This window comes from Sphingomonas sp. UBA978 (assembly GCF_002292295.1).
Classification (GTDB): domain Bacteria; phylum Pseudomonadota; class Alphaproteobacteria; order Sphingomonadales; family Sphingomonadaceae; genus Sphingomonas.
Window position 1 is genome coordinate 172,275 of sequence record NZ_DBBS01000018.1, and the last position, 55,729, is coordinate 228,003.

The following is a 55,729-nucleotide window of genomic DNA, read 5'->3' on the forward strand; positions in this document are numbered from 1 at the left end:
TCCCGCGCCGTGCAGGATGTTCACGAAGCGCGCCCGTGTCGGCAACAACGCGGGAATCCACAGGCTGGTCTGTTCCGCCGATACCACCACCCGCGTGGCCAGCAGCCGCGGCGCGAGCCGGGCGAGCAGCGGCAACTTCGCGGGCAGCGGCGGGTTGCGCCCCGCCTCCCACGCGCCGAGATCGCGATACCCCGGCGCGCGGCGGATGCGCACCCGCGGCTCCTCGCCGAGCCAGCTGCGGATCAGCGCCTCATGCATCGATGTCGCCACCCAGGCATCGACCCGCAGCGCCGGCTCCGCCGCGACCAGCGCCTCCATCACCGGGAACAGGTGCGGGATCAGCAGCGTCTCGCCCAGGAACAGAAACGCGACGTCGGTCGTCATCCGCCGTGCCGGCCCGCCCAGGCGGCGATATCCTCGGGCTGGTCGATCTCCTGCCACGCCCCCTCGCCCGCGACGATCGCGCGCACCGGCGCATAAGTGGCGAGGTCGGCGATGATCGCATGGTGGAAGGCGTCGAGCCCACCCGGGTGCGCGATCACGCTTTCCAGCGCGCGGGCATAGGCATCGCCGCCGTGCGACACGATCACCCCCAGCGACCGGTGCGTCGCCACGTCGAGCGGCAGGTCCTTGGCGACGGCACACACCTGCCGGTTCGCAACGGTCACCAGCATATCGTCGGGCGCCGCGGCGCGCAGCGGTTCGACCAGCAGCCCCACCCCCTCCCCCGGTGCGCGCACCGCGGCGGAAATCAGGTCGGAGGCGAAGACGGTGTCGCCATTCATCAGGCAGAAGGGCGCATCCAGCAGGTCGCGCGCCATCCACACGCTGCCGATGCTGCTCGCCACCGACCAGAAGGGGTTGAATAGCAGCCGCACCGGCAACGGCGGCCGGGCGCGCGCCAGATGAGCGCCGATCTGGCGGTAGCGATAGCCGCCGACGATCACCGCCTGCTCGATCCCCGCCGCGTGCAGCGCGTCGAGCTGATGATCGAGGATGCTGCGCCCGCCGACCTCGACGAGGCATTTCGGGATTTCGCGGGTCAGTGGCAGCAACCGCGAACCGATGCCCGCGCTCAGGATGACAGCTTGCATGCCCGCGCCCTAGAGCAAAGCGCGCGGCGGCGAAACCGGGCCGGTCAGCGGCGCATATTGGCCACTGCCAGCCCGCCGGCGACGAGCGCCGCATCCTCGACGAAGCCGGTGGCTGTCTGCCCAAAGCGCTGCATCGCCCGCTTGCGCAGCGCCAGCCCGGCATAGGAGCTGGCGATCGCCGCCGCCACCGCCAGTGCCGCGCCCATCCGCCGCTGCCCGGGCTTCGCCAGCGCCGCCCCGGCGAAGGCGGAGGTCAGCGACCGTGCGGTGAGGCCGGCGATCACCGTGCGATCGGGTGCGGTCTTCATCTTGTCGCCCGCCATCTCCGCTGCGGCGAGCGTCACCGCGCCCGCCCGCACGATCGGGTGCGATAGCAGCGCAGCACCGGGCATGTCGGCGCCGATGCGCCCCTTCGCAGATTCTCCCGCGACGATCGAGAGCGGGGTCATGGCGCGCTGGCCGGCGATCAGGCCGATGAGGATCGAACGAATCATTAGGAAGGTCCTGACGGTGAAAGGAATCTCCTCCACAACCCGGCCACCCCCGCGAAGTTGCATCGCGGTCAGCGCACCAGCCCCGGCGGGACCTCGCCCGCGAAATGCGCGTCGAGATTGGCGACCAGCAGCGCCGCCATCGCCGCGCGCGCCGCGACGGTCGCCGATCCCTGATGCGGCGACAGCACGACGGTGTCGCGATGCAGCCCCGCAGGCACCTCCGGTTCGTCGGCGAAGACATCGAGGCCGGCGCCGGCGATGCCGCCCGTCGCCAGCGCCTCGATCAGGGCGGCCTGATCGACCAGCGATCCGCGTGCGACGTTGACCAGCACGCCTTCCGGACCCAGTGCCGTCAGCACCGCGGCATCGACCGCGCCTTCGTTCCCGCTTCCCGCCGCCGCGGCGAGGAACAGCACGTCGCTCGCGGCTGTCAGCGCGGTGAGATCGGCGACGAACCGCCACGGCACGTCGGGCTTCGCCGCCCGCGCGCTGTAGCAGAGCTCGCCCGCGAACGGCGCGGCACGCATCGCGATCGCCCGGCCGATCGCGCCGAGGCCATAGATGCCGATCCGCCGCCCCGTGGCCCGGCGCGCGAGCGGCACCGACCAGCCGCCGCCGCGCACCGCGCGATCGTTGGCGGCGATCCGCCGCTCCACCGCCAGCCACAGGCCGATCGCGAGATCGGCGACATCCTCGGTCAGCACGTCGCGGGTGATCGTCAGTGCGACACCCCGCGCCGCCAGTGCATCCTTGTCGATGCCGTCATGCCCGACGCCATGCACCGCCACGACCTCCAGCCGCGGCAGCCGGTCGAGCAGCGCCGCATCCACCGTCATCGATCCGCCGCCGACCAGCGCCCGCACCGCCTCGAGCGGTGCCTCGTCCATACCGACGTACAATGTGTAATGGTCGCGCAGGCTCGGGACGAGTGTTTTGGGCAGCGGTGACGGGGACAGAATGGGGATCATGCCGCGCTCAACGTGCGGCGCCGCATTTCTATGCCAGCAGCGCCCGCGCCCGGTTACAATCCCGCTCCATCTGGGCGGTCAGCGCGTCGAGGCTGTCGAACTTCGCCTCGGGCCGCAGATAGTCGATCAGCGCGACCTCGATCGGCTGGCCATACAGGTCGCCCGCGAAGTCGAAGAAATAGGGTTCGAGCAGCTCCTTGGGCGGGTCGAAGGTCGGACGGATCCCCAGATTCGCCGCGCCCTTCAGCACGCGCCCGTCCGCCAGCCGGCCGGTCACCGCATAGATGCCGTAAGCGGGGCGGAGATATTTGCCCATGTCGATGTTGGCGGTGGGATAGCCGATCGTCCGGCCGAGCTTGTCGCCATGCTGAACCACGCCCTCGACCGCGAACGGCCGCGTCAGCAGCCGGGCGGCGGCGCGGGGATCGCCATGCCGCAGCGCGTCGCGGATGCGCGTCGACGACACCGGCTCGCCGTCCAGCGTCACCGGCCCGACCGTCTCCGCGACGAAGCCATGCGCCGCACCGCGTTCGGCGAGCAGCCGCACGTCGCCGCGCTTGGCGGTGCCGAAGGTAAAATCCTCCCCCGTCACCACGCCCGCCACCTGCAGGTCGGCGTGCAGGCGTTCGGCGATAAACCGTTCCGCCGACAGCCGCGCGAGCGCGCCGTCGAAGTGGAACACCACCATCGCATCCACCCCCGCCGCGGCGAACAGCCGCTGCCGCTGGTCGAGCGTCGTCAGCCGGAACGGCGGCGCATCGGGGCGGAAATGGCGCACCGGATGCGGATCGAAGGTCGCGACCAGCGCCGGCCGGCCCTCGGCGCGCGCGCGCGCCACCGCGCGCCCGACCACCGCTTGGTGCCCGAGGTGAAAGCCATCGAAATTGCCGAGCGCGACGATCCCGCCGGCCAGATGCGGCGGCACCGCCGAGCCGCCGTCCAGCCGCTCCATCCGCGGCGCCTTAGGGCTGGGTCGCGCCCGGAGCAACAGCGGGTGCGAGTCCGGCATGCAACAGGCGCAGGACGTTGCCGCCCATCACCCGCGCGATCTCGTCCGCGGTGAAGCCGCGATCGAGCAGCGCCTGCGTCACGCCCGCCAGCTGGCTGGCGTCGAACCCGGTCGTCACCGCGCCGTCGAAGTCCGATCCGAGGCCGACATGCGCGATGCCGACCAGATCGCGGACATGCGCGATTGCGCGCGCCACCGCCGCCGGGCTGGTCGAACACACCGCCGCCTCCCAATAGCCGATGCCGACGACGCCGCCGGTCCGGGCGATGCCGCGAATCTCGTCGTCGGTCAGGTTGCGGTTGACCCGGCAGGTCGCCTGCACGCCGCCATGGCTCGACACCACCGGCCGCCGCGCGATGCGCAGGATATCGGCGACCGCCGCGTGGCTGGCATGCGCGACGTCGACCACCATGCCCCTCGCCTCCATCCGTGCGATCACCTGCCGCCCCAGCGGCGTCAGTCCGCGTTTGGCGAGGCCATGCATCGATCCGGCGACCTCATTGTCGAAGAAATGCGCCATCCCCGCCATCCGGAACCCGGCGTCGTACAGCCGGTCGAGGTTGCGGATATCGCCCTCCAGATCCTGCAACCCCTCGATCGACAGCATCGCCCCCACCGGCGGCCCGGTCAGGCAGGCATCGCCGAAACAGCGCGTCCAGTCCGCCCGCGCGCGCAGCAGCCGGTCGAGATCCGCCGGACTGCGCACCGCCCGCAGCCGGCCGTTCGACCCGGCGATCGCGCGGGTCAGCTTGCGCGCGTGCCACAGCGAACGTTCGAGCAGCGAGGTCCACGTCCGCGGCGGCTGCCGCTGCGCGATCGTCAGCAGCGTGATATTGTCGCTGTCCGCGCCATTGGCGTCGTAATTCTGGTGTTTCGGCGTCTTGGTGACCGAGGAGAAGACCTGAAGCGCCACATTGCCCGCCTCCAGCCGCGGCAGGTCGACCTGCCCTCGCGCGCCGGAACCGAGCAGGTCGCGTTGCCACAACAGGGTATCGGCATGCATGTCGGCGACGAACAGCCGGCGGTGCAGGTCGCGCGCCTGCGGCGTGATGCGAACCGACACCGGCTCGACCCGGTTCATAGAACGTTCGACGATCACCGGCGCGAGCCCGAAGAAGCCGAGCAGCGCCAGCACGACGATCACCCCGCCCGCGACCAGCCACCTGCCCATCAGCGCCCTCTCCCGTCACGGAGTCGAACGCCCCGCCGGGCTGGTTATGCGGGAATGCGGCAGAAGAGGATACCCATTCCGCCCCGAAGCGACGGGCCTGCAATGGATCGACACAGTTCGGGCGGGTGCCGGCCGCGTCCGCCTCCCGGGCGTGTTCGACACTCCGAAACCAACCGCCTCCCCGGCGGAGGCCGGGGCCCAGTTGGGTGAACGTCTGCGATGATGCGCAGCGGCTTTTGCAGCTGGACCCCGCCCTTCGCCGCGGAGGCGACGAGGATGGGTCAGACGTTCAGGCGCCGGGGTGAGGGACGGTTTCGCGCACCAGCGTCACGAAACTGTACGCCGGCCGCTCGCCCTCGGCGGCGTGATCCGCGCGCGCCACCTCGTGCCAGCCGTCGAACCCCGGCATGCGCACGTCGCCGACGGCGTCGCAATGCACCTCGGTCAGTTCCACCCGGTCCGCCCGGTTGCGGAACAATGCGAACACCTCCGCGCCACCAATCACCGCCACGTCGTCGCCCGCGCTCGCCAGCGCCTGCTCGACCGAATGCACCACTTCCGCGCCGGCGGCCGACCAGCCGCCATCGCGCGTCAGCACGATGTGCCGCCGTCCCGGCAGCGGTGCCGGAAAGCTCTCGAACGTCTTGCGGCCCATCACCATGGGGCGGCCCATCGTCTGCGCCTTGAAGCGCTTGAGGTCCGCCGGCAACCGCCACGGCAGTCCGCCATCGCGGCCGATCACGCCATTGTCGGCGCGTGCGAGGTGAAAGCTTATCACACCGCCACCGGAGCCTTGATATGCGGCTGCGCAACATAATCGTGCAGCACGAAATCCTCATAGGCATAGGCGTCGATCGCCGGCGGCGTCCGCACGATCTCCAGCCGCGGCAGCGGTCCCGGGGCGCGGGTCAGCTGCAGCCGCGCCTGATCGAGATGGTTGGCGTACAGATGGCAGTCGCCGCCGGTCCAGACGAACTCGCCGACCTCCAGCCCGCATTGCTGCGCCAGCATGTGCGTCAGCAACGCATAGCTCGCGATGTTGAACGGCACGCCGAGGAAGATATCCGCCGAGCGCTGGTAGAGTTGCAGCGACAGCCGGCCGTTGGCGACATGCGTCTGGAACAGGCAATGGCACGGCGCCAGCGCCATCGCGTGCAGGTCGCCGGGGTTCCACGCCGACACGATCTGCCGGCGCGAGGCGGGCTGCGTGCGGATTTGGTCGATCAGCTCCCGGATCTGGTCGATATGGCGCCCGTCCGCCGTCTCCCAGTCGCGCCATTGCTTGCCGTAGACCGGCCCGAGATCGCCCTCATCGTCAGCCCATTCGTCCCAGATGCTCACCCGTTGGTCCTGCAACCAGCGGACGTTGGTGTCGCCGCGCAGGAACCACAGCAGCTCGATGATGATCGAGCGCAGGTGCAGTTTCTTGGTGGTGAGCACCGGAAAGCCCTGTGCGAGATCGAAGCGCATCTGCGCGCCGAAGACGGAGAGGGTGCCGGTGCCGGTCCGGTCCATCTGCGTCGCGCCACTGGTCAGCACGCGGTCCATGAGGTCGAGATATTGGCGCATGACCAGCGGCCTACCGCGCGACGCGCGAGTCGCCAAGCGTCGCACCGAAACGGATGCGCTCGCAGGTGCGCGCGGCCGCGCCCGCGGCAAGGCTTGCGCCATGGCCGACGCCCCCGCCTTGCCCCTGATCGCCGACGCGCACGCCGCCGCCGGTCAGCTCGCGAACCTGCGCAACTCCCCGGTGGAGCGCGCAGTCGTGCTCTATCTCGATCCGGAATGGAGGTTGTTGGGCCGCGCCGACTTCGCCGGCACCACGACGCAGGTCGCCCCGTCGTTCCGCGCGATCTTCGCTGAAGCGCTCCGCCTCGGCGCCGCCGCGCTGGTGCTCGCGCACAACCATCCCGGCGGGGACGGCAGTGCGAGCGCGGCCGACCTCGCCTTCACCCGCGCCCTGGTCCGCACCGCGGCAGCGCTCGACATCGTCGTGGCGGACCATCTGATCGTCGCCGGCGACACCGTCACCAGCCTGCGCGAAGCCGGGGCGATGTAACCTGCCTCGCCGTTCCGGTGCGACGTGACGGCAAGATTGTTCGCGCAGAGGCGCGGGGGACGCGGAGGCGTCTCGCGTGGGGCAGGGAAATCCTGTCAATCTCCCCGGATAATGGGAGGACCGCCGACGCGGCAAAAGAGACACCTCGGCGTCCCTCGCGCCTCCGCGCGAACAACCTCGTTACTTGTGAACGCGCATTGATCGGTGCCGAAAACCGGCCCTAGCCGCGCAGGACGCAGGCCTTCATCGCTTCCGGCGCCGGCCGCGGGCCGACGGCGCGGAAGGTCGCGACATAGCCGCCCGCCGACGGCATCTCGGTCATCGACACCTGACGATAGCCGACCGCCTCGAACTCGCAGCGCAGCAGCGCCGGCGGCGTGCCGTGATTCTTCGTCTGGCGATTGGCGTCGACCACCACGACCAGCCCGTCGGGCTTGAGCGCCGGGCGCAGCCGCCACAGGAATTCATAGGGCTGCGCGATCTCGTGGTACATGTGGACCATCAGCACCCGGTCGAAACTCGCCGCGGGCAGCTTGGGATCGGCCGGTGCGCCGAGCCGGACCGAGACGTTCTCCAGATCCTCGCGCGCGACGCGCTCGGCCAGCGCATCGCGCACCCCGGCGACGATATCCTCCGCCAGCACCCGGCCGTTCTCGCCGACGCGCTGCGCCAGCCGGATCGTGTAATAGCCCTCGCCCGCGCCGATGTCGGCGACGGTCATGCCGGGCGCGATCCCCGCCCGGTCCATCACCTCCGCCGCCTCGTTCAGCCGGTCGCGCGCTTCCTCGTTCGACCAGCGCGCCGAGACGATATGCGCCACCGGCCGGTCGGCGGCGGGGAAGAGCGCCGGCCGTTCGTCACGCTTGATGAGCGGCTTGGACCCGTCGCACGCGATCAGCACGAGGCACAGCCCGCACGCCGCCGCGCCGGTCAGGGTCCGCCGCCCGGGGGTCAATCGACGTCCTCCACCTCGACCTTTTCGCCGGTCACGCGCTGCGACAGCGCCGCCGCCATGAACGGATCGAGTTCGCCGTCGAGCACGTCGCCGGGCGCGGTCGAGGTCGTGCCGGTGCGCAGGTCCTTCACCAGCTGATATGGCTGGAGCACGTAGGAACGGATCTGATGCCCCCAGCCGATATCGGTCTTGGTCGCATTCTCGGCATTGGCCGCCTGTTCGCGGATCTGCAATTCGCGCTCGTACAGGCGCGCGCGCAGCTGGTTGTACGCCTCCGCCTTGTTCTTGTGCTGCGAGCGCTGGTTCTGGCACTGGACGACGATGCCGGTCGGGATATGCGTGATGCGCACCGCCGAATCGGTCGTGTTGATGTGCTGCCCGCCCGCGCCGGACGCGCGATAGGTGTCGATGCGCAGGTCGCTCTCGTTATATTCGACCTGGATGTCGTCATCGATGACCGGATAGACCCAGACGCTCGAAAAGCTCGTGTGCCGCCGCGCCGCGCTGTCGTACGGGCTGATCCGCACCAGCCGGTGGACGCCGCTCTCGGTCTTGGCATAGCCATAGGCGTTCTCGCCCTTGACCAGCAACGTCGCCGACTTGATCCCCGCCTGTTCGCCGGCATGATAGTCGATCAGCTCGACCTTCATGCCGCGCCGTTCGGCCCAGCGCGTGTACATGCGTTGCAGCATGCCCGCCCAGTCCTGGCTCTCGGTGCCGCCGGCGCCCGAGTTGATCTCGATATAGGTGTCGTTGGCATCGGCCTCGCCGGCCAGCAGCGCCTGGATCTTGTCGTGGTCGGCGCGCTTCGCCAGCGCGGCGAGCGCCTCGACGCCCTCCAGCTCCATCGCGGTGTCGCCCTCCGCCTCGGCCATCTCGATCAGCTCGACGGTGTCGTCCATCTCGGACTGAATCGCGCGCGTCGCGGTCACCGCCTCGTCCAGCCGGCGGCGTTCGCGCATCACCTCCTGCGCGGCCTTGGGGTCGTTCCACAGGGCCTGGTCCTCGACGCGCGCGTTAAGCTCGTCGAGACGGCGGAGCGCGCGATCCCAGTCGAGGAACCGGCGGAGCAGCGCCAGCGCGTCCTTGATGCTATCGACGTGGGATTGCGCTTCGGCGCGCATGGAAACTCTCCGGTAAGATCGGGTTGGGCGGGAAAGCGCCTATATAGGAAGCGGCGCTAGTAGATTCCGCCTTCCTTTTGCAAGAAATCGCTGTCGCGCGGGGTTTCCGCCCGCTTTGCTGCGACCGTCGCGGTCGCGGCGGGGGCCGGTCCGCGGCGGATCGCGCGGCGCGGCTCGCTCTGCGGCTTGAACGCCTCCCAGATCACGCCCGCCTTGGGATCGGTGTCGGTCGGGAAGGTGCCGTAGACCGGCCGGCCGCTGCCGCGATCGATCCGCACCATGCGGATGCCCGGCGGCGCGCGGAACGGCAGCTTCTCCAGCCCGTCATAGGCCTTGACCGCGAACGCCTTGAAGATCGGCGCGGCGAAGGTGCCGCCCTGCGCATAGCCGCCGAGGTTGGTCGGCGTATCGTAGCCGACGTAGAGTCCGCCGACGAACTGCGGCGTGCCGCCGACGAACCAGACGTCGGTCGGACCGGTGGTGGTGCCGGTCTTGCCGAACATCGGCCGGTCGAGATCGCGCAGCACCACCGCGGTGCCGCGCTGGATCACGCCTTCGGTGATGTGCACCATCTGATACGCCGTCATCGCATCGATCACCTGCCGGGTGCGGTCGCCCGGCCGCGGCATCTGCCGGCCGTTCCAGTCCTTCGCGTTGCACCCGTCGCAGCCGCGCCAGTTCTCGGGCAGGATCACCTTGCCGTGCCGGTCCTGGACGAAGTCGATCAGCGTCGGATTGTGCGCGCGCCCCTGGTTGGCGAGCGTCGCATAGGCGTTGACCATGCGCGTCACCGTGGTGACGCCGGCGCCCAGCGCATTGGCGAGATAGGGCTGGTAATCGCCCACCCCCATCCGCTTCATCGTGTCGACGACCCTGGGCATGCCGGTGGTCGCGGCGGCGCGGACCGTCATCAGGTTGCGCGACTGTTCGATGCCCCAGCGCATCGTGTGCGGCCCCGCCGCGCGCATGTTGCCGAAGTTGCGGAAGCATTTCTGCCCCAGCCGCGCGCCCTGATAGACGCAGAACGGCCCGTCGACGATGATCGATGCCGGGGTCATGCCGTTCTCGAGCGCGGCGGAATAGACGATCGGCTTGATCGTCGATCCGGGCTGGCGCAGCGCCTGCGTCGCGCGGTTGAACGCCGCCAGCCGGCTGTCGAAGCCGCCCTGCATCGCCAGCACGCGTCCCGTCGCCGGCTCCTCGACGACGAAGCCGCCGGAGATCCTCGGCACCGAGCGCAGCGCATAGACGTCGCCTTCGGGCGCGACCGCGAGGATATCGCCCGCCTTGATCGCGGCGAAGCTGGTGCCGCCCTTGCCCCGCACCGGCATCTGCGCCGCCCGGCGCGGCAGCGTCCCGGTCCTGCCGTCGGCGAAGCCGATGCTCCACGCATCGCCGTCGCGCGTGATCGCGATGCCCGCGCGCCAGTCGCGATAATCGAGGCCGATGTTGGTGTTGAGCAGCGGCTGCAACCACGCGCCGTCCTCCCCCAGATCGACGTGGCGCAGCGGCCCCGACCAGCCGCGCCCGCGATCGTAGCGGAGCAGGCCGTCGCGCAGCGCCTCGGCGGCGAGGTCCTGCAACCGCGTGTCGAGCGAGCTGCGCACCCACAGGCCGCCCTGATAGACGCCATAGGGTCCGTCGCGCGCCGTCTCGCCGAACTTGTCGATCAGCTGGCGGCGCACCTCCTCGACGAAATAGCCGCCGACCCGCTCGAACTTCGGCGTCCGGCGCAGGATCGTGCCGAGCGGCTCGCCGACCGCCGCATCGTGCTGCGCGCGGGTGATGAAGCCGTTGCGCAGCATCTCGCCGAGCACGTAGTTGCGCCGCTCCATCGCGCGTTCGGGATGGCGGACGGGATCGTAGTTCGACGGCCCCTTGGGCAGGATCGCCAGATAGGCGAGCTGCGCCAGATCGAGTTCGTCGAGCTCCTTGTCGAAATAGGCGTGGCTCGCCGCCTCGACCCCGAAGGCGTTGCGGCCGAGCGCGATCTGGTTGAGGTAGAGTTCGAGGATCTGCGGCTTGGTCAGCGTATCCTCGATCTTATAGGCGAGGATCGCCTCCTTCAGCTTGCGCGTCGGCGAATATTCGTTGTTGATGAGCAGGTTCTTCACCACCTGCTGGGTGATCGTCGATCCGCCCTTGGCACGGCGGCCGGTGCCGAATTTCTGCGCATAGTCGATCACCGCACCGGCGAGGCCGGGATAATCGACGCCGTGATGCTCGAAGAACGTCTTGTCCTCCGCCGCCAGGAAGGCGCGGACCAGCATCGGCGGATATTCCGCATAGCTCAGCTCGACGCGGCGTTCGCGGGCATAGGACTGGATCGGCGTGCCGTCGATGCCGCGCACGTTGGTCGGCAGCGGCGGTTCGTAGGTGCGCAGCTGATCGACCGACGGCAGCCCGCGCAGGATCGTCACCCACAGCACGCCATAGCCGATCAGCGCCAGCCCGGCGAGGATCGCCAGCCCCTTCACCCACCAGCGCGCCCACGACCGGCGCGCGAACCCGCGGAGTCCGCCATTGTCGCGGAATACGGAGAAACGGGAGGTGCGGGGAGCTTCGGACGCCATGATACTGGGGTCGGCGTGTAGCAGGTTCGGGGCGGGTTGCCACCCTCGGGGCGTCGACGAACCCTGGCGCACTCACCTCCCGTTCAGCCGCGCCCCCTACAGCCCGTCGCATGCCAGCCTGCATTCGCCGTTTAGCCGTGACCTGTCCCACGGCCATGCCTATGCTGCGATCCGTGCCACCCCTCACCGGTCCCTCGACATGAAGCGCCTCGCCCTCGCCGCCATCGCCACCCTGCTCGCCGCGCAGCCGGCGCAGGCGCAGTCGATCCTGCGCGATGCGGAAACCGAGGCGATGTTCGCCGACATGTCGGTGCCGCTGGTCAAGGCCGCCGGCCTCAGCCCGCGCGACGTCAGGGTCGTCCTCATCAACGACGATTCGATCAACGCCTTCGTCGCCGGCGGGCAGACCGTCTACGTCCATTCCGGCCTGTTGCAGGCGGCGACCAACGCCAACCAGGTGCAGGGCGTCATCGCGCACGAACTCGGCCATATCGCCGACGGCCACGTCGTGCTGGCCGATGCGGGCATCAAGCCGGCGATGAACATCACTTTGCTGTCGATGGTCCTCGGCCTCGCCGCGATCGCCGCGGGTGCTGGCGAGGCGGGCGCGGGCCTCATGGCGCTCGGCCAGTCCGCCGGCATGGGCAAATATCTGTCGTTCAGCCGCACGCAGGAATCCGCCGCCGATGCCGCCGGCGCGCGCTACCTGACCACCGCCGGGATCACCGGCAAGGGCATGCTCAGCTTCTTCAAGACGTTGCAGCAGCAGGAATATCGCTACGGCGTCGAGAATATCGATCCATTCATGCAGACGCACCCGCTGTCGGGGGATCGCATCGCGCATCTGACCGCGGACCTGCAGGCCTCGCCGGCGTGGAACAAGCCGTCCGACCCGGCGCTGGAGGAGCGGTTCCGCCGGGTGAAGGCGAAGCTGGAGGGCTATGTGATGACGCCCGACCGCACGCTGAAGGATTTCCCGGAAACCGACAGCAGCATCTACGGCCATTATGCCCGCGCCTATGCCTTTCACAAGGCGGGCTACCCCGACAAGGCGGACGTGGAATCGCTCGCGCTCATCAAGGTCGATCCGAACGATCCCTATTTCCAGGAGGTTCGCGGCCAGATCCTGCTCGAGGCCGGCCGCCCGGCGGAAGCGGTCGCGCCGTTGCGCGCCGCGACCGAGGGAACGCGCAACAATGCGCTGATCGCCACCACCTTCGGCCACGCGCTGATCGCGACAGAGAACAAGGCCAATTACCCCGAGGCGATCCGGGTGCTGCGCGTCGCCACCGGCCGCGACGACGAAAACCCCTTCGCCTGGTACCAACTTGGCACCGCCTATGAACTGACCGGCGACACCGCCCGCGCCGCGCTCGCCACCGCCGAGCGCGCCAGCATGAACGGCGACCACCGCACCGCCGCGCAGAGCGCGCGCTACGCACTCGCCAATATCCCCGCCAACACGTCCGACTGGATCCGCGCGCAGGACATCGCGATGGCCGCGCAGAACGACATGGACGACAACCCGAAGAAGTATAAGAAACGGTGACACGCTATACCCTGCCGCTGATCGCGGTGCTCGGTGCGGTGATCGGCGCCGGCGCCGTCTGGAGCTACGACCGTTTCGCGGCCCCCGGCGGCGCGGATCGCATGCGGATCGAGCGCGTCGTCCACGATTACGTGCTCGCGCATCCCGAGATCATCCCGCAGGCGATGCAGAAATTGCAGGACCAGCAATCGGGGCAGGCGGTCGCTGCGAACCGCGACGCGATCACCACGCCGTTCGGCAGCGCCTGGGCCGGCAATCCCAAGGGCGACGTTACGCTAGTCGAATATTTCGATTACAATTGCGGCTATTGCCGCGCGTCGCTGCCGCTGATCGCCGACCTGATCCGGCGCGATCCCAAGCTGCGCGTCGTCTATCGCGACCTGCCGATCCTGTCCGACGAAAGCCGCATCGCCGCGCGCGCCAGCCTCGCGGCGGCGCAGCAGGGCAAGTTCCAGGGCTTCCACGACGCGCTTTATGCGGGCGGGCCGGTCAGCGACGCCTCGATCAAGGGGGCAGCGGCGAAGTCCGGCGTATCGCTCGCCGCGATCGACGTGGCGACGGTGGATGCCGAGATCGCCAAGAACATGCAGACCGCCGCGAAGCTCGGCATGAACGGCACGCCGAGCTGGGTGGTCGGCGACCGAATCCTGTCGGGCGCGCTGCCGATCGAGGAGATCGAGAAAGCGATCGCCGCGGCGCGGGGGGCGTAGGGGCGCCGGGGCACAGGAGCGTACCTTATGTCGTCATCACTCCCTCTTTCGTCATCCCGGCGAACGCCGGGACCCATGGTTGCTATGAACGAGCGGTGACGCAGACCATCAGCAGCTCGCCCCCATGGGTCCCGGCGTTCGCCGGGATGACGGGATCAAAGGGTCGAAGCCCCCCCTAGCCTTCCCCCACCCCACCCCCTATCTCCCGCGCCACAAGGGGACTCCCATGCCAGAACCGATCCTCGCCATCGCTGGCGTGTCCAAGACGTACAAGGGTGGCTTCACCGCGCTCCATCAGGTTGACCTGACGATCAACAAGGGTGAAATCTTCGCGCTGCTCGGCCCCAACGGCGCGGGCAAGACGACGCTCATCAGCATCGTCTGCGGGATCGTCACGCCCTCGACCGGAACGATCGCCGTCGCCGGCCACGATGCACTGACCGATTACAAGGCGGCCCGCCGCATGATCGGCCTCGTCCCGCAGGAACTGTCGGTCGACATGTTCGAAACGGTGCTCGCCACCGTCACCTTCTCGCGCCGGCTGTTCGGCCGCTCGGGCCACAGCGCCTATATCGAGCAGGTGCTGCGCGACCTGTCGCTGTGGGACAAACGCGACGCCAAGATCATGGAGCTGTCCGGCGGGATGAAGCGCCGTGTGCTGATCGCCAAGGCGCTGGCGCACGAACCCGACATCCTGTTCCTCGACGAACCCACCGCGGGCGTCGACGTCGCGCTGCGCCGCGACATGTGGAAGCTGGTCCACGGCCTGCGCGAGCGCGGTGTCACGATCATCCTCACCACGCATTATATCGAGGAGGCCGAGGAGATGGCCGACCGCGTCGGCGTCATCAACCAGGGCCGGTTGCTGCTGGTCGAGGAGAAGGCCGCGCTGATGAAGAAGCTCGGCAAGCGCGAGCTCGATCTCACGCTGGTCGATCCGCTCGACGCCGTGCCGCCCGGCCTCGAACGCTGGCAGCTGAGCCTCGTCAACGAGGGGCGGACGTTGCGCTACGTCTTCGACGCGACCGAGGAGCATACCGGCATCCCGTCGCTGCTGCGCGAACTGGCGGACCGTCATATCGCCTTCAAGGACCTCGAGACCTCGAAATCGAGCCTTGAGGACATCTTCGTCGATCTCGTGGAGACCCGGGCATGAACCTCCACGGTATCTGGGCGATCTATCGCTTCGAAATGGGGCGCGCGCGCTGCGGACGCTGTGGCAGAGCCTCGTTGCGCCCGTGCTCACCACCAGCCTGTATTTCATCGTCTTCGGCGGCGCGATCGGCAGCCGGATGCAAAGCGTCGATGGCGTCGGCTATGGCAGCTTCATCGTGCCGGGGCTCATCATGCTGTCGCTGCTGACGCAGAGCGTCGGCAACGCCTCGATCGGCATCTATTTCCCCAAATTCACCGGCACGATCTTCGAACTGCTCTCCGCTCCCGTCTCGGCGATGGAGATGGTGCTGGGCTATGTCGGCGCCGCCGCGACCAAGTCGGTGGTGCTCGGCGTCATCATCCTGTTGACCTCGTCCTTCTTCGTGCCGATCAGGGTGCTGCATCCGGGCGCGATGGTCGCCTTCCTGTTGCTGACCGCGGTGGCGTTCAGCCTGTTCGGCTTCATCCTCGGCGTCTGGGCGAAGAGCTTCGAACAGCTCAACTTCGTGCCGATGCTGCTCATCACGCCGCTGACCTTCCTCGGCGGCAGCTTCTATTCGATCGACATGCTGCCGCCGGCGTGGCGGACGGTGAGCCTGTTCAACCCCGTCGTCTACCTCGTCAGCGGGTTCCGCTGGAGCTTCTTCGGCAAGGGCGACGTCGATATCGCGGTGAGCCTCGGCGTGACGCTGGGCTTCCTCGTCGCCTGTCTCGCGGTCATCGCCTGGATCTTCAAGAGCGGCTGGCGGCTCAAGAACTGAGTCGCCGCCGCAGCCGAGCGCTCAGCGCCGGACGCAGCACGAGCGCGTTGACGTCGACCAGCGCATGCACCGCGATCGGCAGCCAGAGCGCGCCGCTGCCCATGTAGAGCGCGGTCAGCAGCGCGCCGCCGATCGTGTTGGCGGCGACCCCGGCCGAGCCCTGATAGCGGTGCATCGCGGCGAAGCAGAGCGTGCCGACGATCACGCCGGCAGTGCCCGATCCGCTCGCCAGCGCGACGATCAGCGGCAGCCACAGGCGGTAGAACAGCTCCTCCGCCACCCCCGCCGACACCGCCAGCACCGCGGCGGGCCAGAGGTCGGCGTCGCTGGTCGGCAGGATCGACCGCACGTCACCCGCGGTCCACGGTGCCCGGCCGCGCCGCGCCCGCCACCACGTCAACGCCAGCCCAAGCAGGCTGCCCCCGGCGAGCCCGGCCAGCACCAGCGGGATGCCGATCGATCCCGGCGGGACGCCGAGATACCAGGCGAGCGGCACGAATTCGGGCGGCAGCTGCGCGGTGCCAGACAGGCGTTGAAGCGCCAGCAGGCCAAGCAGCGCCGGCGCGGCATAGCCGAGCCACAGCCCCGACGCCCAGCGCAGATGCCGGGCATGCAGGTCGATCCGCATCCACCCGAACAGCTGGCCACGGCGGAGCAGGACCGCCTGATAGGCAAGAGTCAGGACGAGGAGGAGCGCGACGAGCATGTGCGGTAGTCAGCCCGGATGCGTGACGAAGTCCATGGGTGATGCGATCGTCACCTTAGCCCGAACCATCGTCCCGACCTGCCTCCTTTCACCGTCATCCCGGCGAACGCCGGGACCCATGGTTGCGAAGGTCATTGCGTGGCGTGAACCCTCTGCGGCACCGTGACCGTGGATCCCGGCGTTCGCCGGGATGACGGTGACGACAACGGGAAGGGTCTGGCCGGACGCCGACAGGCATCGACGCTGCCCCGCCCCCAATCAATCAGTCCGGTGTTCGCCCTTCACCCAGCGCACGGTGCCGGTCGAGGCGCGCATCACGACGCTTTCGGTGGTCATCTTGCCCTTGCGGCGCTTGACGCCTTCCAGCAGCGATCCGTCGGTGACGCCGGTCGCGGCGAAGATGCAGTCGCCCTTGGCTAGTTCCTCGAGGTCGTATTGCTTGTCGAGGTCCTCGATGCCCCATTTGCGCGCGCGGGCGCGTTCGTCGTCGTTGCGGAACAGCAACCGGCCCTTGAACTGGCCGCCGACGCAGCGCAGCGCCGCGCAGGCGAGCACGCCCTCGGGCGCGCCGCCCGATCCCATATAGACGTCGATCGTCGTGTCGGGATCGGCGGTCGCGATCACGCCCGCGACGTCGCCGTCGCCGATCAGCATCACGCCGCAGCCGAGCGCGCGCAGCTCGGCGATCAGCGCCTCGTGGCGCGGCCGGTCGAGCACGCAGGCGATGATCTCGCTCGGCTTGACGCCCTTCGCCGCGGCGATCGCCTGGACATTCTCTGTCGGGGTCTTGTCGAGGTCGATGATCCCGGCGGGCAAATTCGGCCCAACCGCGATCTTGTCCATATAAACGTCGGGCGCGTTGAGCAGCCCGCCCTTTTCGGCGATCGCCAGCACCGCGAGGCTGTTCGGCCCCGCCTTGGCGCAGATCGTCGTCCCTTCCAGCGGGTCGAGCGCGATGTCGATCGCCGGGCCGTTGCCGGTGCCGACCTTCTCGCCGATGAACAGCATCGGCGCCTCGTCGCGCTCGCCCTCGCCGATCACCACGGTGCCATCCATGTCGAGTTCGTTGAGCGCCTCGCGCATCGCCTCGACCGCGGCGGCGTCGGCGGCCTTCTCGTCGCCTCGCCCGGTCAGCGTCGATGCGGCGATCGCGGCCGCTTCGGTGACGCGCACCATCTCGAGGACGAGGACGCGATCAAGGACCTTACTCGCGTTGAGGCTGGCGTCGGGCATGATATTCCCTCTGTTTAACGTGTATAACAGATCGATAGGCCGACGCGGCCCGCTTGTCGAGCGACGAACCGCGCTGCCGTAACGGCTTACAGCGTGATCGCCGCCTTCATGCCCAGCACGCCGACGTCGTCCGCCTGCCGTATCCCGCCGGGATGATGGATATATTGCAGGTTCGGCCGCAGCTCGAGCCAGTCGGCGGGATGGATGCTGTAATACACCTCCGCCGCATATTCGGCGTGGCGCACCGCCGTGCCCGGCACCAGCCGGTCGGCCCGCGCGGCGCGGCCGTTGACGTTGGTCCGCGCGACGCCGACGCCGAGCACGTCGCCCGGCACCGCCGGCACCAGCCCCTTGTAGAACAGCCCCAGCGACACCTGATTGTCGGTGACCGAGGTGGCGCGATCCGCCTGCGTGACGTTCGCGAACATCGACAGGCCGGTCAGCGACTTGCCGTCCTTCGACGTGCCGGTCAGCTGCTGCTGCATCGTCGCATAGACGCCGTAGCGACTCGACCGGCGCAGCGGCGACAGCCCGGTCACGACGCTGGCATTGCGATTCGCATCGAACAGCACGTCGTCGCCGTTCGCGGTGCCGATCCAGCCGCCGACCTTGTACGATCCGACATTGCCGCCCCGCTCGCCGGCATCGCCGCCGCGCGTCCAGCCGATCTCGACCGGGACCAACACCCCCGTCGCGCCCTTGAACCGCGCGATGAAGAAATCGTTGTCGAGGTTGCGCGGATTGATTTCGTAGACGCCGCCCTGGACGTAGAGGTCCTGCGGCAGCGCGACGCGGACGCGTGCGCCCCATTGGCCGATCGGCCAGTTCTGCCAGTAATCGCCGACCAGATTGCCCGGCTGCGCCCCGCAGAAGCTGAGGTTCATGAAATGGCAGGAGAAGACCGCGAAATCCTCGCCCGGGTTGGTCCGGCCGAGCTTGATCTCGACCGCCTCGCCGATGCGCTGTTCGTACCAGAGCTGCGTCACCCGCACGGTCTGGCCGCGGCCGTAGACCTCCTGCACCTGCTGCAGCGAATCGATGCCGGCGTCGGTGGTGAGATTGCGTCCGCGCCGCCACGTCACCGTCGCCTGGAAGGCGCCACCGGTCAGCCCGACGAGCTTGTCGAGGTCGAGCAGCACGCCGGCGTCGAACTGCCCCGTCTCGCGGAACAGCTTCCGGTCGCCGCCGGCGAAGTTATAGCCGCTTTCCGATGCATAGCGCGCCGTGACGCCGATGCCGCGCTGGCCGAGCCGGGTGCGGATGTCTTGCCAGTCGCCGATCAGACCCGGCGGCGGCGTGCTCTGCGTGTCGCCGATCAGCGCCGAGGGCGAAGTATCGCGCGTGCGGCTGATCGGCGTGCGCGGCCGGCGCTGCGTGTCGCCCTGGCTGCTGTCGGGCGCCGCCTCCGCGGTGTCGGGCGCGGGCGGCGAGGCGCCGACGTCGATCTGTTGCGCCTGCGCAGCGCCGGCCAGCAGCGTGGCGGCGACAAGGCCAAGTGCGAACCCGGGCAGCGTCATGGCAGGTGCGGCCCTCAGTCGCGGAGCAGATCGTTGATGCTGGTCTTGCTGCGCGTCTGCGCGTCGACGCGCTTGACGATCACCGCGCAATAGAGCGCGGGCTTGCCGCCGCCGCCGCCCATCGATCCCGGCACGACCACCGCATAGGGCGGTACCTCGCCCTTGAAGACCTCGCCCGTCGCGCGATCGACGATCTTCGTCGACGCGCCCAGATAGACGCCCATCGACAACACCGCGCCCTCGCCGACGCGTACGCCCTCCGCCACTTCGGCACGCGCGCCGATGAAGGCGCCGTCGCCGATGATGACCGGATCGGCCTGCAACGGCTCGAGCACGCCGCCGATGCCCGCGCCGCCCGAGAGGTGGACGTTCCGGCCGATCTGCGCGCACGATCCGACCGTCGCCCAGGTGTCGACCATCGTGCCTTCGCCGACATAGGCGCCGATGTTGACGAAGCTCGGCATCAGGATCGCGCCCTTGCCGATGAAGGCGCCGCGGCGCACGACGCTGCCCGGCACCGCGCGGAAGCCGGCGCTGCGGAATTCCGCCTCGCTCCAGTCCGAGAATTTCAGCGGCACCTTGTCGAAATGGCCGGTCGGCGTGACGACATTGTCGTTGAGGCGGAAGCTGAGCAGCACCGCCTTCTTGAGCCACTGGTTGACCCGCCAGCCGCCCGCGCCGTCGGGCTCGGCGACGCGCGCCGTGCCCGCGTCGAGCGACGCCAGCGCCGCCTCGACCGCGTCGCGGACCTCACCCGTAGTGCCGAAGCCGAGGGTCGCGCGATCCTCCCACGCAGTCTCGATGACGTTGGCCAGGTCCTGGCTCATGATGCCTCCATGATATGCTGCAGCCACGGCGCGAGGTCGTGGACGATATAGTCGATATGGTCGCGGCGCGGCTCCGGCCCCTGTTCGGAGCCGTTGTCGACCCAGACGGTGGTCATGCCGATCGCCTTGGCGGGCGCGAGGTTGCGCGCCATGTCCTCGAAGAAGATCGCCCGCGTCGGCTCGATCCCGAACGCCGCGCACAGCCCGGCATAGGCCGACGGGTGCGGCTTGGGGACGAGGTCCATCGCATGGATGTCGTGCACCGCCTCGAAGCTCTCGCCGAGGCCGAGGCGGTCGAGCACCTTCAAAGCATAGGGCTTGTCGCCGTTGGTGAAGACCAGTTTGCGGCCAGGCAGCTGCGCGATCGCGGCGGCGAGCGGCGCGTCCTCTTCCAGCACGTCCATCTCGACGTCGTGGACGTCGGCGAGGAATTCGTGCGGGTCGACGCCATGGTCCGCCATCAGGCCGGTCAGAGTCGTGCCGTGCCGATGGAAATAGTCCTTCTGGACCACCCTCGCCGCGTCGTGCGGCAGGCCGAGGCGGCGCGCGACATAGGCGGTCATGCGATCGTCGATCCGCGCGAACAGGTTCGCCCGTGCCGGATACAGCGTGTTGTCAAGATCGAAAATCCAGGTGTCGATCGGGGCGAGCGCGGCAAGCATGACGGGGGCGTCTAGGCGGCGGCGGCGGGCGGCACAAGCGAGGACGCGAAACACCATGGCGAGCACCCCCATTCCGGGGTTAATATCGCGTCAACTAAACTATCGTGGGGCAATCGGGGGAATGGTCGGTCGATCGTGGCTGCTGGCAGGCGCCGCAGCCGTCGCAACGCTGGCGCTGGGCGGGTGCGGCGGCGCGGGCGGCGGCATCGCCAGCGCACCGCCGCCGGTGGCGGCGATCGTCACCCCGACGCCGACCCCCGTCGCGCTGCCGGCGGTCGCGCCGGCCCCGACGCCGACGCCGCCACCCGCGGCGATCAACTACGACACCGCCGAATATCGCGCGACCGTGGGGGCGGTGTCGATGAACGCGCTGTCGGCCTATGCGAAGGGCGCGACCGGCGCGGGGGTGTCGCTCGCCGTGATCGACAGCGGTATCGATCTGGAAAGCCAGGAATTCGCCGGTCGCATCGCGGCGACCTCCCGCGATGTCGCCGGCAATGGCGGAATCGACGACGAGGGCGGCCACGGCACCGCGGTCGCCTTCGCCGCCGCCGGGCGCCGCAACGACTCGGGCAGCCACGGCGTCGCATTCGACGCCACGCTGGTCGTGCTGCGCGCCGACCGCCCGGGCACCTGTGCCACCGAGGGACAGAGCGGCAGCGATTCGGGCTGCAAGTTCGGCACCGATGCGATCGCCAAGGGCGTCGATGCGGCACGCAATGCCGGCGCGCGCGTCATCAACATGTCCCTCGGCGGGACGAGCATGCCGCAGTCCCTGGTCGACGCGATCGGCCGCGCGACCGCGCAGGGAATCGTCATCGTCATCGCCGCGGGCAACGACGGCAGCGACAATCCCGACCCGTTCACCGCGGTCGCCGGCAACGCCGCCGCGCGCAATCTGGTGATCGTCGCGGGATCGGTCGGCACCGGCGACATACTGTCCACCTTCAGCGACAAGGCAGGCAGCGGCGCCGCACATTATCTCGCCGCGGTCGGCGAGCGCGTGCGTGCCCCCAACCAGAGCGACACGCCCTATCTCTGGTCCGGCACCTCGTTCGCCGCGCCGCAGATCTCGGGCGCGATCGCATTGCTGGCGCAGGCCTTTCCCAACCTCAGCGGCGCGCAGATCGTCGACCTGCTGTTCCGCACCGCGCGCGATGCCGGCGCGGCAGGGGTCGACGGCGTCTACGGCAATGGCGTGCTCGACCTCACCCGCGCCTTCCAGCCGGTCGGCACCGCGATGGTCGCGGGATCGACGCTCGCGGTGTCGCTGGCCGGCAGCAATGCGACTTTGTCCGCCGCGATGGGCGACGCCTCCGTGGGAACGCTCGGCGCGGTGATCCTCGACAGCTACGACCGTGCCTTCGCGATCGATCTCGCGCGGACGATCAACCGCGCCGGACCGCAGCGGACGCTTGCGGGCGTGCTCGGCGCGCGGCAGCGCCAGCTGGCGGTCGCGGCGGGGGATACCAGCGTGTCGCTGACACTGGCGGCACGCCCGAACGGCGACGTCGCGGTCCAGCGCAGCACGCTCGCCGCCGGGCAGGCCGCGACCGCGCGCGCGATCGCCGGCGCGGTGACGCAGCGGATCGGCGCCAACACCAGCTTCGGCTTCGCCTTTTCGCAAGGGACCGGCACATTGTCGGCGCAGCTGGTCGGCCAGGCGCAGCCCGCCTTCCTCGTCGCCGGCCAGAGCGGCCTCGGCTTCGACAGCGTCGCCCGCTCCGCCGGTGCGCTCCGCCAGCAGGTCGGCGGCATCGGCCTCACCGCCGCCATCGAGAGCGGCGACGTGCTGGCGCGCCGCGACGCGCCGCTCGCCGGGATGAACGGCTATCGCCGCTCTGGCTACGACGGCGCCGGCCTGACCGCCGACCGGCGCTGGGGCGGGCTCGCCACCGCGCTGACGGTCAGCACCCTGCGCGAACGCGACACGCTGCTCGGCGCGCGCTTCGACCGCGGGCTCGGTGCCGCGCGTGCGACCAGCTGGTTCGTCGACATGGACGCGCGCTGGCGCCTCGGCGCGGGCTGGGCGGTCGGCGGATCGTGGCGGCGCGGCTGGACCGACGCCGGCTTGCGCGGCGGCCTTATCGGCAGCGGCCGGCTGACCACCGCCGCGTTCGCCGCCGACGTCGGCAAGGACCATCTGTTCGGCCGCGACAGCATCGGCCTGCGCATCGCGCAGCCTCTGCGCGTGGCGCGCGGCGGGCTCGACTACCGCCTGCCGACCAACTGGGATTATGCGACGCTGACGGTCACCGACTGGACGACGCAGCGGCTGAACCTCGCCCCCCGCGGCCGCGAGATCGACGTGGAGGCGCGCTATCGCGTGCTGATCGGCAACGGCGACCTGCAGACCAACCTGTTCTGGCGGCGCGATCCGGGCAACATCGCCGCGCTGCCCGCGGACGTCGGCGGCGCGGTGCGCTACACGATCGGCTTCTGATTGCGCGACGGGCCACGCGTTCCCATCTCCCGGACATGACCCAATATTCCCTGCTCGATCTGGTCCCCGTCGTCGAAGGCGGCACCGTCTCGCAAGCGCTCGCCAACGCCGCCGATCTGGCGCGCCACGCCGAAACATTGGGCTATCGCCGCTATTGGGTCGCCGAACATCACGGCATGCGCGGCATCGCCAGCGCCGCGACCGCGGTCGTCATCGCGCATGTCGCCGCCGCGACCAGCCGCATCCGCGTCGGCGCGGGCGGGATCATGCTGCCCAATCATGCGCCGCTCGTGATCGCGGAGCAGTTCGGCACGCTCGACGCGCTGTTCCCGGGGCGGATCGACCTCGGGCTCGGTCGCGCGCCCGGGTCCGATCAGCGCGTTGCCCGCGCGATGCGCCGCACATTGGAGAGCGACGCCAACGCCTTCCCGCAGGACGTCATGGAATTGCAGAGCTATTTCGCCGACGACGGCCGCACCGGTATCGCCGCGACGCCCGGCGCGGGTGCGGACGTGCCGCTGTGGATCCTCGGATCGAGCACCTTCGGTGCGCAGCTCGCCGCCGCGCTCGGCCTCCCCTATGCCTTCGCCTCGCATTTCGCACCCGACGCGCTCGACGCCGCGCTCGCCATCTATCGCCGCGACTTCCGCCCCTCCGCCCAGCTGTCAAAGCCGCACGCCATGGCGGGGTTCAACGTCTTCGCCGCCGACACCGACGCGGAAGCGGAACTGCTCGCCAGCTCGCAGCAACAGTCGTTCGTCGCGCTGCGCACCGGCAACCCGCGTCAGCTGCCGCCGCCCGTCGCCGGCTATCGCGCCGGGCTCGGCGCGCAGGGGGCGGCGATCCTCGACCATGTGCTGCAATGCTCCGCGGTCGGCTCGCCGACGACGGTCGCGCGGCAGACCGCGGCGTTCATCGAGCGCACCGGCGTCGACGAGGTGATGGTGGCGAGCGCGATCTACGACCACGACGCGCGCAAGCGCAGCCTAGCCATCACCGCCGAGGTGATGAGCGGCCTGACCGTCGCCGCCTAGCGCGCTAGACGCTGACGTCGCTACGCTGCCGCCCGTCGGTGCCGAAGATGCGAAGATAGCGTTCGATCTCCGCCGGGTCGCCGGTCGCCTTGGCGGGATTGTCCGACAGCTTCACCGCCGGGCGGCCATTGGCGCGCGTCACCTTGGCGACCAGCGAGATCGGCTCCAGCCCCGCCGCGCCATCGGGATCGCAGCCGCGGAAATCGTTGGTGAGGTTCGTCCCCCAGCCGAAGCTCATCCGCACCCGGCCGTAAAAATGACGATAGACGCGCTCGATCGAATCGACGTCCATCCCGTCGGAAAAGATCAGCAGCTTCTCGCGCGGGTCCTGCCCCCTGGCGCGCCACCAGGCGATGATCTGCTCACCCGCGGGAATCGGCGGGGCGCTGTCGGGGCGGAAGCCGGTCCAGCCCGCGACCCAGTCGGGCGCATCGCGCAGGAACGCCGCGGTGCCGAACGCATCGGGCAGCACGACGAGCAGGTTGCCGCCATAATGCGCCTGCCATTCCTCCAGCACGCGATAGGGCGCCGCAGCGACGCCGGCATCGTCCTGCGCCAGCGCCGCCAGCACCATCGGCAGCTCGTGCGCGTTGGTGCCGATCGCCTCCAGATCATTGTCCATCGCCAGCAGCACGTTGGACGACCCGATGAAGCGGCTGCCCAGCCCCTCCTTCAGCGCCTCGACGCACCAGCGCTGCCACAGGAAGCCGTGCCGCCGCCGCGTCCCGAAGTCGGAGATGACGAGGTCGGGCAGCGCGCGCAGCCGCTCGACCTTGTCCCACAGTTTCGCCTTGGCGCGCGCGTACAGCACGTCGAGCGCGAACCGGTCCTTGTCGCGCAGCGCGGCGCGGGCACGCAGTTCGTTGACGATCGCCAGCGCCGGGATCTCCCACATCGTCGTGTGCGTCCACGGCCCTGCGAAGGTCAGCTCGAACTGCCCGTCGACCCGGCGCAGCTCATAGGGCGGCAGCCGGAAATCGGCGAGCCAGCGGATGAAATCGGGCGCGAACATCCGCTCCTGCCCGTAGAAGCTGTTGCCCGCCAGCCAGATCAGCTCCTTCTTGGCGAAGCGCAGTCCGCGGGCGTGGTCCAGCTGCGCGCGCAATTCGCCCTCGTCGATGACATCGGCCAGCCGCACGGTGGTGCTGCGGTTGATGAGCCGGAACGTCGCCTCCACGTCGCCGTGCAGGTGGCGGATCATCTGCAGCATCAGCAATTTGTAGAAATCGGTGTCGAGCAGGCTGCGCACGATCGGGTCGAGCCGCCAATTGTGGTCCCAGGTGCGCGTGGCGATATCGGTGACGGCCATCGCGGTGCGCTACAGCCAAGCGCCGGGCTTTCCAACCGTCCGCCGCGGCCCTAGTCATGGTCCGACACATCGGGAGAGCGGGATGGCGATCAAGAGCGAACGGCGCGAACCATCCCACACCCTGATCGCCCGCGACCTCGGCATCGCCATCGTCACCGGCCAGCATCCGCCGGGCAGCGTCATCCCCGGCGAGATCGACATCGCCACCCGCCGCGGCGTGTCGCGCAGCGTCGTGCGCGAGGCGTTGCGCATGCTGTCCGCCAAGGGGCTGGTCGAAAGCCGTCCCAAGTCCGGCACCCGGGTGCGCGAGCGCGCGCAGTGGAACCTGCTCGATCCCGACCTGCTCGCCTGGATGTTCGAGGGCGAACCGCCTGCCAGCTTCGTGCGCGCGCTGTTCCAGCTGCGCATGATCGTCGAGCCCGCCGCCGCCGAGATGGCGGCATTGTCGCGCCGGCCGGACCAGCTGGTCCGCATGGCCGCCGCGCTGGACGGCATGGCGACGCACGGTCTCGGCACGGCCGAGGGGCAGGCCGCCGACCAGGCGTTCCACAACACGATCCTCGAGGCGACCGACAACGAGCTGCTGGTCAGCCTGTCGGGCAGCATCGGCGCCGCGGTGCGCTGGACCACGATCTTCAAATACCGCGGCAGCCGCCGCCCGCGCGATTCGATGCCGCAGCACCGCCGGCTGTTCGACGCGATCGCCGCATCGGACGCCGCGACCGCACGGGACGCGACGATCGTCCTGCTGCAACAGGCGCACGAGGATACGGAACGCTCGCTGCAGGGGTGAGAGGGTCGCTATGCCGCCGTGGTAGGCGCCGCGCCACCCCGCCACCGTCATCCCCGCGCAGGCGGGGATCCATACACGCCGACGCTGCGAATCCTCACGAAGCGCGCGCGTCTGGATCCCCGCCTGCGCGGGGATGACGATATTGGTGGGGGCAGTGACGGGGGCATTGATGGAGCATCGGCCGGGCGTTGTCCCGGCCGCCTGTCATCGCCTCCCGGTCAATGGTTGTCGCGCGGCAGACCCATCGTCTGGGCGATCCGCTGGTACTTCTCCGCCCCTTCCAGGATCGCGCCGGTGTTCATCTGGCCGACGACGGCGCGCTGGATCTCCTGCCACGGCGTCTGCGAGGCGGGGTAGGCGAAGCCGCCCGCCGCCTCCAGCGCGCGGCGGCGCTCCATCAGCTCGGCGTCGTCGATCAGCACGTCGGCGGTGCCGGTGTTGAGGTCGATCCGCACCCGGTCGCCGGTCCGGAGCAGCGCCAGCCCGCCCATCGCCGCGGCCTCCGGCGAGGCGTTGAGGATCGACGGCGACCCGCTGGTCCCCGACTGCCGGCCGTCGCCGATGCACGGCAGCGCATGGACGCCTTCGGTGATGAGATAGGCGGGCGGGCGCATGTTGACCACCTCCGCCGCGCCCGGATAGCCGATCGGCCCGGCGCCGCGCATGAACAGCAAGGTTTCGGGCGTGATCCCGGTCGCGGGATCGTCGATGCGATGGTGGTAATCCTCCGGCCCGTCGAACACGACCGCCGGCCCCTCGAAGGCGTTGAGATCGCCCGGCGTCGACAGATAGCGGTCGCGGAATTCGGGCGAGATCACGCTGGTCTTCATCACCGCCGCGTCGAACAGATTGCCCGACAGCACGATGAAGCCCGCATCCTCGACCAGCGGCTGGTCGAACGGGCGAATGACCTTCTCGTCCTCGATGGCGACGCCGCGACAATTTTCGCCCATCGTCCGGCCGTTGACGGTCAGCGCATCCTCGTGGATCAGCCCCTGCCCGATCAGCTGGTTGACCACCGCCGGCACGCCGCCCGCGCGGTAGTAATCCTCGCCCAGATATTCACCGGCGGGTTGCAGATTGACCAGCAGCGGCACCTTGTGCCCCTCCGTCTCCCAGTCCTTCAGCGGCAGGTCGACGCCGACATGGCGCGCGATCGCCGACAGATGGATCGGCGCGTTGGTCGATCCGCCGATCGCCGAATTGACCCGGATCGCATTGTGGAACGCGGGCCTAGTCAGGATGTCGGACGGCTTCAGATCCTCCGCCACCATCTGCACGATCCGCTTGCCGGTCAGATAGGATACCTCCTGCCGGTCGCGATAGGGCGCGGGGATCGCCGCCGATCCGGGCAGCGACATGCCCAATGCCTCGCACAGCGAGTTCATCGTCGTCGCGGTGCCCATCGTATTGCAATAGCCGGTCGACGGCGCCGACGACGCGACCAGCCGGATGAATTCGGCATCGTCGATCTCGCCCGCGGCGAGCAATTGCCGCGCCTTCCACACGATCGTGCCGCTGCCGGTGCGTTCGCCCTTGTGCCAGCCGTTGAGCATCGGCCCGACCGACAGCGCGATCGCCGGGATGTTCACCGTCGCCGCCGCCATCAGGCAGGCGGGCGTCGTCTTGTCGCAGCCGATCGTCAGCACGACGCCGTCGAGCGGATAGCCGTACAGGGTCTCGACCAGCCCGAGATAGGCGAGGTTGCGGTCGAGCCCCGCGGTCGGCCGCTTGCCCGTCTCCTGGATCGGATGAACGGGGAATTCCAGCACGATGCCGCCCGCCTCGCGCACGCCCTCGCGCACCCGCTCCGCCAGCACCAGATGGTGGCGGTTGCAGGGGCTGAGGTCGCTGCCGGTCTGGGCGATGCCGATGATCGGCTTGCCCGATTGCAGTTCCTCGAGGCTCAGGCCGAAGTTGAGATACCGCTCCAGATACAGCGCGGTCATGTCGATGTTGGCCGGGTTGTCGAACCAGGCCCTGGAGCGGAGGGGCGTGCGCGCGTTCGTCATATTATCTGGCCACCGAAAGTTTGTAGATCATCACGTGCCGGTACGGCTTGCCGGGATCGACCCGGGGCGACGCAAAGGCGGGTTTGTTGGGCGAATCCGGAAACTTCTGTGGCTCCAGCGCAATGCCGTCGCCCATCCGGTAGACGTGGGCATGCTTGCCGACATAGGTCCCGTCGAGGAAGTTGCCGGTATAGAATTGCACGCCCGGCTCGGTGCTCGACACCTCGAGCACGCGCCCCGACACCGGGTCCTCCAGCCGCGCGGCGAGCTGCGGCGTCGCGGTCGGCCCCTTGTCGAGCGCGAAATTATGGTCGTAGCCGCGCCCGACCACGATCTGCGGATCGCGGCCGTCGCGCAGCCCCTCGGCGATGACGCGGCCATTGCGGAAATCGAACACCGTCCCCGCCACCGGGCGCAGCGCGCCGGTCGGGATCAGATTGGCGTCGACCGGGGTGATCGCCTGCGCCGGGATCGTCAGCCGATGCCCCATCGCCCCCATCGGCGATCCCTCGCCGGCGAGGTTGAAGATCGCATGGTTGGTCATGTTGACCACCGTCGGCTTGTCGGTCGCCGCGGCGAAGGTGACGGTCAGCGCGCCGTCGTCGCTCAGCGCATAGGTGACGGTGACGTCGAGCTTGCCGGGATAGCCCTGGTCGCCGTCCGCGCTGGTCAGCGCCAGCGTGACGCTGCCGTCCTTCACCGCGACGATCCGCCACGATTGCTTGTCGAAGCCCCTGGCGCCACCGTGCAGCGAATTGACCTTGTCGTTGAGCGACAGGCGGTACGTCCTGCCGTCGAGCGCGAAGGTGCCGCCGCCGATCCGGTTGGCATAGCGCCCCACCGTCACGCCGAAGAAATTGGGATGTTCGGCATAATCCTTCGCATCGTCATAGCCGAGCAGCACGTCGGCGACCTTGCCGTTGCGGTCGGGCCCGCTCAGCCGCTGCAAGGTCGCGCCATAGCTCAGGATGCGCGCCGCGACGCCGTTGGGCGCGGTCAGCGTCACCGCCTCCACCGCGGTACCGTCGGCGAGCGTCCCCGCCGCCTCGCGCCTGGCGGTCGCGGCATCGGCCTGCGCGGCGGCGGCCATCGTCATCACCCCGGCCAATGCCATGCCCAGTGCCCTGCCCAGTGCCCTATGAACCCTCACGCGCATCCCTCCTCAGGCAGCATCCCGGATTGACCCGGCGTATCGCGTCTTTATAGTCAGACAAATAACCGGGGCGCAAGGCGGCCCTGCGTCGCCACGAGCGGAAGAGGATGGAAGAATGGCAGGACCGATCGGCACCAGCGGTGTCACCGCGAGCGGCGGGGGCGGATCGTACGGCAAGGCGCTGAGCCTGCTCGCCAGCCTGTTCTTCATGTGGGGCTTCATCACCGTCATCAACGGCGTGCTGCTGCCGCATCTGCGCTCGGTGTTCGAACTCGACTATACCCAGACGACGCTGATCGAATCGGTCTGGTTCATCGCATATTTCTTCGCCTCCATCCCGTCGGCCAAGCTGATCGAGCGCGTCGGCTACCAGCGCGCGATCGTGATCGGGCTGCTCGTCATGGCCGCGGGCGCGCTCGGCATGACGCTCGCCGCCAGCCTGCCCTCCTATGGCGTGACGCTGGTGATGCTATTCATCATCGCCAGCGGCATCACCCTGTTGCAGGTCGCCGCCAACCCCTATGTCACCGTCATCGGCCCGCCCGAGACGGGATCGTCGCGGCTCAATCTGGTGCAGGCGTTCAACTCGCTCGGCACGACGCTGGCGCCGCTGTTCGCCGGCTATCTGATCCTCGGCCGCAGCCAGAGCGGCACCGCGGAGGCCGGCGCGACGATCAGCCAGGCGCAGCGCTATGCCGATGCGCAATCGGTGATCCTGCCCTATGTCCTCGTCGCGATCGTGCTCGTCGTGCTCGCGGTCGTCATCGCCCGCTTCCCGCTGCCCGCGCTCGGCGCGGCGACGCAGCGCGCCGCCAAGGCGGACCGTCACCAGCATTCGCTGTGGAAGCACCGCAACCTGACGCTCGGCATCCCGACGATGATCGCCTATCTGCTCGCCGAGATCGGCGTCGCCAACCTCTTCGTCAATTTCGTCTCGCAGCCCGAGATCGCCGCGATCACCCACGAACAGGCGTCGCGCTATCTGGCGCTGCTGTGGGGCGGCATGATGGTCGGCCGCTTCGCGGGCAGCGTCATCATGCAACGAATCGCGCCGGAGCGCGTGCTCGGCGTCTTCGCTTTCGGTGCGCTGGTCGTCGTCGCCATCGCCACCTTCACCACCGGCCCGCTGGCGATGTGGTCGCTGATCGCGGTCGGCCTGTTCCATTCGATCATGTTCCCGACGATCTTCACGCTCGCCATCCGCGGCCTCGGCCCGTTGACCGAGGAGGGGTCGGGGCTGATGATTATGGCGATCGCCGGCGGCGCCCTGGTCGTCGTGCAGGGCTGGCTCGCCGATCGCTACGGCCTGCAGAACTCCTTCTTCCTGACCATGGCGTGCGAGATCGTCGTGCTCGCCTATGCGCTCTGGGGGTCGAAGCCGACCGCCGACCTCGGCACGCCGCAGCCGGAGTAGGCGGATGCGTGCGATCATCGCGGTCGACTGGGGCACGACCAACCGCCGCGCCTGGCGGGTCGAGGCGGACGGCAGCGTCTCGGACCATCTGCGCGACGACCGCGGCGTGCTGGCGATGGCGGCGGCGGACTACGCGCCCGCGCTCGCCGGCTTGCGCGAACGGCTCGGCGACCTGCCGGTGATCGCCGCCGGCATGATCGGCTCGACGCGCGGCTGGCGCGAGGCGGCCTATGTCCCCGCCCCCGCCGACCTCGCCGCGCTCGCCGCCGCGGCGCTGCGGATCGACGAGGCCGACGTCACGATCGTCCCCGGCGTGTCCTGGGTCGACGGCGCCCGCGCCGACGTGATGCGCGGCGAGGAGGTGCAGGTACTCGGCGCGATCGCCGCCGGCCTCGCCCCCGCCGACGCGCTGTTCTGCCAGCCCGGCACGCACAACAAATGGATCGCCACCCGGACCGCGCGCATCGTCGACGTCACCACGGTGATGACCGGCGAGCTGTTCGCGCTGCTGAAGGCGCACGGCATCCTCGCCGGCATGCTCGACGGCCCGGTCGCCGACGGCCCGGCGTTCCGCGCCGGGCTGACCCGCGGCGCCGGCGCCTGCGACCTCGGCGCCGCGCTGTTCGAGGTGCGGGCCGCGGTGCTGCTGGGCCGCCGCGCGCCCGAAGACGCCGCCGCTTATGCCAGCGGCGTGCTGATCGGCAACGACGTCGGCGCGCGCGACGTGGCGGGCAATACCGTCCACCTGCTCGCCGACGGCACCCTCGCCGCGCTCTACACCGTCGCGATCGAAACGCTCGGCGGGCGAGTCGCGCCGGTCGACGCCACCGCCGCCTTCATCGCCGGCATCCACCATCTGCGTGGCCATCTCGCATGATCGCCCTGCCACCTGCAACCTTCGCACGCGACGACATTTTCCCGGAGCATAACCGATGACCGACCCCGCGACCCGCTTCGCCGAGGCCTTCGCCGCCTGCCCGCTCGTCGCGGTGCTGCGCGGCCTCACCCCTGCCGAGGCCGAAGGAGTCGGCGATGCGCTGGTCGAGGCCGGCTTCACCCTGCTCGAAGTGCCGCTCAACTCGCCCGATCCGCTCGCCAGCATCGCCGCCATGGCGAAACGCTATGCCGGTCGCGCGATCGTCGGGGCCGGCACCGTGCTCACCGCCGACGACGTCGCCGCGGTCGCCGATGCGGGCGGCACGCTGATCGTCTCGCCCAACACCGACCCCGCCGTCATCCGCGCCTCGGTAGCGCGCGGGCTGATTGCGCTGCCCGGCTATTACACCCCGAGCGAGGGCTTCGCCGCGCTCGCCGCGGGCGCACACGGGCTGAAGCTGTTCCCGGCCGAGGGCGCCGCCCCCGCCTTCCTCAAGGCGCAACGCGCCGTGCTGCCCAAAACGACCAAGGTGCTCGCCGTCGGCGGCATCACACCCGAGACGATGCCCGCATGGGCCGCCGCCGGCGCGGACGGCTTCGGCCTCGGCTCCAACCTCTATCGCGCCGGCAAGTCCGCCGCTGATGTCGCGCGCGATGCCGCGACGTTCGTATCCGCAGCAAAGGCCCTCGCATGACCTACGCCCGCCTGATCCAGCAGCGCCTGCCCGACGGCACCCGCTGCGTGATCCTCGCCGAGGACGTCGCGCACGTCCTCACCGGCGTCGCCTCGACCCGCGCACTGGCAACCACCGCCATCGCCGAAGGTAGGACGCTGCTCGACGCCGCCCGCGCCCGCCGCTCGGACGAGACGGTCGATCTGGCCGCCGCGCTGGCAGCGGGCGAGCTGCTGCCGGCGATCGATCACGACGACACCGCCCGGCTGATGCTCGCCGGCACCGGCCTCACCCATCTCGGCTCCGCAGCTGGGCGCGACGCGATGCACAAGGCCGCCGCCGAGGGCAAGCAGACCGACTCGATGCGCCTCTTCCTCGAAGGCATGGAGGGCGGCCGCCCCGCCGCCGGCGAAACCGGTGCACAACCTGAATGGTTCTACAAAGGCGACGGCCAGTCCCTGATCGCCCCTGAAGCGCCGCTGACCTCGCCATCCTTCGCGCAGGACGGCGGCGAGGAACCCGAACTCGCCGGCATCTACCTGATCGGCGACGACGGCACCCCCTTCCGCCTCGGCATCGCGCTCGCCAACGAATTCAGCGACCATGTCACCGAGCGCCACAATTACCTGTGGCTGGCGCATTCGAAGCTGCGCCAGGCCGCGCTCGGCCCCGAACTGCTGCTCGGCGCACCGCCCGCGGACATCCGCGGCACCAGCCGGATCGAGCGGAACGGCGACACGCTGTGGGAAAAGCCGTTTCTGACCGGCGAGGCGAACATGTCGCACAGCCTCGCCAACCTCGAACACCATCATTTCAAATACGCCCCCTTCCGCCGGCCGGGCGACGTCCACGTCCATTTCTTCGGCACCGCGACCCTGTCCTGCGCCGACGACATCCGGACGCAGGACGGCGACGTCTTCGTGATCGAGGCCGCGCCCTTCACGCTGCCGCTGCGCAATTCCCTCGCCACCGCGCCCGCCGCGCCGGTCGCGGTCACGCCGCTGTGAGCGCACCGATCCGCCTCGCCCTGGTCGGCATGGGCAAGATCGCCCACGACCAGCACGTCCCCGCCATCGCCGGCAACGCGGACATCGCACTCGCCGCCACCGTCAGCCGCAATGGCGAGGGCGTCGCACGCGTGCCGCATTTCCACGAGCTCGCCGATCTGATCGCGAGCGGGATCGCGATCGACGCGGTCGCGCTCTGCACCCCGCCGCAGGTCCGCCGCGCCATCGCCGCGCAGGCGATCGCGCAGGGCTGGCACGTCTTCCTCGAAAAGCCGCCCGGGGCGACGCTGGCGGAGGTCGCGCAATTGCAGGCCGCGGCGACGGCGGCGCAGGTCAGTCTGTTCGCCAGCTGGCACTCGCGCCACGCCCCCGGCGTCGAACCCGCCCGCGCCTTCCTCGCCGACGCGGACATCCGCAAGGTGACGGTGACATGGCGCGAGGACATCCGCGTCTGGCATCCGGGGCAGGCGTGGATATTGGAGGCGGGCGGTTTCGGCGTGTTCGATCCCGGCATCAATGCCTTGTCGATCGTCACCCGCATCCTGCCGCGCCCGTTCTTCATCGCCGATGCCGAACTCGACTTTCCCGCCAATTGCGACGCGCCGATCGCGGCGCGGATCCGATTCGCCGACGACCGGGGGCTGTCGATCTCGGCCGATTTCGACTTCCGGCAGGAAGGCCCGCAAAGCTGGGACATCGCCGTCGACACCGACCGCGGCACGCTGATGCTCCATGACGGCGGCGCGCGGCTGGTACTGCCCGACGGCACCGGCCCGGCGCAGACCGATGCGCTCCACGGCGAATATGCCGGCCTGTACGCGCGCTTCGTCGACATCGTGCGCGCCGGCGAGAGCGACGTCGACATCGCGCCGCTACGCCATGTCGCCGATGCATTCCTGCGCGGGCGGCGGATCGTCGTCGAACCGTTCGTGGAGTGAACGTCAAGTGAAGGCGTGAAGGCGAAGAAGAAGGGGGTTCGCGCGGAGACGCGGAGACGCGGAGGTGTTGCGCCTGGCGCGCAGCGCCCTCTTCGATCATCAGCCTCGAAGACAGGAAGCCGCTGACGCGGCACTCCCTCCTCTATCGTCTTCTCCGCGTCTCCGCGCCTCCGCGCGAACAAACCTTCTTCTCTTCGCGCCTTCGCCTTCGCGTGAATCACCCCAGATGCGCAGCAGCCTCACCGATGGCCGTGTAGATGGCGTCCAGATCGTCATCCCCGATGCAATAGGGCGGCATCACGTAGACGACGTTCCCCAACGGCCGCAGCAACAGGTCGCGTTCCCGGAAGAACGCGAGCAGCCGCGGTCCCAGCGCCGACAGATAGTCCGCCCCCTCCGCGCCCAGATCGACCGCAGCGATCGTCCCCAGCGTCCGCACGTTGCGCACGCCCGACAGCGCCGCCACGCGCGCCGCCTGCCGCGCCGTCAGGTCGGCGATCCGCGCCAGCACCGGCTCCTCTTCCCAGATCGCGATGTTCGCCGCCGCCGCCGCGCAGGCGATCGGATTGGCGGTGTAGCTGGACGAATGGAAGAACATCCGCGACCGGTCCGTGTCGAGATGCGCCTGATAGATCGCCTCGCACGCCATCGTCACCGCGAGCGGCACCGCACCCCCGGTCAACCCCTTGGACAGGCACAGGATGTCCGGCACGACGCCAGCCTGCTCGCACGCCAGCAGCGTGCCGGTCCGTCCCCAGCCGGTCATCACCTCGTCGGCGATGAACAGCACGCCACGGCGCGCACAGATCGCCCGCATTTCGGCGAGCACCCAGGCCAGATAGACCAGCATCCCGCCCGCGCCGCAGACCAGCGGCTCGACGATCAGCGCCGCCGGCGCCGCCCGGCACGCCGCCTCCAGCGCATCCAGCGTCGCCTGTTCCGCGCCCGCGGCGGGAAACGGGATCGTCGCGACGTCGAACAGCAACGGCTCATAGGCCCGGTTGAACGCACCGCGCGCACCCACCGACATCGTCCCGATCGTGTCGCCGTGATAGCCGTGTTCGAGCACGAGGATCCGGTGCCGCGGCTCGCCGCGGTTGAGCCAGAAGCCGAGCGCCATCTTCAGCGCCACCTCGACCGCGGTCGATCCCGAATCGGAGAAGAACACCCGCGTCAGCGCCTCGGGCATCAGCCGCAGCAGTCCGGCCGCCACCGTCTCGGCGGGCTCGTGCGTCCAGCCGGCGAAGATGATCTGGTCCATCCGTGCCGCCTGATCGGCGATCGCGGCCATGATCCGGGGCTCGCGATGCCCGTGCGTCGTCACCCACCAGCTGGAGATCGCATCGACGATCCGCCGCCCGTCGCCGGTATACAGCGCCGCGCCCTCCGCGCGCACGACCATGGGGATCGGCTCGCCCAGCCCGTGCTGGGTGAACGGATGCCACACCGCGCTCATGCGAAATCCCCGATCCGGAACCCGGCGGCGAAGGCCCGCGCCAATCCCTCGGCGTCGAGCGGATCGATGCGCGGCAGGCGTCCCAGCCGTCGCACCCCGCCCAGCCGTGCGATCGTCGCCTCGCTGTCCTCCACAGGCTCCCCGTTGAAGGCGATGCCGAGGATCGGCACGCCGCGCGCGTGCAACGCCTCGATGCTGAGCAGGCTGTGGTTGATCGTCCCCAATCCGGTCCGCGTCACCAGCACCACCGGCGCACCCCAGCGTGCGAACATGTCGGCATAGAGCAGGTCGTCCGCCAGCGGCACCAGCACCCCGCCCGCCCCCTCGACCACCAATGGCCCCGCGACCACCGGCAGCGCCAGCCGCGCGGGGTCGATCGTCACCCCGTCGATCGCCGCGGCGCGATGCGGCGAACAGGGCGTCGCCAGCCGATAGGCCTCGGGCAGCACGTCGCGCACGCCCAGCGCCCGCACACCCGCGCCGTCGCCGCCCTCGTCGAGCCCCGCCTGCACCGGCTTCCAATAGGTCGCGCCCAGCGCCACGGTCAGCGCCGCGGCGAACACCGTCTTGCCGACGTCGGTGTCGGTCCCCGTCACCACAATCGTCCGGCTCATCGCAGCACCTCCCCCAGCCCGGCGATCGCCGCCTCGTCCAGATTGCAGGTGATCGACACCCGCAGCCGCGCCGTCCCCGCCGCCACCGTCGGCGGCCGGATCGCACGCACGTCGTACCCCGCCGCCTGGCATCGATCCGCCAGCGCGACCGCCGCGCCATCCGCGCCGACGATCACCGGGAACAGCTGCGATCCGGTCGAGAATCCGAGCGCCCGCTCCGCCGCCGCGACCAGCGCCCACAGCCGCGCCTGCCGCCCGGGCTCGTCGACCAGACAGCGCAGCGCCTCGCGCACCGCCGCCGCCATCAACGGCGACGGCGCGGTCGAGAAGACGAAGCCGCGCGCGCGGTTGACTAGCATGTCGCGCAGCACGCGGGGCACGCACAGCAACCCGCCCTCCGCGCCCAGCGCCTTGCCGCAGGTGTGCAGCGTGACGACGTTGTCGGCGCCGTGCAGCGCCTCCGCCAGCCCGCGGCCCGCACCGCCGAACACGCCGGTGGCATGCGCCTCGTCGATCAGCAGCATCGCCTGATGCCGGTCCGCGACCGCGACGAGGTCGGCGAGCGGCGCCCGGTCGCCGTCCATGCCGTACAGGCTCTCGACCGCGATCCACGGCGTGCCCCTGCCGCCCTCCGCGCGCCAGCGCCGGATCGCATCCTCGAACGCCGCCGCGTCGTTGTGCGGCACCGACACCCGCGGCGCCCGACCCAGCCGCATCCCGTCATGCGCGCTGGCATGCACCAGCGCGTCGTGCACGACGATATCGTCCGGCTGCGGCAGCGTCGCGAACGCCGCCACGTTCGCCGCATAGCCGTTGGCGAAGAACAATGCCGCCTCGCTGCCGAAATGCGCCGCGGCCTCTGCCTCCAGCGCCTCATGCTCGGGATCGTTGCCGCGCAGCAGCCGCGATCCGCCCGATCCGATGCCGACGCCCCGATCCAGCGCCGCCGCCACCGCATCGCGCAGCCGCGGCGACGCGGCCAGCCCCAGATAATCGTTCGACGCGAAATCGGCGCCGGTTCGCGGGCGCAACGTCCGCAGGCGGTCGGCGGCATCGAGCCGGGCGAGGTCCTCGCGATAGAAGTGCAGCATCACCGCCCCTGTAGCGTCTCCATCCGGTCGCGCCAGCACCGCCGCCACATCGGGCTGGCGTTCGGCGCGCGCGATCCGGTACGGGGCGATGCCATGACCCGCCGAAGGACCCCGCCGATGCTCGCCCGGATGATCGCCGCGCTGCTCGCCCTCGCCGCACCCGCCGCACCCGCCGCCGCCGCGGCGCAGCGTGCCCCCGCGACCGTCCAGCTGCCACGCACGATCCTGTTCATCGGCAACAGCTTCACGCAGGGTGCGCATTCCGCGGTGCGCAACTGGCATGCCGATCGCGTCACCGACCTCACCGGGGCGGGCTATGGCGGGGTGCCGGCATTGTTCAAGGAATTCACCGTCGAGGCGGGGCTCAATTATGCCGTCAGCCTCGAAACGCAGGGCGGCCAGTCCCTCGCCTTCCACTATGACCAGCGCCGCCAATTGTTCGACCGGGCGTGGGACGTCGTCGTATTGCAGGAATATAGCACGCTCGATCGCGACCGGCCCGGCGACGCCACCCGCTACATCCGCAGCGTCGGCCAGCTCGGCACGCTACTGCGCGTCCGCAACCATGCGGTCAGGGTCGAGCTGATGGCGACCTGGTCGCGCGCCGATCAGGTCTACCAGCCCGGCGGCCCGTGGTTCGGCAAGCCGGTCGCGACGATGGCCGACGAATTGCGCGTCGCGGCGGACCGCGCGCGGCGGACCAACCGGTCGGTGTCGGGCGTGATCCCGGTCGGTCAGGCGTGGAACCGCGCCTTCGCCGCCGGCGTCGCCGATCCCAATCCCTATGACGGCATCGCCTTCGGTCAGGCGAACCTGTGGTCCTACGACCATTATCACGCCAGCACCGCCGGCTATTATCTGGAGGCGCTGGTCGTCTTCGGCCACGTCACCGGCATCGACCCGCGTACGCTGGGCCGGGGCGAGCGCGCCGCGGAGGAACTCGGCCTGTCGCCGGAACTGGCGGTCGCGCTACAGGCGATCGCACGCGAGCAGCTGGCGGCGCGATAGAGCGTTACCGGATCAGGTTGGATCATCGGCACGGAGGTGATTTCGGCGTGATGCAAGGCGTGAGGAGGGAGCGATGCCAAAGCATCGTGACCGACGAGCAACGCAGCATCACGCCGAAAGCGCCCCGCCGCGAAGCGGTCGCCCGCAGGGCGATGACGGTGGTTCAACCTGGTCCGGTCACGCTCTGGGTCCCCGCGCCGCCGTCGGGCGGGAATCAGACCCGCATCGGCATCAGCACGTACAGCGCCGGCGCCTTGTCGTTCTCGCGGATCAGCGTCGGGGCGGCGGCATCGTTCAGATGCACCTCGACCACGTCGCCGTCGATCTGGCCGAGGATGTCGAGGAGATAGCGGCTGTTGAAGCCGATCTCGAACGGCATCGCCGCATAGTCGCCCGGCACTTCCTCGGCGGCGGTGCCGTTCTCCGGGCTGGTCACCGACAATGTGATCTTGTCGCGATCCAGCGCCATCTTCACCGCGCGCGTCTTTTCGGTCGCGATCGTCGAGACGCGGTCGACGCCCTCCTCGAAGCTGCGCGGATCGAGCTTGAGGATCTTGTCGTTGCCGGTCGGGATGACGCGCGAATAATCGGGGAAGGTGCCGTCGATCAGCTTCGACGTCAGCACCGCCTGCCCCAGGTCGAACCGGATCTTGGTTCCCGACAGCGACACGCCGACCGAGCCGTCGACCTCGTCGAGCAGCTTGCGCAATTCGCCGACGCATTTGCGCGGCACGATCACGTCGGGCATCCCCGCCGCGCCGTCCGGCCGCGGCAGCGTGACGCGCGCCAGCCGGTGGCCGTCGGTCGCCGCCGCCTTCAGCGTCGGTTCGCTCGCCTCGTCCTGCACGTGCAGGAAGATGCCGTTGAGATAATAACGCGTCTCTTCGGTCGAGATCGCGAAGCGCGTCTTGTCGATGATCTGCTTCAGCGTTTCCGCCGGAATCTCGAACTGCGTCGGCAATTCGCCCTCGGCGATCACCGGGAAATCGTCGCGCGGCAGCGTGCCCAGGCTGAAGCGCGCGCGCCCCGCGACGATCGACATGCGACCCTCCGCGGCGTGCAGCTGCACCTGGCTGCCCTCGGGCAGCTTGCGCGCGATGTCGAACAGCGTGTGCGCCGACACCGTCGTCGATCCCGGCTGGTCCACCGCCGCCAGGATCGATTCGTTGATCTGCAGATCGAGGTCGGTCGCCATCAGCCGCAGCTGCCCTTCGGCGGTCGCCTCCAGCAGCACGTTCGACAGGATCGGAATGGTGTTGCGCCGCTCCACCACGGACTGGACATGGCTCAGCCCCTTGAGGAGCGTTGCGCGTTCGATCGTCGCCTTCATGAATCGTACCCCCGTCCCCCGAGTCCGGGGCGTGTCCCGCCTGTCCTACCCATTTAAAAGGGGTCGGAGCAAGCACTCCGACCCCTCGGGCGATTCCGGTTAACAGCGGGTTAGCATGGCGTGCGCCGAAGCGCCCCGTCGCGATCGCGCCGGGCCGGGCCGGGCCGGCACCGCCTCTCGCATCAGAAGCGCATGCCGACGCCCGCGACCAGCTGGTGCCGGTCAGCGTCGATGTCGAAGCTGTCGGCCTTGCCGTAATGCGAATAGCGATATTCGCCCTTCACATAGGTCTTCGCGCCGATCTGGTGCTCCAGCCCCGCGCCGAGCCGTAGGCCGTCGAGATCGACATGGTCGCTGGTCCGCGTGTTGCCGAGGTCGTAGCGCGCATCGACGCGGGCATTGGTATAGCCCGCCTTGGCATAGGCCATCGTCGACGGATTGAGCACGAAGCCGACGCGCCCGCCGACATAGATGTCGCGCCCGGCATCGACGCGCAGGCGATCGCCCTGCGTTACCAGATTGTCGGTGCGCGTATCGGTGGTCGAGCCGGTCAGCTCGCCCTCGCCGCCGACGATCAAGTTTTTGAGCTGCACGTCATAACCGACCGCGCCGCCATAGACGATGCCGTCGCTCGAGCTCGAATCCTGATCGTGACCGTCCTTCAGCGCGTCATAACCCGCGACGCCCTCGATGCGCAGGCCGGTGAACGGCGCGCCGGTGGTCTGGGCCAGGACGGGGGTGGCGAACGCGGTCGTGGCGAGCGCGGCAAGAATGAGTGTACGCATGAACTACTCCATAGGCTGCCCCGGGAACACGGGGGCGGACGGCTCCAATGGCCCAAGCCCCGGGGCGTTGCATGAACCTCAGCTAAACACGGAAAACCGTTGCTTTTGCGCCACAGCGATCCGACACCGGCGGGCATGACCCAGCCCGCCCCCCCTGTCCGCAAGGGCCGCGACTTCATCGCCCGCCATGGCGAAACCGTCTTCAACGCCGCGCGCCGGTTGCAGGGCGACCATCCGCATACGCCGCTGACCCGCGCCGGCTTCGCGCAGGCGGAGGAGATCGGCCGGGCGTTGCGCGACCTGCTCGGGGCCAAGCCCGCGCTGACCCTCTGGGCCTCCCCCACCGGCCGCGCGCTCCAGACACTGGCGGTGATCGCCGAGCATCTCGACCTCGACTGGCACGCCGCGCAGACCGATCCGCGGCTGGGCGAGATCGGCATGGGCAGCTGGGGCGGCCGCTATTATGCCGACGTCGTCGGCGAGGTCGGGCCGGTGGTGACGGCCGAGGGGCTGCTCCGCCCCGCCGCCGATGGCGAGGATTACCGCCAGATCGCGACCCGCGTCGGCGGCTGGCTGGCCGACACCGACGGGGATGCCGGCGACCGGCTGGTCATCAGCCACGGCATTTCCAGCCGCGTGCTGCGCGGGATGATGACCGGCGCGGACGTGCATCCCGAATGGGGTGCGCCGATCGCCGCCGGCCTGCCGCAGGGATCGCTGGTACGGGTCGCGGGCGGGGTCGAATCGGTCGCGCACCTCGGCACGGGCCACGCCCCCGCGTGAGGCTGCTACTCGCCGCCCTGCTGGTCGCGGCGCCGGCGACGGCGCGCGAGACGATCGGCGTCTACCGCAGCTGGGGTGCCTTTCGCGACGCGGCCCCGGCGCGTTGCTACGCGATCGCCCGCCCCGTCGCCGCGGGCGGACGCAGTGGCGGCTGGGCCAGCGTCGCCAGCTGGCCAGCCCGCGGCCTGCGCTCCTCGCTCCACGTCCGCCTGTCGCGCGAGCGGGACCGCTCCGCCCCCGTCACGCTGACCGTCGGCGAGCGCCGCTTCGAACTCGCCGCTAACGGCCTCGACGCCTGGGCCGCCGACGCCCCCAGCGACCGCGCCATCGCCGCCGCCCTCCGCTCCGGCCGCAGCATGAGCGTCGAGGCAGTCGGCGCCGGGGGGAGGCCGTTCGCCGACGTCTACCTGCTCGCCGGCGCCGCGACCGCGATCGACGCGGCGGCGCTGGGCTGCGTGCGCTAGGGGCGCCCATACCGACGGGATGGAAAGCCGGCCCGTTTTCGGCTATATACCGACGATGCTCGACAGCGTTGCCCCACCCATGCCCATTCCGGGCCACATCGACCCTGTGCCGGTTCCCCGCGCCAAGACCTTTCGCGAGGACGGCCGGATCGACCTGATCGGCCTCGGCAAGGACGAGTTGCGCGCGGCGCTGCTCGACGCCGGCATGGAGCTGCGCCAGGCGAAGCTGCGCGCCAAGCAGATCTGGCACTGGCTCTACAATCGCGGCGCGACCGAATTTTCGGCGATGAGCGATATCTCGAAGACCATGCATCCGTGGCTGGAGGAACGCTTCGTCATCGGCCGGCCCGAGGTGATCGAGGCGCAGGTGTCGACGGACGGCACGCGCAAATGGCTGCTGCGCTCGCCCGACGGGCAGGATTACGAGGCGGTGTTCATCCCCGACGCGGACCGCGGCACGCTGTGCGTGTCGAGCCAGGTCGGCTGCACGCTCAACTGCCGCTTCTGCCACACCGGCACGATGCGCCTCGTCCGCAACCTGACCGCGGGCGAGATCGTCGGCCAGGTCATGCTCGCCCGCGACGCGCTCGGCGAATGGCCGAGCCAGCCCGAGGGGCGCATGCTCACCAACATCGTCATGATGGGCATGGGCGAACCGCTCTACAATTTCGATGCGGTCCGCGACGCGTTGAAGCTGGTGATGGACGGCGACGGCCTCGCGCTGTCGAAGCGCCGCATCACCCTGTCGACCAGCGGCGTCGTGCCGATGATGGCCCGCGCCGGCGAGGAGATCGGCGTCAACCTCGCCGTTTCGCTGCACGCGGTGACCAAGGAGGTGCGCGACGAGATCGTGCCGCTCAACAAGAAATACGGCATCGAGGAATTGCTGCAGGCCTGCGCCGATTATCCCGGCGCCAACAACGCCCGCCGCATCACGTTCGAATATGTGATGCTGAAGGACAAGAACGATTCGGATGCGGAGGCGCACGAACTCGTCCGCCTGCTGCGCAAGTACAAGCTGCCCGCCAAGGTCAACCTGATCCCGTTCAACCCCTGGCCGGGCGCGCCCTACGACACCTCGACGCCGGAGCGGGTGCGCCGGTTCAGCGACATCATCTTCGAAGGCGGCATTTCCGCGCCCGTCCGCACCCCGCGCGGTCGCGACATCGATGCCGCCTGCGGCCAGCTGAAGACCGCCGCCGAGAAGAAGAGCCGCGCGCAGATGGATCGCGAGGCGGACGAGAAGATGGCCGCGCTTGGCTGATCCCGCCCGATGACGGACTGGGGCGCGCTCGCGCTGGCGGCGGGTGCGGGGATGCTGGGCGGGGCGATGAACGCGCTCGCCGGCGGCGGCTCGTTCGCGACCATGCCGACGCTAATCATGCTCGGCCTCCCCTCCACCGTCGCCAACGCCACCAGCAACGTCGCGGTGCAGCCGGGCGCGGTCGCCAGCGCCTGGGCGTATCGCGCCGGCCTTGCGCCGATCGGCGGCATCGGCGTGCGCACGCTGGCGGGCATCACCTTCATGGGTGGCCTCGCCGGCAGCCTGTTGCTCGCCTGGACACCGGCGAGCGCGTTCGACGTCATCGTCCCCTGGCTGCTGCTCGCGGCGACGATCGCCATCGCGCTCGGCCGCCATGCCTCCGACTGGCTGAGCACGCGCTTTGCCGCCGGCCCGCGCAGCATCGTCGCGGGCCAGGCGCTGCTCGGCATCTATGGCGGCTATTTCGGCGGCGGCGTCGGCATGATGCTGACCGCGATGTGGGGGCTGCTGACCGGCGCGACGCCCGCCGCGCTCGCCGCGCCGCGCACGCTGATGCTCGCCGTCGCCAACACCGCGGCGACGATCGTGTTCGTCGTCAGCGGCATGGTCGCCTGGACATTGTGCGCGCCGATGATGATCGGATCGATCGCCGGCGGCTATCTCGGCGCGCTGGTCGGCCGCCGCCTGTCGCCGGGCATCATCCGCGGCTGGACGCTGCTGGTGACGATCGTCACCACCGCCGTGTTCTTCTGGAGGGCCTACGCCTAACCCGGCCGGCGCATCCGGAACAAGGTCTCCGGCGTCACCTCGAAATAATCCGCCGGCCCGCCACCGCGCAGGATCGGGCGGGCACGGGCGGTCTGGTACACGCCCTCGTCCAGCATGGCGGTGTCGATATGGATGCCGACCGCCTCGCCGATCACCAGATACTGGTCCAGTTCCGCCCCCGCACGGTCGGTCAGCCGGATCAGCTGCGTCAGCCGGCATTCGAAGCTGACCGGGCTCGCCGCCACCCGCGGCGGCGCAACCAGCCGCGAGGGCGTCGTCGCCAGACCCGCCAGCGCGAATTCGTCGACGTCGGCGGCCACGCTCGCCGCCGTCGCGTTCATCGCCTCCGCCAGATCGCGCGTCGCCAGGCTCCAGACGAATTCGCCGGTCGCGTTGATATTGGCGACGCTGTCCTTCCACCCCATGCTCGAAAAGCCGATCAGCGGCGGCGTGTAGTTCAGCAGGTTGAAGAAGCTGTAGGGCGCGATGTTGCGCACCCCGTCCGCCGACACGGTGCTGATCCAGCCGATCGGGCGCGGCGCCACCATCGCGTTGAGGGGGTCGTGCGGAAGGCCGTGGCCGTCGCGCGGTTCGTAGAAATGCCATTCGGTCATGCGCACATAACTGCTACAAAGTGGGGATGGACCCAATAGCGCCCGGTACGTCGATCTTTCGCCATGCGCTGGCGACGCGGATCTGGCACTGGATCAATGCCGTCGCGATCTTCGTGCTGATCGGCAGCGGCCTCGGCATCTCGAACGCGCATCCGCGGCTCTACTGGGGGCGCTATGGTGCGAATTTCGACCATGCCTGGGCGCAATTACCGCGCTTCCCGGCGTGGATCACGATTCCGGCGAACTACAATCTCGCCATCTCGCGGCGCTGGCACCTGCTGTTCGCGCTGGTGCTGGCGTTCGGCCTGCTCGGCTTCATGATCGCCAGCCTCGTCAACCGCCATTTCCAGCGCAAACTCACGCTCAAGCATGCCGACGTCAGCCCCGCGCATCTGGCGCAGGACGTGCGAGACCATCTGAACTTCCGCTTCCACGACGCCAAGGATCCCGGCGCCTACAACAGCCTCCAGAAATGGAGCTATATTCTGACGATCTTCGTCATGCTGCCGCTGATGATCCTGACCGGGCTCGCGCTGTCGCCGGGCATGAATGCGGCCTGGCCATGGCTGCTCGACCTGTTCGGCGGCCGGCAGTCGGCGCGCTCGATCCACTTCGTCACCTGTGCCGCGATCGGCGGCTTCGTCGTCGTCCACCTGACGCTCGTCATCCTCGCCGGCGCGGGCAACGAGCTCAGATCGATGATAACCGGCCGGTGGAAGGTGCCGAAAGCATGATACTCGCCCGCCGCACCCTCATCACCGGCAGCGCCGGGCTGCTGCTCGCCGGCTGCGAGCGGGTCGCCGCCATCCCGCAAGCGCGCAAGATCCTGTTCGCGGGCGAGGACATGCACCGCGGCCTGCAACGCGCGCTGATGGACCGGGGGGCGCTCGCCCCCGAATTCACGCCCGAACAGATGTCGCCGATCTTCCGCGCCAACGGCACGCGCGATCCCGGCACCCCCGCCTATGCCGCGATGGTCGCCAACGGTTTCGCCGACTATCGCCTGCGCGTCGGCGGCCTCGTCGACCGGCCGCTGTCGCTCAGCCTCGCGCAGCTCGCCGCGATGCCCGCGCGCCGGCAGATCACCCGCCACGATTGCGTCGAGGGGTGGAGCGCGATCGGCGCCTGGCAGGGCCCGCTGCTCGGCACCGTGCTGATGGCGGCGGGGATGCGCGGCACCGCGCGCTATGTCGTCTTCACCTGCGCCGACCTCTACAACGGCCAGCCCTATTACGAATCGATCGACACGATCGACGCCTTTCATCCGCAGACGATCCTGGCGCTGAAGATGAACGGCGCGCGCCTGACCGTGCCGCACGGCGCGCCTGTGCGCCTCCGCGTCGAGCGCCAACTGGGCTACAAACACGCCAAATACGTCACCGGCATCGACGCGGTCGACACCCTCGCCGGCATCGGCAAGGGCAAGGGCGGCTATTGGGAGGACAATGTCGATTACGATTGGTATGCCGGCATCTAGGACAGTAAAGCGGCCCCATGGCGCTGATCGATATCTTCCTCAGCCGCGCCGTGAAGCGTGGCCAACTCACCCTCCATCGCCCCGGCAAGCCGCCCGCCACCTTCGGCACGCCCGATCCCGACCATGGCCACGTCACCATCCGCTTCGCCGATAACGGCGTCGCGGGCCGCATCGTCCGCAACCCCGCGCTGGCGGCGGGCGAGATGTACATGGACGGGCGGCTGACTGTCGACGGCGACGACATCATGGGCCTCGTCCGCCTGCTCAAGCGCAACAGCGCGTGGGAGCGCGGACAGAATGCGCTGAAGCCCTCAACCTTCGTCCAGGGCCTGGGCGCGGTGAAGCACCGGCTCGACCGCATCAACATGGAGCGCCGCTCGAAGCGCAACGTCGCGCACCATTACGATCTGTCGGCGCGGCTCTACGACCTGTTTCTCGACGCCGACAAACAATATAGCTGCGCCTATTACACCAGCCCCGACAACCCGCTGGAACAGGCGCAGACCGACAAGCTGGCGCATATCGCCGCCAAGCTGGCGCTGCGTCCCGGCATGTGCGTGCTCGACATCGGCTGCGGCTGGGGCGGCATGGCTCTTTACCTCAACCGGCATTTCGGCGTGGAGGTGCTCGGCGTCACTTTGTCCGAAGAACAGTTCAAGATCGCGCGCGAACGCGCCGCCGCGGCCGGCGTCGCCGACAGGGTTCGGTTCGAGCTGATCGACTATCGCCGCGTCGAGGGCCGCTTCGACCGCATCGTCTCGGTCGGCATGTTCGAACATGTCGGCCCGCCGCAATACCGCACCTTCTTTCGCAAATGCCGCGACCTGCTGACGCCCGATGGCGTGATGCTGCTCCACACCATCGGCCGGCTCGGGCCGCCGAGCGTCACCGACGACTGGACGACGAAATACATCTTCCCGGGCGGCTATAATCCGGCCCTGTCGGAGGTGATGCAGGCGTTCGAGGGGCTGAAGCTGTTCCTGACCGACGTCGAGGTGCTGCGCCTGCATTACGCCTATACGCTGCACGAATGGTACGCGCGCACCCTCGCGGCGCGCGATGCCATCGTCGCGCTGTACGACGAACGCTTCTACCGGATGTGGACCTTCTACCTCGCCGGCGCGGCGAATGCGTTCGAGAATGGCGGGCTGGTCAATTACCAGATCCAGTTCAGCCGCAGCCGCACCGAACTGCCGATCACCCGCGACTATATGTTCGAGGGCGAGCGCGCCTTGCGGGACGGCCGGACCTCCTAACGGCGTGGCCGCCCGTCCCGCCGCGGGACGGGCGCGAAACCGCGGCGGACGATGCGCCGCGCATGGGCTATAGCCGCGCCATGCGGGTGCCGATGCGAACGATCCGGACGATGACGCGTGTGTGGGCGGCGCTGGTGACGCTCGGCCTCGCGCTAGCGATCGCGCTCGCGGCGCAGGGCGCATGGCGCGCGATCGCCGCGCATCGCGACGACGGCATCCCGCCGCTGCCCGCCCCTGCGGGCTATGAGGCGGAGGATCACTTCCCCGGCGCGGCGCTGCTCTACACCGCCGTCGCCGTGGGACAAAGCGACGCCACCGCCGCCCCGGCGCAGGGGGTGACCGGCACCATCGCCCTGCCCGCGCTGCCCGTCTCCGCCGCCGCCGCAAGCGCCGCGATGCGCGCCGATGCCGGGGTCGCCGCCCCCTTCTCCATCAAGGCGTCCGCCGCCGTCGACCGCGCCCGCGCGCTCGAATGCCTGACCGCGGCAATCTATTACGAGGCCGCATCGGAGCCCGACGCCGGCCAGTCCGCGGTCGCGCAGGTGATCCTCAACCGCGTCCGCCACCCCGCCTTTCCCGCGACCGTGTGCGGCGTCGTCTATCAGGGGTCGGAGCGGGCCGGCTGCCAGTTCAGCTTCGCCTGCGACGGCGCGATGGCGCGCATCCCCGCCCGGGCCGGCTGGGCGCGCGCCGCACGCACCGCGGCGATGGCGCTCGCGGGCTATGTCTACGCGCCGGTCGGGCTCGCGACGCATTACCACACCTATGCGGTGACGCCGGCGTGGAACCGCGGCCTCGTCATGACCGACGTCGTCGGCGCCCACCTGTTCCACCGGTGGAAGGGCTATTGGGGCACCCGCACCGCCTTCCGCCAGCCCTATCGCGGCGGCGAGCCCGTTCCCGGCCCGCACACGCCGCCGATCGTACCGCCGGTCGCGGCGTCGCCGACGCTGATCGCCACGGTCGCGCCGCTACCGGTCGCGCCGGTGACCAACGCCGCGCAGGTTCGCCCCGCCTATGCCGACAGCGGCAGTTACGTCACGCCACCCGCAGCGACGGCGCCTGCGCCGGGCCGCGCGCCGGACAGTCTGCCGCCGGCCGCGCAGGTACTCGACAAATGGAAGGATTCGGGCAAGCCGCTGCTTTGACGGCGGCGGGCTTTGCCGGGAGATGCGCCCCTCGCGAGCGACTTCAGCAGGCAGCAAGGCCAAGGCAGAAGAGGGGGTTCGCGCGGAGGCGCGGAGGACGCAGAGGGGGAGCGCTCGCTGCGATGTTATTCCCTATACATCACGCCCTTGATGACAGCATTGCGCTGCCGCACGCGCGACACCTTCGCGTCCTCCGCGCCTCCGCGCGAACACAATAACGATGCGATGGCGCCTGGTTCGATGACCCGCAGTTACTTCGCCGCCTTCACGTAGCGGTCGAACCACGCGATCGCCCGCTGGCGCACGTCCGCCGACTGCTCCGCGCCGGTGACGCAATGGCCGGCGTCGGGATAGATCACGAGGCTGACCGGCACGCCGCGATCCTTCAGCGCATGCCACCATTCGATCGACTGGGTCGGCGGCACCTCGATGTCGCGTTCGCCGACATAGATGAAGGTCGGCGTCTTCGCCGTCTTCGCCCGGTAGATCGCCGACACCGCCTCATAGGCCTTCATGTCGTCGTACATGGATTTGCCGAAGAACGGCAGCATCCACTGGTCGATGCCGTTGGTGCCGTAATAGCTGACCCAGTTCGACAGGCCGGCACCGGCGACGATCCCCTTGAAGCGGTTCGTCTGCGTGTTCGCCCACATCGCCATGAAGCCGCCATAGCTGCATCCGCCGAGCCCGAGCCGCGCGTCGTCGACCGGCGCGACGCGCTCGACGGCGTCGATCCCGGCGAGGATGTCGCGCAGGTCGCCGCCGCCGAAGTCGCGCCGGTTGGCGGCGGTAAACGCCTCGCCCTGTCCGTAGCTGCCGCGCGGATTGGGCAGGAACACGTAATAGCCGGCCTTTACCAGCGCCGCGTTGAGCGAGGTCGGATACAGATAGGCGGGCGAGGAGGCCGACGACGGCCCGCCGTGGACGATGGTAATCATCGGCGCCTTGCCTGCTGGCGCGACGCGCGGCGCGAGCAGCCAGCCCTGCACGTCATAGCCCTCGTTGGTCCAGCTGATGCTGCGTACGGTGGCGAGCGCGGGGGCGGCATCGTTGTCGTGGGTGATCTGGCGCACCGCGTCGACCGGCCCGGCATAGATCGCCGGCGCATGGTCGTAATCCTGCACCACCGCCGCCGCGATCCGGCCATCGGCGGAAAAGACCGCGCGCCCGTCGCCCGCGCTGGCGCTCGCCGGTTTCGCGAAGCCCGGCGCGACCGGCCGCCCCGGCGTCAGCGTGCCGAACTGCACCTGATCGCCCGCCAGCGTCACCGTCCGCAGCCCACCCGTGGTCCAGTCGACCGTGGTGACCGTCGATTTCGCTCCCGCGGTGACGTTGCGCGGCGTCCCGCCCGCCAGCGCCACGGTGAAGACGTCGCCGCCGATCGCGCCGAAATCGCTCATCAACCCGCCGATATAGGCGACGCTGCGCCCGTCGGGCGACACGCGCGGCTGGTTGATCTGCGCCGCCGGCCGCGCGATCGATCGCACCGCGCCGGTCCGCGCGTCGATCGCGTCGAGCGTCGCCACCCACCAATTGTTGTCGCCATTGCCGAGCGCGGTCGTCGCGACGAAGCCGCGCCCGTCCGGCATCCAGTCATATTCGTAGACGTAGCGGCCGGCCGGCGACAACGGCGTTACCCCGGTCGCGGGCCGCGCGATGTCGAACACCGCGAGCCGCTGCTCGTCGTTCGTCTCGCCGATTTCGCCGACCATGCGCACGCCCGCCTGCGTCGCGCCCGCTTCCTTCGCCGCGCCGAGCGTCACCAGCAGCGCGATCCGCGTGCCGTCCGGCGATACGCGCGGCGTCTGCGCGATCCCGGCGATGGTCGCGATCGTCCGGGTCGTCCGCGCATCGGCATAAGCGAGGCGGACGTTGCCCGCCGCGCCGTCGCGGATCAGGAACGCCAGATCGCCATTGGGGGCGAAGGTCAGGCCCGCATAGGTGCAGGTGCCGCACGGATCGATCGTGCGCAGCACACGCCCGTCGGCGACGCTGCGGACCGTGACCACGCCATGGCCGGCACCGCTCTCGATCGTCGCGATCCGGTCGCCCGCGGGCGCGATCGCCAGCGCGCCATATTGGCGGATCGTCTGCGCTGCCGCGGGTGCGGCGGACGTGAGCAGCAGGGCGGCGGCGAGGGTCAGGCGCATCGTGGCTCCGGCGGAAAGGGAGGAGCGATGCTTAACGGCGATCCCGCCGGCCGCAAGGGGAACGGCACGCCCGCGCAAACCGCTGCGGATCGCAGCGACTCGCGCGGGCTTCTAGGGACTTAGCGGCAGCGCACGTTGTTGCGGTCGACCGACCGGCCGACGGCGGCACCCGCCGCACCGCCCAGCAGCGTGCCGAGCAGCCCCGACCCGCCCGGCGCGATGATGTTGCCGAGCACGCCGCCCGCGACGCCGCCGACGATCAGGCCGGTGGTGCCGTCGTTACGCCGGCAATAATATTGGCCGTTCTCGCCGCGATAGACGCGGTCGCGCGTCGACAGGCGGCGCTCGCGATAGCGCGGGCCATCGACGTAATAACGGTCGGCGTAATAGCCGTTATAGGCGGGATCGACCCGGTTGTAGTCGTAGGAGGAATAGCCGCGATACCGGCTGTCGGTGCCATAGGTCGAGCAGCCGGCCAGGGTAACGGCAGCGGCCATGGCCGCGATCAGGGGTGCGCGCATCGGACTCTCCTAACATCCATCAATGCCGCGTGAATGTCCGGCACGGCCATTTGGTTGCGTGCGCCCCCATGCGATATCAGGCGGCGCCCGCCCCGTCGCCGAAGCTGCTGCCCCGATCCGCCACCAGCGTCGGCGCCGGCCCCGTCGCGGGCCGCAGCGCCTCCTTTTCGGCCTCGCTCGGCACCGCCGTCGGATCGGGCCGGAACGCCTCGACCGCACGGCTGTCGTTGCCGGGGTGGCCGTCGCCCATCAGGTCGGTCGGCACATGCTCCGCCGCCGGATTGCCGGGCCGCTCGACGAACCGCTTGTCCGTTTCCGCGCTGTCCCGATCGTTGGACGCGGCATGGCGCGATCCGGGCTTCGGCCCGAAGGCCGCCGTCGCTGCGGTCCACGCCACCGCGCCGGCTGCGAAGGCACCGAGGCCGAAACCGATAGTCTCGTAATTCATGATCTTATGTCCCGGATGCTGCGCAGGACTGGTCCAACGGCGCGGCGCCGGACGCGGTTCCGCCCGGTGGGTCAGCGCACCGGACAGGCACCCCCGGGCGCCTCGTCGCGCACACGGAACGGCCGCGACCCGACGACGACGCCCGCCGCGCGGCAGCGGCGCAACTGAAAGCGCACCTTCTTCGCCCCGAAATCGAGCGACACGCGACGGAAATTGCCCATCAGGTCGGTGCCGAGCATCATCGCCGGCGTCTCCGCCAGCCCGAACAGCGCGAACGGCGGCAGGTCGGCGAACGCCACCGGCACGTGCGACATCACGATCCCGCCGATCCGCAGCTCCGGCACGATTGCCATCGGCACGACCATCGTCTCGCCGGTCACGCTGACCAGCGTCGCGGGCGTCATCACCGGCGGCTTGCGACGGCGGAACAGCGCGTCGCGCAGCGCGAGATTGCCGATCGTCAGCTGCGATCCGGTGTCGACCACGGCGCGGATGCGCACCCCGCCGGCGCGCGCCTGCGTCAGGATCAGCTGCCCGCCGCGCTGGCGCGCAGTGACGACGATCTCGTCGGCGCTCGCCTTCACCGGCCGCCGCGTATCCTCGATCGTGATCGCCTGCCGCTCGAAATCGAGCATCAGCCGCTGGCCGCGCAGCGCATCGATGCCGAGCAGCCCGCGCGCGCCCAGATAGCGTTCCGGCAGCATCGGCGCGGCGACATCTTCCACCACGCTGCCGCCGACCGTCAGCCGCGCGATCAGCGCGGTTTCGCGCCGGCTCGCGCCCGCCATGCCGTGCAGCGTCACCGCCCGCCCCGGCGGCAGGCGCAACGCCAGCGCCAGCCGCTCGCCGATCACCGTCCGGTCGGCACCGCTGTCGACGACGAAGCGGAACGGCCCGCGACCGTCGATCGCGACGTCGACCGCCATGCGCGTTTCGACCTGCTCGCCGGCGACGCTGTCGCCCGCGATCTCCAGCGTGTCGTCGAGCATCGCCTCGCCCAGCGGGATCGCGGGGATACGTGGGCCCTCCACCTGCTGCGCCGCCGATGCCGCCGTCATCGACAGCAGCAGAAGGGCGAGGCAGGAAAGGCGCGAAGCGGCCATGGCGGACGATAGCATGTTCGCCGTCCGGCGTCAGGCAAGTCGTTCGCCGCCTTCGGGAAATGCGGCCAATATCCTGCCGGCGCGCCGTTCCGGAACGGTTGCAACGTCCCCCGCACCGCCATATACTGACACCATTGTCAGTAAGGAATCGTGCGATGGCGAAGCTTCCTCCGTTCCCCGGCACCAGCGGCAAGCGCGCGTGGCGCACCGCCTTCGATGCGCTGCGCAAGCTGCTCGCCAACGGCGACGACACGACGCAGGTGTTCCGCATCATGCGCTCGCTCAACGTCGGCGACACCGCCAACGGCTATGCGCGGCTGATCGCGACGAGCGACGGCGGGCGGATCGCCTATCAACGGACCGAACTGGCGCAGCGTTTTTCCGATCGCGACTGGGTCGCCGGATTCGCGCCCGGCACCGTCGGCGCGGCCTATCGCGATTTCCTCGACACCACCGGCTATTCGGCGGACGGGCTGGTCGAGGTCAGCCGCCTCGATCCATCCGAAACCGACGTCTACCACCCGTATGCCTGGATGGGCCGGCGCACCCGCGACGTGCACGATATCTGGCACGTCCTCACCGGCTACAAGGCGGACGAGACGATGGGCGAGGCCTGTCTCGTCGCCTTCTCCTATGCCCAGACCCGCGGCCTCGGCTGGGCGTTCATCGCCGGCGGCGCGGCGCTGAAATCGCTGCGCGCCACCGGCGGCACGCTGTTCGCCCGGGCGGTGCGCGAAGGCTATCGCAACGGCAAGCGCGCCGCCTGGCTGCTCGGCGAGGATTATGAGGCGCTGATGCACGAACCGATCGATGCCGCCCGCGCCCGGCTGCGCATCGCCGATCCGGTCGCCTACCGGCAGGCGCAGGCGGCGTTGGGCGCGCAGCTCGCCTCTTATGCCTCGGCGCAAAAGGACGCCGCGCAGGCAAAGGCCGCCCTCGCCTAACCGCCCGACTTCCTGCTAGGCGCGACTGCAATGCTGTCGCGCCTTCGCCTCACCGATTTCCGCAACCACGCGGGTCTGGTGCTGGCACCCGGCCCCGGCTTCGTCGTGCTGACCGGTGAGAATGGCGCGGGCAAGACCAACGTGCTCGAGGCCGTCTCGCTGCTCGCCCCCGGTCGCGGCCTGCGTCGCGCCGCCTTGTCGGACATGCAGCGTCAGGACGGTCCCGGCGGCTTCGGCATCGCCGCGACGCTCGCCGCCGCGGCCGGCGACGTCGAGATCGCCACCGGCACGCTCGCGCCTGTTCCGGAACGCCGGCAGGTCCGCGTCCAGGGCGCCGCCGCCACCGCCAACACGCTCGCCGAATGGCTGACCGTGCTGTGGCTGACGCCGGCGATGGACCGGCTGTTCGTCGAGCCCGCGGGCGAACGCCGCCGCTTCCTCGACCGCCTCACCCTCGCGCTCGAACCCGGCCACGCGCATCACGCCGCCCGCTACGAGGCGGCAATGCGCGCGCGCAACCGGCTGCTCGCCGCGGACGAGCCCGCCGACCCCGACTGGCTGACCGCGCTCGAAACCCAGATGGCCGATCACGGCGGCGCGATCGAGTCCGCGCGGCGCAGCGCGGTCACGCTACTCGGCGCGCGCCTGGCGGATGCGCCGGAGGGGCCCTTCGCCCGCGCCGCGCTGACGCTGGAGGGCTGGAGCGGCGACAGCGATCGCCTGCTTGCCGAACTGCGCCAGAATCGGGCGCGCGACGGCGTGGCGGGGCGCGCGCTCGCCGGGCCGCACCGCGCCGACCTCGCCGTCACCCACCTCGGCAAGGGGCAGGCGGCGGCGCTCGCCTCCACCGGGGAGCAGAAGGCGCTGCTGCTCGGCATCGTCCTCGCGCATGCCGAACTGGTCGCGCAGCGCACCGGCCACGCCCCCGTGCTGCTCCTCGACGAGGTCGCCGCGCATCTCGATCCGGTCCGGCGCGCCGCCCTGTTCGCACGGCTGTCGGGCCATGGCCAGGTGTGGATGACCGGGACCGAGCCGGCGCTGTTCGCCGACATCGGCGGCGACGCGACGCGGGTCGCGCTCGGCTGAACCTCGCCTGTCGACGCGGGTCACTGGCGGTTCAAGCCGACCGCGCCATGCCGCCACAATCGGGCGGGGTATGGAGAGTAGAATGATGAAATCCTTGGTCATTGCCGCAACGGCCCTCACCGCGATCGCGACGCCGGCGCTCGCGCAGGACCGCTGGGACTGGAGCGGCGGCCGCCCCGGCGACCGTGCCTATCGGCTGGTCGGCGCCGGCGTTCCCGGCCTCTATCCCGAATTGCGCGCCACCCCGCGGGGCCGCGCCTTCGTGATGCGCAACTTCGACCGCAACCGCGACGGCCGCATCTCGCCGCGCGAGGCGGCGGACGCCAATGGTGTGTTCGCGCAGATCGCCGGCGCCCGCCGCGACCGCTTCGACTGGGACGCGCGCGACCGCACCGTCGTCGTCGAGACGCGCACGGTCGTGCCGGGCCAGTGGGACCGCCGCGCGATGCACGATTACGGGTTCCGCCAGACCCCGCGCGGTGCGACGCTGACCCTGTCGGAGGACGTGCTGTTCGCCACCGACAGCGACGTGCTGCGGCCCGGCGCGATCGACCGGCTGCGGCCGCTCGCGGGCTATCTCCGCTCCAACGGCGGCGTGCGGGTGTCGATCGACGGCTTCACCGACTCGCGCGGCAGCGACGCGCACAACCAGGACCTGTCCGAACGCCGCGCCGCCAGCGTCCGCGCGGCCTTCGACGCGATGGGCGTCACCCGCGCGCGCTTCAGCGTGGCGGGCCATGGCGAGGCGAATCCCGTCGCGACCAACGCCACCGCAGCGGGCATGCGCCAGAACCGCCGGGTCGAGGTGACGCTGCTCGGCCGCCGCGCGACCGAATTCGCGCGCTATTGAACCGCTTCCCCTCCCCTGCCGCGGCGGGGGAGGGTTTCTGGCGCCGGCGCCCATTTCGCTTCCGTTCCGGCCACCTGCTGCCTATATAATCGTCATGGCAGAACCCCAGAATACGAACGATTACGGCGCCTCGTCGATCAAGGTGCTGAAGGGCCTCGACGCCGTGCGCAAGCGTCCGGGCATGTATATCGGCGATACCGACGACGGATCGGGCCTCCATCACATGGTGTTCGAGGTCAGCGACAATGCGATCGACGAGGCGCTCGCCGGCCATTGCGACCGGATCGATATCCAGCTGAATGCGGACGGATCGGTCAGCGTCACCGACAACGGCCGCGGCATCCCCACC

General features: G+C 69.9%; 54 protein-coding genes and 1 pseudogene (2 of these 55 only partly in view). 26 read left to right on the forward strand and 29 right to left on the reverse strand.

Annotated elements, in window-relative coordinates:
* The 8 genes from B2515_RS10610 to B2515_RS10645 all read right to left on the reverse strand — a co-directional run.
* On the reverse strand, window positions 1-384 hold the 5' portion of the coding sequence (locus B2515_RS10610; protein WP_293876180.1) for a hypothetical protein. Its footprint begins 729 nt before the window's first position; only the first 384 of its 1,113 coding nucleotides appear in the window; it begins with the start codon at window positions 382-384; its stop codon lies beyond the left edge, outside the window.
* On the reverse strand, window positions 381-1,094 hold the full coding sequence (locus tag B2515_RS10615) for a phosphocholine cytidylyltransferase family protein (RefSeq protein WP_293876181.1): 714 nt from the start codon (window positions 1,092-1,094) through the stop codon (window positions 381-383). The genes B2515_RS10610 and B2515_RS10615 overlap by 4 nt, the downstream gene beginning before the upstream one ends.
* Before the next feature lie 44 nt (window positions 1,095-1,138).
* The gene (locus B2515_RS10620; protein WP_293876182.1) at window positions 1,139-1,588 is read right to left on the reverse strand and encodes a DUF4126 domain-containing protein; all 450 of its coding nucleotides are present in this window, start codon (window positions 1,586-1,588) and stop codon (window positions 1,139-1,141) included.
* Window positions 1,589-1,656: 68 nt separating this feature from the next.
* Entirely contained in the window at window positions 1,657-2,556 is a 900-nt protein-coding gene (locus tag B2515_RS10625; RefSeq protein ID WP_349676242.1) for an NAD(P)-dependent oxidoreductase, read from the reverse strand.
* A gap of 28 nt (window positions 2,557-2,584) precedes the next feature.
* Entirely contained in the window at window positions 2,585-3,508 is a 924-nt protein-coding gene (locus B2515_RS10630) for a bifunctional riboflavin kinase/FAD synthetase (RefSeq protein ID WP_293876183.1), read from the reverse strand.
* A 10-nt stretch (window positions 3,509-3,518) separates the two neighbouring features.
* On the reverse strand, window positions 3,519-4,736 hold the full coding sequence (locus tag B2515_RS10635) for a dipeptidase (RefSeq protein WP_293876184.1): 1,218 nt from the start codon (window positions 4,734-4,736) through the stop codon (window positions 3,519-3,521).
* A gap of 289 nt (window positions 4,737-5,025) precedes the next feature.
* Window positions 5,026-5,514, reverse strand: a complete 489-nt coding sequence (locus B2515_RS10640) for a dihydrofolate reductase (protein WP_293876185.1) — start codon at window positions 5,512-5,514, stop codon at window positions 5,026-5,028.
* Window positions 5,511-6,305, reverse strand: coding sequence for a thymidylate synthase (locus B2515_RS10645; RefSeq protein WP_293876186.1), 795 nt, complete (start codon window positions 6,303-6,305; stop codon window positions 5,511-5,513). Before B2515_RS10645 ends, B2515_RS10640 begins: the two co-directional genes overlap by 4 nt.
* A gap of 100 nt (window positions 6,306-6,405) precedes the next feature.
* Between B2515_RS10645 and B2515_RS10650 the strand changes: the two genes are divergently transcribed.
* On the forward strand, window positions 6,406-6,795 hold the full coding sequence (locus B2515_RS10650; protein WP_293876187.1) for a JAB domain-containing protein: 390 nt from the start codon (window positions 6,406-6,408) through the stop codon (window positions 6,793-6,795).
* 220 nt (window positions 6,796-7,015) lie between these two features.
* On the opposite strand, the gene B2515_RS10655 is transcribed toward B2515_RS10650, so the two are convergent.
* The 3 genes from B2515_RS10655 to B2515_RS10665 are packed head-to-tail and all read right to left on the reverse strand — an operon-like array spanning window position 7,016 to window position 11,447.
* On the reverse strand, window positions 7,016-7,750 hold the full coding sequence (locus B2515_RS10655) for a class I SAM-dependent methyltransferase (protein ID WP_293876188.1): 735 nt from the start codon (window positions 7,748-7,750) through the stop codon (window positions 7,016-7,018).
* Window positions 7,747-8,874, reverse strand: a complete 1,128-nt coding sequence (gene prfB / locus B2515_RS10660) for a peptide chain release factor 2 (RefSeq protein ID WP_293876189.1) — start codon at window positions 8,872-8,874, stop codon at window positions 7,747-7,749. The genes B2515_RS10655 and prfB overlap by 4 nt, the downstream gene beginning before the upstream one ends.
* A gap of 56 nt (window positions 8,875-8,930) precedes the next feature.
* Entirely contained in the window at window positions 8,931-11,447 is a 2,517-nt protein-coding gene (locus tag B2515_RS10665) for a penicillin-binding protein 1A (RefSeq protein WP_293876190.1), read from the reverse strand.
* 199 nt (window positions 11,448-11,646) lie between these two features.
* On the opposite strand from B2515_RS10665, the gene B2515_RS10670 reads away from it, so the two are divergent.
* From B2515_RS10670 to B2515_RS10685, 4 genes and pseudogenes are all read left to right on the forward strand, one after another.
* Entirely contained in the window at window positions 11,647-12,996 is a 1,350-nt protein-coding gene (locus B2515_RS10670; protein ID WP_293876191.1) for a M48 family metalloprotease, read from the forward strand.
* Window positions 12,993-13,706 (forward strand): DsbA family protein, encoded by a 714-nt coding sequence (locus tag B2515_RS10675; protein ID WP_293876192.1) that lies wholly within the window; start codon window positions 12,993-12,995, stop codon window positions 13,704-13,706. Before B2515_RS10670 ends, B2515_RS10675 begins: the two co-directional genes overlap by 4 nt.
* Before the next feature lie 226 nt (window positions 13,707-13,932).
* Window positions 13,933-14,862, forward strand: coding sequence for an ABC transporter ATP-binding protein (locus B2515_RS10680; protein WP_293876193.1), 930 nt, complete (start codon window positions 13,933-13,935; stop codon window positions 14,860-14,862).
* Window positions 14,859-15,622 (forward strand): annotated as a pseudogene (locus B2515_RS10685) (ABC transporter permease). The gene B2515_RS10680 and the pseudogene B2515_RS10685 overlap by 4 nt, the downstream one beginning before the upstream one ends.
* Here B2515_RS10685 and B2515_RS10690 read toward each other — a convergent pair.
* The 5 genes from B2515_RS10690 to B2515_RS10710 all read right to left on the reverse strand — a co-directional run bounded on the left by B2515_RS10690 (window position 15,612) and on the right by B2515_RS10710 (window position 20,567).
* Window positions 15,612-16,328 (reverse strand): CPBP family intramembrane glutamic endopeptidase, encoded by a 717-nt coding sequence (locus tag B2515_RS10690; protein ID WP_293876194.1) that lies wholly within the window; start codon window positions 16,326-16,328, stop codon window positions 15,612-15,614. The pseudogene B2515_RS10685 and the gene B2515_RS10690 overlap by 11 nt on opposite strands.
* Window positions 16,329-16,586: 258 nt before the next feature.
* Window positions 16,587-17,561: a class II fructose-bisphosphatase gene (gene glpX / locus B2515_RS10695; protein WP_293876195.1), complete on the reverse strand. Its 975-nt coding sequence runs from the start codon at window positions 17,559-17,561 to the stop codon at window positions 16,587-16,589.
* 86 nt (window positions 17,562-17,647) lie between these two features.
* Window positions 17,648-19,078 carry a carbohydrate porin gene (locus B2515_RS10700; RefSeq protein WP_293876196.1) on the reverse strand — a complete coding sequence of 477 codons (1,431 nt, stop codon included), beginning with the start codon at window positions 19,076-19,078 and terminating at the stop codon, window positions 17,648-17,650.
* Window positions 19,079-19,092: 14 nt separating this feature from the next.
* Window positions 19,093-19,905 (reverse strand): 2,3,4,5-tetrahydropyridine-2,6-dicarboxylate N-succinyltransferase, encoded by an 813-nt coding sequence (gene dapD, locus B2515_RS10705; RefSeq protein WP_293876197.1) that lies wholly within the window; start codon window positions 19,903-19,905, stop codon window positions 19,093-19,095.
* Window positions 19,902-20,567, reverse strand: a complete 666-nt coding sequence (locus B2515_RS10710; RefSeq protein ID WP_293876386.1) for a pyrimidine 5'-nucleotidase — start codon at window positions 20,565-20,567, stop codon at window positions 19,902-19,904. Before B2515_RS10710 ends, dapD begins: the two co-directional genes overlap by 4 nt.
* Window positions 20,568-20,688: 121 nt before the next feature.
* On the opposite strand from B2515_RS10710, the gene B2515_RS10715 reads away from it, so the two are divergent.
* Window positions 20,689-23,010, forward strand: coding sequence for a S8 family peptidase (locus B2515_RS10715; protein ID WP_293876198.1), 2,322 nt, complete (start codon window positions 20,689-20,691; stop codon window positions 23,008-23,010).
* Between the two features lie 35 nt (window positions 23,011-23,045).
* Window positions 23,046-24,044, forward strand: coding sequence for an LLM class flavin-dependent oxidoreductase (locus B2515_RS10720; RefSeq protein WP_293876199.1), 999 nt, complete (start codon window positions 23,046-23,048; stop codon window positions 24,042-24,044).
* Window positions 24,045-24,048: 4 nt separating this feature from the next.
* On the opposite strand, the gene pncB is transcribed toward B2515_RS10720, so the two are convergent.
* Window positions 24,049-25,353: a nicotinate phosphoribosyltransferase gene (pncB, locus tag B2515_RS10725; protein ID WP_293876200.1), complete on the reverse strand. Its 1,305-nt coding sequence runs from the start codon at window positions 25,351-25,353 to the stop codon at window positions 24,049-24,051.
* An 82-nt stretch (window positions 25,354-25,435) separates the two neighbouring features.
* Between pncB and B2515_RS10730 the strand changes: the two genes are divergently transcribed.
* Window positions 25,436-26,146 carry a FadR/GntR family transcriptional regulator gene (locus B2515_RS10730; protein ID WP_293876201.1) on the forward strand — a complete coding sequence of 237 codons (711 nt, stop codon included), beginning with the start codon at window positions 25,436-25,438 and terminating at the stop codon, window positions 26,144-26,146.
* Window positions 26,147-26,364: 218 nt separating this feature from the next.
* On the opposite strand, the gene B2515_RS10735 is transcribed toward B2515_RS10730, so the two are convergent.
* The gene (locus tag B2515_RS10735) at window positions 26,365-28,158 is read right to left on the reverse strand and encodes an IlvD/Edd family dehydratase (RefSeq protein WP_293876202.1); all 1,794 of its coding nucleotides are present in this window, start codon (window positions 28,156-28,158) and stop codon (window positions 26,365-26,367) included.
* A gap of 1 nt (window position 28,159) precedes the next feature.
* A complete protein-coding gene (locus B2515_RS10740) occupies window positions 28,160-29,248 on the reverse strand; it encodes an aldose epimerase family protein (RefSeq protein WP_414711388.1) in 1,089 nt (362 codons plus the stop codon).
* Between the two features lie 178 nt (window positions 29,249-29,426).
* On the opposite strand from B2515_RS10740, the gene B2515_RS10745 reads away from it, so the two are divergent.
* From B2515_RS10745 to B2515_RS10765, 5 genes are read left to right on the forward strand one after another with little or no spacing between them, the layout of a single operon-like run.
* Window positions 29,427-30,725 carry a sugar MFS transporter gene (locus tag B2515_RS10745; RefSeq protein WP_293876204.1) on the forward strand — a complete coding sequence of 433 codons (1,299 nt, stop codon included), beginning with the start codon at window positions 29,427-29,429 and terminating at the stop codon, window positions 30,723-30,725.
* A 4-nt stretch (window positions 30,726-30,729) separates the two neighbouring features.
* Window positions 30,730-31,602 carry a 2-dehydro-3-deoxygalactonokinase gene (locus B2515_RS10750; RefSeq protein WP_293876205.1) on the forward strand — a complete coding sequence of 291 codons (873 nt, stop codon included), beginning with the start codon at window positions 30,730-30,732 and terminating at the stop codon, window positions 31,600-31,602.
* Between the two features lie 55 nt (window positions 31,603-31,657).
* Window positions 31,658-32,296, forward strand: a complete 639-nt coding sequence (locus B2515_RS10755) for a 2-dehydro-3-deoxy-6-phosphogalactonate aldolase (RefSeq protein WP_293876206.1) — start codon at window positions 31,658-31,660, stop codon at window positions 32,294-32,296.
* Window positions 32,293-33,282: an AraD1 family protein gene (gene araD1, locus B2515_RS10760; RefSeq protein ID WP_293876207.1), complete on the forward strand. Its 990-nt coding sequence runs from the start codon at window positions 32,293-32,295 to the stop codon at window positions 33,280-33,282. The genes B2515_RS10755 and araD1 overlap by 4 nt, the downstream gene beginning before the upstream one ends.
* The gene (locus B2515_RS10765) at window positions 33,279-34,220 is read left to right on the forward strand and encodes a Gfo/Idh/MocA family protein (protein WP_293876208.1); all 942 of its coding nucleotides are present in this window, start codon (window positions 33,279-33,281) and stop codon (window positions 34,218-34,220) included. The genes araD1 and B2515_RS10765 overlap by 4 nt, the downstream gene beginning before the upstream one ends.
* Before the next feature lie 217 nt (window positions 34,221-34,437).
* On the opposite strand, the gene B2515_RS10770 is transcribed toward B2515_RS10765, so the two are convergent.
* The 3 genes from B2515_RS10770 to B2515_RS10780 are packed head-to-tail and all read right to left on the reverse strand — an operon-like array spanning window position 34,438 to window position 37,381.
* Window positions 34,438-35,676, reverse strand: a complete 1,239-nt coding sequence (locus B2515_RS10770; protein WP_293876209.1) for an adenosylmethionine--8-amino-7-oxononanoate transaminase — start codon at window positions 35,674-35,676, stop codon at window positions 34,438-34,440.
* On the reverse strand, window positions 35,673-36,290 hold the full coding sequence (gene bioD / locus B2515_RS10775; protein WP_293876210.1) for a dethiobiotin synthase: 618 nt from the start codon (window positions 36,288-36,290) through the stop codon (window positions 35,673-35,675). Before bioD ends, B2515_RS10770 begins: the two co-directional genes overlap by 4 nt.
* Window positions 36,287-37,381, reverse strand: a complete 1,095-nt coding sequence (locus tag B2515_RS10780) for an 8-amino-7-oxononanoate synthase (protein ID WP_293876211.1) — start codon at window positions 37,379-37,381, stop codon at window positions 36,287-36,289. Before B2515_RS10780 ends, bioD begins: the two co-directional genes overlap by 4 nt.
* 93 nt (window positions 37,382-37,474) lie before the next feature.
* Between B2515_RS10780 and B2515_RS10785 the strand changes: the two genes are divergently transcribed.
* The gene (locus B2515_RS10785) at window positions 37,475-38,389 is read left to right on the forward strand and encodes a DUF4886 domain-containing protein (protein ID WP_293876212.1); all 915 of its coding nucleotides are present in this window, start codon (window positions 37,475-37,477) and stop codon (window positions 38,387-38,389) included.
* Between the two features lie 214 nt (window positions 38,390-38,603).
* Here the strand turns inward: B2515_RS10785 and dnaN are convergent, their stop codons facing one another.
* Together dnaN and B2515_RS10795 are read right to left on the reverse strand one after the other, a co-directional pair.
* Window positions 38,604-39,719: a DNA polymerase III subunit beta gene (gene dnaN / locus B2515_RS10790; RefSeq protein WP_293876213.1), complete on the reverse strand. Its 1,116-nt coding sequence runs from the start codon at window positions 39,717-39,719 to the stop codon at window positions 38,604-38,606.
* Between the two features lie 182 nt (window positions 39,720-39,901).
* Window positions 39,902-40,504, reverse strand: a complete 603-nt coding sequence (locus B2515_RS10795; protein WP_293876214.1) for an outer membrane protein — start codon at window positions 40,502-40,504, stop codon at window positions 39,902-39,904.
* Window positions 40,505-40,639: 135 nt separating this feature from the next.
* Between B2515_RS10795 and B2515_RS10800 the strand changes: the two genes are divergently transcribed.
* From B2515_RS10800 to B2515_RS10815, 4 genes are all read left to right on the forward strand, one after another.
* Window positions 40,640-41,287: a histidine phosphatase family protein gene (locus tag B2515_RS10800; RefSeq protein ID WP_293876215.1), complete on the forward strand. Its 648-nt coding sequence runs from the start codon at window positions 40,640-40,642 to the stop codon at window positions 41,285-41,287.
* Window positions 41,284-41,751 (forward strand): hypothetical protein, encoded by a 468-nt coding sequence (locus B2515_RS10805; protein WP_293876216.1) that lies wholly within the window; start codon window positions 41,284-41,286, stop codon window positions 41,749-41,751. Before B2515_RS10800 ends, B2515_RS10805 begins: the two co-directional genes overlap by 4 nt.
* A gap of 79 nt (window positions 41,752-41,830) precedes the next feature.
* Entirely contained in the window at window positions 41,831-43,015 is a 1,185-nt protein-coding gene (gene rlmN, locus B2515_RS10810) for a 23S rRNA (adenine(2503)-C(2))-methyltransferase RlmN (RefSeq protein ID WP_293876217.1), read from the forward strand.
* A gap of 9 nt (window positions 43,016-43,024) precedes the next feature.
* Window positions 43,025-43,783: a sulfite exporter TauE/SafE family protein gene (locus tag B2515_RS10815; protein WP_293876218.1), complete on the forward strand. Its 759-nt coding sequence runs from the start codon at window positions 43,025-43,027 to the stop codon at window positions 43,781-43,783.
* Here the strand turns inward: B2515_RS10815 and B2515_RS10820 are convergent.
* Window positions 43,780-44,397, reverse strand: a complete 618-nt coding sequence (locus B2515_RS10820; protein ID WP_293876219.1) for a flavin reductase family protein — start codon at window positions 44,395-44,397, stop codon at window positions 43,780-43,782. The two genes, B2515_RS10815 and B2515_RS10820, sit on opposite strands and share 4 nt — an antisense overlap.
* A 26-nt stretch (window positions 44,398-44,423) precedes the next feature.
* Between B2515_RS10820 and B2515_RS10825 the strand changes: the two genes are divergently transcribed.
* The 4 genes from B2515_RS10825 (at window position 44,424) to B2515_RS10840 (ending at window position 48,278) form a co-directional block, all read left to right on the forward strand.
* A complete protein-coding gene (locus B2515_RS10825; RefSeq protein ID WP_293876220.1) occupies window positions 44,424-45,131 on the forward strand; it encodes a cytochrome b/b6 domain-containing protein in 708 nt (235 codons plus the stop codon).
* Complete coding sequence (locus B2515_RS10830; RefSeq protein ID WP_293876221.1) at window positions 45,128-45,874, forward strand: molybdopterin-dependent oxidoreductase; 747 nt, start codon at window positions 45,128-45,130, stop codon at window positions 45,872-45,874. Before B2515_RS10825 ends, B2515_RS10830 begins: the two co-directional genes overlap by 4 nt.
* Before the next feature lie 17 nt (window positions 45,875-45,891).
* Window positions 45,892-47,130, forward strand: a complete 1,239-nt coding sequence (locus B2515_RS10835) for an SAM-dependent methyltransferase (protein ID WP_293876222.1) — start codon at window positions 45,892-45,894, stop codon at window positions 47,128-47,130.
* An 80-nt stretch (window positions 47,131-47,210) separates the two neighbouring features.
* The gene (locus B2515_RS10840) at window positions 47,211-48,278 is read left to right on the forward strand and encodes a cell wall hydrolase (protein ID WP_293876223.1); all 1,068 of its coding nucleotides are present in this window, start codon (window positions 47,211-47,213) and stop codon (window positions 48,276-48,278) included.
* Window positions 48,279-48,529: 251 nt separating this feature from the next.
* On the opposite strand, the gene B2515_RS10845 is transcribed toward B2515_RS10840, so the two are convergent.
* The 4 genes from B2515_RS10845 to B2515_RS10860 all read right to left on the reverse strand — a co-directional run bounded on the left by B2515_RS10845 (window position 48,530) and on the right by B2515_RS10860 (window position 52,500).
* On the reverse strand, window positions 48,530-50,428 hold the full coding sequence (locus B2515_RS10845) for a S9 family peptidase (RefSeq protein ID WP_293876224.1): 1,899 nt from the start codon (window positions 50,426-50,428) through the stop codon (window positions 48,530-48,532).
* A 119-nt stretch (window positions 50,429-50,547) separates the two neighbouring features.
* Entirely contained in the window at window positions 50,548-50,949 is a 402-nt protein-coding gene (locus B2515_RS10850) for a glycine zipper 2TM domain-containing protein (RefSeq protein ID WP_293876225.1), read from the reverse strand.
* Between the two features lie 76 nt (window positions 50,950-51,025).
* A complete protein-coding gene (locus B2515_RS10855; RefSeq protein ID WP_293876226.1) occupies window positions 51,026-51,397 on the reverse strand; it encodes a hypothetical protein in 372 nt (123 codons plus the stop codon).
* Between the two features lie 71 nt (window positions 51,398-51,468).
* Window positions 51,469-52,500 (reverse strand): retroviral-like aspartic protease family protein, encoded by a 1,032-nt coding sequence (locus tag B2515_RS10860; RefSeq protein ID WP_293876227.1) that lies wholly within the window; start codon window positions 52,498-52,500, stop codon window positions 51,469-51,471.
* 155 nt (window positions 52,501-52,655) lie between these two features.
* On the opposite strand from B2515_RS10860, the gene B2515_RS10865 reads away from it, so the two are divergent.
* The 4 genes from B2515_RS10865 to gyrB all read left to right on the forward strand — a co-directional run.
* A complete protein-coding gene (locus B2515_RS10865) occupies window positions 52,656-53,444 on the forward strand; it encodes a Coq4 family protein (protein ID WP_293876228.1) in 789 nt (262 codons plus the stop codon).
* 30 nt (window positions 53,445-53,474) lie between these two features.
* Window positions 53,475-54,530 carry a DNA replication/repair protein RecF gene (gene recF / locus B2515_RS10870; protein ID WP_293876229.1) on the forward strand — a complete coding sequence of 352 codons (1,056 nt, stop codon included), beginning with the start codon at window positions 53,475-53,477 and terminating at the stop codon, window positions 54,528-54,530.
* A gap of 82 nt (window positions 54,531-54,612) precedes the next feature.
* Window positions 54,613-55,380 (forward strand): OmpA family protein, encoded by a 768-nt coding sequence (locus B2515_RS10875; RefSeq protein WP_293876230.1) that lies wholly within the window; start codon window positions 54,613-54,615, stop codon window positions 55,378-55,380.
* A gap of 94 nt (window positions 55,381-55,474) precedes the next feature.
* Window positions 55,475-55,729, forward strand: partial view of a DNA topoisomerase (ATP-hydrolyzing) subunit B gene (gene gyrB / locus B2515_RS10880; protein ID WP_293876231.1) — the 5' end (the start) only. It continues 2,250 nt past the right edge of the window; only the first 255 of its 2,505 coding nucleotides appear in the window; it begins with the start codon at window positions 55,475-55,477; the stop codon falls past the right edge of the window.

Excerpts from the sequence above, each read along its gene's own strand:
- B2515_RS10615 (WP_293876181.1), bottom strand. The coding sequence starts at position 1,094 with ATGCAAGCTGTCATCCTGAGCGCGGGCATCGGTTCGCGGTTGCTGCCA.
- B2515_RS10620 (WP_293876182.1), bottom strand. The coding sequence starts at position 1,588 with ATGATTCGTTCGATCCTCATCGGCCTGATCGCCGGCCAGCGCGCCATG.
- B2515_RS10625 (WP_349676242.1), bottom strand. The coding sequence starts at position 2,556 with ATGATCCCCATTCTGTCCCCGTCACCGCTGCCCAAAACACTCGTCCCG.
- B2515_RS10630 (WP_293876183.1), bottom strand. The coding sequence starts at position 3,508 with ATGGAGCGGCTGGACGGCGGCTCGGCGGTGCCGCCGCATCTGGCCGGC.
- B2515_RS10635 (WP_293876184.1), bottom strand. The coding sequence starts at position 4,736 with ATGGGCAGGTGGCTGGTCGCGGGCGGGGTGATCGTCGTGCTGGCGCTG.
- B2515_RS10645 (WP_293876186.1), bottom strand. The coding sequence starts at position 6,305 with ATGCGCCAATATCTCGACCTCATGGACCGCGTGCTGACCAGTGGCGCG.
- B2515_RS10650 (WP_293876187.1), top strand. The coding sequence starts at position 6,406 with ATGGCCGACGCCCCCGCCTTGCCCCTGATCGCCGACGCGCACGCCGCC.
- prfB (WP_293876189.1), bottom strand. The coding sequence starts at position 8,874 with ATGCGCGCCGAAGCGCAATCCCACGTCGATAGCATCAAGGACGCGCTG.
- B2515_RS10665 (WP_293876190.1), bottom strand. The coding sequence starts at position 11,447 with ATGGCGTCCGAAGCTCCCCGCACCTCCCGTTTCTCCGTATTCCGCGAC.
- B2515_RS10670 (WP_293876191.1), top strand. The coding sequence starts at position 11,647 with ATGAAGCGCCTCGCCCTCGCCGCCATCGCCACCCTGCTCGCCGCGCAG.
- B2515_RS10680 (WP_293876193.1), top strand. The coding sequence starts at position 13,933 with ATGCCAGAACCGATCCTCGCCATCGCTGGCGTGTCCAAGACGTACAAG.
- B2515_RS10690 (WP_293876194.1), bottom strand. The coding sequence starts at position 16,328 with ATGCTCGTCGCGCTCCTCCTCGTCCTGACTCTTGCCTATCAGGCGGTC.
- glpX (WP_293876195.1), bottom strand. The coding sequence starts at position 17,561 with ATGCCCGACGCCAGCCTCAACGCGAGTAAGGTCCTTGATCGCGTCCTC.
- B2515_RS10700 (WP_293876196.1), bottom strand. The coding sequence starts at position 19,078 with ATGACGCTGCCCGGGTTCGCACTTGGCCTTGTCGCCGCCACGCTGCTG.
- dapD (WP_293876197.1), bottom strand. The coding sequence starts at position 19,905 with ATGAGCCAGGACCTGGCCAACGTCATCGAGACTGCGTGGGAGGATCGC.
- B2515_RS10710 (WP_293876386.1), bottom strand. The coding sequence starts at position 20,567 with ATGCTTGCCGCGCTCGCCCCGATCGACACCTGGATTTTCGATCTTGAC.
- B2515_RS10715 (WP_293876198.1), top strand. The coding sequence starts at position 20,689 with ATGGTCGGTCGATCGTGGCTGCTGGCAGGCGCCGCAGCCGTCGCAACG.
- B2515_RS10720 (WP_293876199.1), top strand. The coding sequence starts at position 23,046 with ATGACCCAATATTCCCTGCTCGATCTGGTCCCCGTCGTCGAAGGCGGC.
- pncB (WP_293876200.1), bottom strand. The coding sequence starts at position 25,353 with ATGGCCGTCACCGATATCGCCACGCGCACCTGGGACCACAATTGGCGG.
- B2515_RS10730 (WP_293876201.1), top strand. The coding sequence starts at position 25,436 with ATGGCGATCAAGAGCGAACGGCGCGAACCATCCCACACCCTGATCGCC.
- B2515_RS10735 (WP_293876202.1), bottom strand. The coding sequence starts at position 28,158 with ATGACGAACGCGCGCACGCCCCTCCGCTCCAGGGCCTGGTTCGACAAC.
- B2515_RS10740 (WP_414711388.1), bottom strand. The coding sequence starts at position 29,248 with ATGGCCGCCGCCGCGCAGGCCGATGCCGCGACCGCCAGGCGCGAGGCG.
- B2515_RS10745 (WP_293876204.1), top strand. The coding sequence starts at position 29,427 with ATGGCAGGACCGATCGGCACCAGCGGTGTCACCGCGAGCGGCGGGGGC.
- B2515_RS10750 (WP_293876205.1), top strand. The coding sequence starts at position 30,730 with ATGCGTGCGATCATCGCGGTCGACTGGGGCACGACCAACCGCCGCGCC.
- B2515_RS10755 (WP_293876206.1), top strand. The coding sequence starts at position 31,658 with ATGACCGACCCCGCGACCCGCTTCGCCGAGGCCTTCGCCGCCTGCCCG.
- araD1 (WP_293876207.1), top strand. The coding sequence starts at position 32,293 with ATGACCTACGCCCGCCTGATCCAGCAGCGCCTGCCCGACGGCACCCGC.
- B2515_RS10770 (WP_293876209.1), bottom strand. The coding sequence starts at position 35,676 with ATGAGCGCGGTGTGGCATCCGTTCACCCAGCACGGGCTGGGCGAGCCG.
- bioD (WP_293876210.1), bottom strand. The coding sequence starts at position 36,290 with ATGAGCCGGACGATTGTGGTGACGGGGACCGACACCGACGTCGGCAAG.
- B2515_RS10780 (WP_293876211.1), bottom strand. The coding sequence starts at position 37,381 with ATGCTGCACTTCTATCGCGAGGACCTCGCCCGGCTCGATGCCGCCGAC.
- B2515_RS10785 (WP_293876212.1), top strand. The coding sequence starts at position 37,475 with ATGACCCGCCGAAGGACCCCGCCGATGCTCGCCCGGATGATCGCCGCG.
- dnaN (WP_293876213.1), bottom strand. The coding sequence starts at position 39,719 with ATGAAGGCGACGATCGAACGCGCAACGCTCCTCAAGGGGCTGAGCCAT.
- B2515_RS10795 (WP_293876214.1), bottom strand. The coding sequence starts at position 40,504 with ATGCGTACACTCATTCTTGCCGCGCTCGCCACGACCGCGTTCGCCACC.
- B2515_RS10800 (WP_293876215.1), top strand. The coding sequence starts at position 40,640 with ATGACCCAGCCCGCCCCCCCTGTCCGCAAGGGCCGCGACTTCATCGCC.
- rlmN (WP_293876217.1), top strand. The coding sequence starts at position 41,831 with ATGCCCATTCCGGGCCACATCGACCCTGTGCCGGTTCCCCGCGCCAAG.
- B2515_RS10815 (WP_293876218.1), top strand. The coding sequence starts at position 43,025 with ATGACGGACTGGGGCGCGCTCGCGCTGGCGGCGGGTGCGGGGATGCTG.
- B2515_RS10820 (WP_293876219.1), bottom strand. The coding sequence starts at position 44,397 with ATGACCGAATGGCATTTCTACGAACCGCGCGACGGCCACGGCCTTCCG.
- B2515_RS10825 (WP_293876220.1), top strand. The coding sequence starts at position 44,424 with ATGGACCCAATAGCGCCCGGTACGTCGATCTTTCGCCATGCGCTGGCG.
- B2515_RS10830 (WP_293876221.1), top strand. The coding sequence starts at position 45,128 with ATGATACTCGCCCGCCGCACCCTCATCACCGGCAGCGCCGGGCTGCTG.
- B2515_RS10835 (WP_293876222.1), top strand. The coding sequence starts at position 45,892 with ATGGCGCTGATCGATATCTTCCTCAGCCGCGCCGTGAAGCGTGGCCAA.
- B2515_RS10840 (WP_293876223.1), top strand. The coding sequence starts at position 47,211 with ATGCGGGTGCCGATGCGAACGATCCGGACGATGACGCGTGTGTGGGCG.
- B2515_RS10845 (WP_293876224.1), bottom strand. The coding sequence starts at position 50,428 with ATGCGCCTGACCCTCGCCGCCGCCCTGCTGCTCACGTCCGCCGCACCC.
- B2515_RS10850 (WP_293876225.1), bottom strand. The coding sequence starts at position 50,949 with ATGCGCGCACCCCTGATCGCGGCCATGGCCGCTGCCGTTACCCTGGCC.
- B2515_RS10855 (WP_293876226.1), bottom strand. The coding sequence starts at position 51,397 with ATGAATTACGAGACTATCGGTTTCGGCCTCGGTGCCTTCGCAGCCGGC.
- B2515_RS10860 (WP_293876227.1), bottom strand. The coding sequence starts at position 52,500 with ATGGCCGCTTCGCGCCTTTCCTGCCTCGCCCTTCTGCTGCTGTCGATG.
- B2515_RS10865 (WP_293876228.1), top strand. The coding sequence starts at position 52,656 with ATGGCGAAGCTTCCTCCGTTCCCCGGCACCAGCGGCAAGCGCGCGTGG.
- recF (WP_293876229.1), top strand. The coding sequence starts at position 53,475 with ATGCTGTCGCGCCTTCGCCTCACCGATTTCCGCAACCACGCGGGTCTG.
- B2515_RS10875 (WP_293876230.1), top strand. The coding sequence starts at position 54,613 with ATGATGAAATCCTTGGTCATTGCCGCAACGGCCCTCACCGCGATCGCG.